This is a genomic window from Candidatus Skiveiella danica (genome assembly GCF_022705245.1).
Classification (GTDB): Bacteria; Pseudomonadota; Gammaproteobacteria; order Burkholderiales; family Burkholderiaceae_C; genus Skiveiella; species Skiveiella danica.
This window is the reverse complement of the sequence record NZ_JAKJEW010000032.1, coordinates 1-42,352: the sequence shown is the minus strand read 5'-3', so window position 1 is coordinate 42,352 and position 42,352 is coordinate 1. Positions and strand designations below refer to the sequence as shown.

Below are 42,352 nucleotides of genomic sequence, written 5' to 3'. Positions count from 1 at the left end.
ATTCTCCAGCAATGATCCTGAAGACATAACGCGTGAGATGCAAATTGGTTGTCATGTTTTTAGAGAAGATCAATAGGAGGGATCGGCTTATCGAGGGGCTGGACCCCTGTCAAGATTGACAGGGGGTGTTCGCAGCAAACCTGCGCTGACCTGGCGCAGCCGTTTTTCGCCATGCGAGGTAGCATCGGGCCTTGATTCCACTTCGGATGCTGTTTCATGAAGCCTGACCTGACCCCTGCCACGGACTGGAAAGAACAGATCGCTCCAGACGAAGCCAAGAGGTTTGCCGGCTACGCCCGGCATTTCGCCGCCATCCAGGCACGAAAGTCCAAGAAATACGGTACGGGGCGTGCGTTGCATCGAAAGCAAATCACGGCGGCCCGCGGGTCCCTGCAGGTGCTGGACGACCTGCCCGACTTCGCCCGGCACGGACTTTTCGCGAAGCCGGCAACGTTCGAGGCGCAGGTTCGCCTGTCCAACGGCGCTCTGGACCGCGCCCCGGACCGTACACCCGACATTCGCGGGTTTGCCATCCGGGTGCTGGGTGTGGAGGGGGATTCCGCTCTGGGCAATGGCCCGGCGCGGAGCCAGGACTTCACACTGATCAACCAGGAAGCGTTTGCGTTCCCAAAGAGCGACGAGTTCGTCGACTTCGTCGTCGCTGCTGCGGGTGGCGGCGGGTCCCTGCTGAAGTTCCTGTTCAAGCGTTATGGCGTGTTTGGCGGCCCCCTGCGGATGCTCAAGCTGATCAAGTCCGTGGGCCGGCCTTTTGGCGGCTTTGCCACGGAAACCCTGTTCAGTGCGGTGCCGATGGCCTGCGGGCCGTATGCGGTTCGCGTTCGCTTGGTGCCAGCGGGCGCCAATGGCGCGGCCACCAAGGGCGCCAATGCCGACTGGGGCGCTGATTTCAGCGCGCGACTGGCCAAGCATCACCTGCAATGGGATCTGCAGGTGCAGCCATTTGTGAGCGAGGCGCTGACGCCCATCGAGGACGCATCGGTCAACTGGCCCAGTCCCTACACCACTGTGGCCCGGCTCAGCCTGCCGCGTCAGGACACGGCTTCGGCCAAGGGGCAGGAACTCGCGGCCGAGGCCGAAGCCGGCGTATTCGACCCGTGGCAGGCGCTGGCCGCGCACCGCCCGCTCGGTGATGTGCAGCGCGCGCGCAAGGTGGTGTATTTCGAAAGCCAGAAGGGGCGCGGGGCGGCGTGATTGTTTCGATCGCCCCCTGCGCCCTCCGAAGCGTCAGGCACCTGGATAAGCCAGTCGGGGGAATCGGCCTGACCGGGGATGTGCGGCCAGGTTGAACATGACCTTCAGACGCGGACCTGAAGGTCCGATCGTCTGAGTTACTTGGCGGTCAGCGTATCGAGCCCGGCTTTCGCAACGACTTCATCCTGGGTGGCGAGGACGCCGGAGACACCGATGCCGCCGATGATCTTGCCGTCCACCACGATCGGCAGGCCTCCCTGCAAGGGCGTGATGCCCGGCACCGCGAGGATGCGCAGCGCGCTGCCATTTGCGGCCAGGCCATCTTCCAGCGCCTTGGTGGGCCGACGGAAATTCACGGCTGTGCGAGCCTTTCCCGTGGCGATGTCGACGCTGGCATTCTGCGCATCAAGCCGTTGCAGCATGACCAGGTGTCCGCCGGTGTCGACAATGGAGATCACCACCTGCCAGTTGTTCTTGCGTGCCTCGGCCTCAGCGGCGGCCATGGCCTTCTTGGCCTGTTCGATATTGATTGAAAGCCCATAGGGCGGCGGTGTCTGCGCGCTGGCGGCCAGGCTCAGCAGGGTCAGCGTGACGGCCAGCAGCTGGCGAAGAAGAGAAAGGCCATGGTTCATCGGGATCTCCGGTTGGGGTTGAAAACAAGGGGCTGACAGGGTAGGTCGAAGCTTCGGTTGTGTCTCTGTCGATGGCCGCGGAGGAAGTGGTCAGACGATCTTCACGCTCAGGTTCGGAAGACCGTCGATGTGGCACTCGATCACGTCTCCGCGCACCACCGGGCCGACGTTTTCCGGCGTGCCCGAATAGATGATGTCACCGGGCATCAATTCGAAGGCTTCGGACAGCTTGCTGATCTGCTCGGCCACGCTCCAGATCATCTGGTTCAGGTTAGCGTTCTGTTTGGTCTGGCCGTTGACCTTGAGCCAGATGCCGCCCTGGGTGAAATGACCAGTCTGCCCGACAAGGTGCAGGGGACCTATCGGCGCGCTCTTGTCAAAACTCTTGCCGATTTCCCACGGCTTCTTCTCGTCCCCCATCGCCCGCTGCAGGTCGCGCCGCGTCATGTCCAGGCCCAGGGCATAGGCGTAGACGTGGCCGAGCGCGCTGCCCATGGGGATATTGCGTCCGCCTTTGTTCAGGGCGGCCACCAGTTCGACCTCGTAGTGGTAGTTCTTGGTCAGTGTCGGGTACGGGTGATCCGCCACAGTGCCGGGCGCCACGTTCTGGATCGCGTCGGTGGGTTTCTGAAAGAAGAAAGGGGGCTCGCGGTCGGGGTTGGAGCCCATCTCGATCGCATGGGCCCGGTAGTTGCGGCCGATGCAATAGATGCGGCGCACCGGAAACATCATGTCACTGCCGACGATGGGCACATAGGTGACGGGCACATCGAAGGGCGTCTTCGCGTCGCGCGCGGCATTGCCGGGCAGGGCGCAGCCGGCCAGGGCGCCCAGGCCGAGTGTGGCGGTGGTCTCAAAAAGCGATCGGCGTTGCATGGAGTCTCCTGCGAACCTGGGGGCCTCGGTCCATTGGGGATGCGGATCGATTCCGGGCGAACCGATGCGGCGCACAAGCCATTGACGGTAATCGAAGAACAGTCCTGGCGGTCGGGCATTTCGGGTGAAATGGCTGGGGATTTTCCCTATGTGCTCACTGAAGTCTTGCAGACCGCTTGGTCCGGGCAGGCGATCGCCTGCTTCGTCCATCCATCCATTTGCGACAGATGTTAGGAAAAATGGCCATAGCCCACCCAAAAATGGTCGTTTGTAGCTATCGAATTCATAGTGAAACTCTCTGGACGCGAAGGTGACTGGCCCCTTGCCGGAATGCGCGGACACTGCTGCGGTTTCGTCCCGAATTGCCAAACCCGTCTGGAGCTGATCCCATGAACCGAGTCCTCGCCCACACCGGCGCCCGTTACCCCATCGTGCAGGCCCCGATGGGCTGGATCGCGCGCAGCACGCTCGCCTCGGCGGTGTCGCGCGCGGGCGGGCTGGGCATCATCGAGACTTCGTCGGGCGAGACCGCCAACTGCCAGCGCGAGATCACCGCCATGGTCGCCACCGGCATGCCGTTCGGGGTCAACCTGCCGATCCGCTTCCTGAAGGACGACGCCATGCTGCGCTTCGTCTGCGAATCGGGCATCCGCTTCGTCACCACCTCGGCCGGCAGTCCGGCCAAATTCATCGCGCCGCTCAAGGCCGCGGGCATTGTGGTCTATCACGCCGTGCCGACGCTGGAGACCGCGCTGAAATGCGTGGATGCCGGGGTGGACGGCCTGGTGGTCGAGGGCGGCGAAGGCGGCGGCTTCAAGAACCCCGAGGAGGTCAGCACGCTGGTGCTGCTTCAGGCGATCCGCGAGCGCGTCGAGGTGCCGCTGATCGCCGCCGGCGGCATCGTGGATGGCCGCGGCATGGCCGCGGCGTTTGCGCTCGGCGCCGAAGGCATCCAGATGGGCACGCGCTTCGTGGCCAGCGCCGAGAGCCCGGTGCACGGCCACTACAAACAGGCCATCGTGTCGGCCGAGATCACCGGGACCTGGATGCTCAACACCAAGTCCACGCCCTGCATCCGCGCGCTCAAGACGGACTTCACCCGGACCATTCATGACGCCGGGCTGATGCAGCCCGACACCTTCACCGGCATCCAGCAGGTCTACTTCGGTGGCGACATGAACGCCGCGCCGGCGCTGGCGGGCCAGTCGGCCGGCCTGATCCATGCCGTGAAGCCGGTGCAGCAGATCATCGACGAGACGGTCGCCGAATTCCACGCCATCAGCGCCCGCATGGGGGCGATGGCGGCGGCGCAACAGTTCGGGTGATCGGGCCCGCCCCGAAGATTTGCGGGCGGCTGCGTGCCCGTACGTTGGCTTTTTTTACCAGTTTGTGTTCGGTCTTGGGCCGGAAAAGCCGGTGTCCCGCTCTCAAAGGGTCGCTGCTTGCCATCGAAAAAGACAGTCCGTGAATGCGGCCGGCAGTGGGGGGCGTGGCAAGGAAAGAAGCGGGAAGTCGTCTGGAAAATACTGATAGGTATTTTTAATTACCATACAGTATATGTGGATACTGAATAGTATTTACAGTTCATCCACGCCAGATTTTTGGCGTGTCAGATCCACTGTTTCACTTCTGGAGTCCCTCATGAAAAAGACCCTCATCGCGACCGTTCTGGCCCTTGGCGCGGCCTTCTCTGTCCAGGCCAAGGACATCGTTGATACCGCCGTTGCCGCTGGCAACTTCAAGACGCTGGCCGCTGCCCTCACCGCCGCCGGCCTGATCGACACGCTCAAGGGCCCGGGTCCGTTCACGGTGTTCGCGCCCACGGACGCTGCGTTTGCGAAGATCCCCAAGGCGGACCTGGATGCGCTGCTGAAGGACCAGGGCAAGCTCAAGGCCGTGCTGACCTACCACGTGGTCCCCGGCAAGGTGATGGCCAAGGACGTCAAGGCCGGTAATGTCAAGACGGTGCAGGGCAGCGAGATCGCCATCGTGACCATGGGTGGCGTGAAGGTGAACAACGCAAACGTCACCGCCACCGACATCGTGGCCGACAACGGCGTGATCCACGTGCTCGACACGGTGATCATGCCCAAGTAATCGGGCGCGTCACGGCGCGGCTTTGCCCATGGCAGGGCCTCACCAACAAGGCAGACGGGGCGGACCCGGCTGCCTTTGCTTTTTGGGCGCTGTGCACAGGGGTTTTGGGCGAGCCGCAGGTCGCGCCACAATGCCGCCATGTGCACCAATTACACCCCCTCGTCCCGCGACCGCCTGCGCGCCGCGCGGCTGGGCGTGGCGCACCTGCCCGAGGCCGACTGGCCGCGCGAGGTGTACCCCGGCTACGAGGCGCCGATCCTCGTGCGCGGCGGCGCGCCGGGGCAGCACGACCTGGCGCCGCGCTGCCTGCTGGCGCGGTTCGGTCTGGTGCCGCGTTGGAGCCGTGACGCGGCCCATGCGAAAGAACTGTCGCGCCACACCACCAACGCGCGCAGCGAAACCGCTTCCGTCAAGCCCAGCTTTCGCAGCCCCTGGCGCGAACGGCACTGGGCGCTGGCGCCCATGGAGAATTTTTTCGAGCCCTGCTGGGAAACCGGCCGGGCCGTGCGCTGGCGCATGGACCGTTTGGACGGCGACCTGTTCGCAGCGGCCGGCCTGTGGGAGCGATGGCTTGATCCCGCCAGTGGCGAGATCATCGCCAGCTTCACGCTGCTGACGGTAAACGCCGACGCCCATCCGCTGATGGCCCGCATGCACCGGCCCGGCGATGAAAAACGCATGCCGGTGTTGCTCACGCCGGGCGATTTCGAGGCCTGGCTTCACGCTACGGACGAGCAGGCGCACGCTCTGGTGCGAAGCATGCCCGCTGTTCCGCTTGTCGGCCAGCCGGCGCCCAGGGAACTCCCCCCGCGCACGGCGCCGCGCGCACCGCCAGCGGCCGGCCCCGAGGATACCCAGAACCTGTTTTGATTTCGTGAAACCTTGCCCAGTCCCCACACTTTCAGGAACTTATGTCCACCCTTGCCCCCATCCCCGATCCCGAGAGCAACCCGCGCGTCAAGGCCGTCTTCGACGACATCCGCGCCACGCGCAAGACCGATTTCATCAACAACCTCTGGCAACGCCTGGCGTTTGATCCGGCCCTGCTTGAAGCGACCTGGCCCGAGGTCAAGCAGGTCATGGCCACGCCCAGCGCCATTGACCCGCTGACCAAGGAGATGGTCTACATCACCGCTTCCATCATCAACGGCTGCAGCTACTGCGTGCATTCGCACACCGCTGCCGCGAAGGCCAAAGGCATGACGCCGCAGCAGCACGGCGAGCTGCTGGCCATCGTCGCGCTGGCGGCCAAGACCAACCAGATCGTGACCGGCCTGCAGGTGCCGGTGGATGCGGTGTTTGACCAGGGCTGAGGCGTTTTCCTGGCGCACCGCTACCATGGGTGTTTTTGAAGCACGCCATGCCCCTGGAAACCATCGAGATTGAAACCGGCGACAACCCGCGCGCCACCGTGCTGTTGCTGCATGGCCTGGGCGCCGACGGGCGCGACTTCGTGCCCATCGCGCAGGAACTGGATCTGTCGGGCGTCGGCCCGGTACGCTTTGTGTTCCCGAACGCGCCCGAGATGCCGGTCACGATCAACGGCGGCTACGTCATGCCGGCCTGGTACGACATCCTGGGGGCCGACTTGACATCCCGGGAAGATGAGCGCGGCCTGCGCGCGTCACAGGCGGCCATCGAGGCGCTGCTGGAGCGCGAGAAGGCGCGCGGCATACCGGCCAGCCGCATCGTGCTGGCGGGCTTTTCGCAGGGCTGCGCCGTGGCGCTCATGACCGGGCTGCGCCACGCGCAGGGCCTGGCCGGCATCGTCGGCCTGTCGGGCTATCTGCCATTGGCGGCCCTTACGCCCGCCGAGCGGCATGGTGCCAACGCGACGACGCCCGTCTTCTTGGCGCACGGCCGGCAGGACGACGTGGTGCCCATCATGGGCGCGATGGCGTCTCACGCCGCCCTGCAGGCGCTCGGCCATGCCGTCGAATGGCATGACTACGCCATGGGGCACTCAGTGTGCGAGGAAGAAATCGGTGACCTGAACCAGTGGTTGCTGCGGGTGCTGGCGACAGACTGATCGCTCCGCTCGCCCGCCCGTCCCATCCACCCCTGACCTCGCGCTTGCCGGGTCACCTTCAACTGAAACTCCATGACTGAAACCACCCATTCCACAGCCAACGTCCCCACGACAGGGGCACCCGCCTTCGAAGTGCTGCCGCGCGACCTGTCCGTCTACCGCAAGGGCAATGTGGGCATTGACTACGTTCACCGCTTCGAATCCGGCCGCCCCGGGCCGCACGTGCTCATCAACGCGCTCACGCACGGCAACGAGTTCTGCGGCATGGTGGCGGCGGCGCACCTGCTGGACACCGGTGTGCGCCCGCTGATCGGCACCCTGACCGTCAGCTTTGCCAACGTGGCTGCATACGAGACCTTCGATCCGGCCCAGCCGTTCGAGAGCCGCCAGCTCGTGCACAACCTGAATCGCATCTGGTCTTCAGAGTGGCTGGACGGCCCCGAAGACAGCCCCGAGCTGCGCCGCGCGCGCGAACTCCGCCCGGTGGTGGCCGCAGCCGATCACCTGCTCGACATCCACTCGACCAGCCAGGACGTCGAACCCTTCTGGGTCTATCCGGCCTTTGCGCGCAACAGTGAAGCGGCACTCGCCATCGGCCGCCCGGCGGTTCACCTGGTCATGCCCGGTGGCTTGGGCTCGGGGACCCCGGTCATCCAGCACGGCCACTTTGGTGAGGCTTCCGGCCGGGGCGCCGGCATGGTGGTCGAATGCGGGCAGCACTTCCTGCGGGCCAGCGCAGATGTCGCCATCGACGTCACGCGGCGTTTTCTGGCCCATTTCGGCCTGGCGGCACACGACCCGGCGGGCGCTGCGCCCGAGGTTGCACGGCGCTTCGAGTTGCTGCAGACGGTGGTGATCAAGACGACGGATTTTCGTTTTGTCCGGCCCTGCATCGGCTTCGAGGTGTTCGCACAAGGCGAATTGATCGCTACCGACGGTCCGGATGAAATCCGCGCGCCTTGTGACGACTGCACGATCCTGATGCCGGCAAGGGCCACGATCGTGGGGCGTGAGGGCGTCTACCTTTCGCGTCCGTTGCGTTGATTGGAGTCTGATCCGGATGCAGTGCCGACAAATCGAGAACGAGAGATGCCACGCCTGAAGCCCCTTCCACGCGAGACCACGCCAGAACTGAAGCCGCACTTCGACTTCTTCCTGGGGACCTTGGGCTTCACGCCCAACAGCGTGCTGACGATGCAGCGAAAGCCGAAACTGGTGCAGGCGCTGGCGCAGCTCAACAGCGCGGTGATGGACCCTGAAGGCGAGGTCGACCTCGGGTTCCGGCGGCTGATCGGCCATGTCGCCAGCAAGGTGTCGGGCTGCCTGTATTGCCAGGCGCACACGCTGCTGGGCGCGCACAACTTCGGCATCAGCGACGCCAAGCTGGCCGACGTGTGGACCTACGCCAGCAGCCCGCACTACAGCGAGCGCGAGCGCCTGGCGCTGGACTTTGCCCTGGCCGCAGCCAGTCAGCCGAACGCGGTGACCGACGCCCAGTTTGCCGAACTGCAACGGCACTGGAGCGACGGCGAGATCACCGAAATCCTGGGCGTGGTGGCGATGTTTGCCTTCCTGAACCGCTGGAACGACACCATGGGCACGCCCCTGGAGGCGCCCGCCACGGAAGTGGCGGACAAGGCCATCGGCATGAGAGGCTGGACATCGGGCAAGCACACTGACCTGTGATGGCGTGCTTCAGCCCGGTCTGCGCGGCAGTGATCTCGAGGGGATTGCGCTACCGGCTGCCAAGGTCTGACCGTCCGCCCCGTCGAGCCAACTGCGCACCCGCTGATTGAAAGCGCCAGGTTGCTCCACCATCACCCAGTGCCCGGTTCGAAAGCCCTGCACCGCGCTGCCGGGGCGGGCGGCGATCCGCTGCAGCCACTGCGGTGAATGGAACATGAAAGGCTTGCGCTCACCATAAAGGTAGAGCAGGGGGCATGCAAGTTCAACGGGTGCCGCGCCGCGAAATCCACCCATGAGACCAAACCATTGCATGGCGTATGGGTAGTTCATCGGCCAGCCGATGGACTCTGGCGCAGTGGGGCAGCGCAAGCTGCCTGCCATAGCCCGTGTCATGCGATCGCCCAAACCTGCATGGATGTGGCGTCCCGTCCACCAGGCGACGGCCAGCCAGCACTGGTATGAAAAGATTTGCCACTTCGCCTTGCCCGTGAGTGAGCTTGCGAAGGCAGCCGAATTGTGGTCGCCAATGTCGACGGCCACGATGCGCTCCACCTGCTCAGGGTGCCGTGCAGCGAACTCATATCCGAAGACGCAGCCCCAGTCATGCAGCAGCAGCGTGACCGGCTTGCCCGGGCTTACGGCTTGCACGATGGCGCCGAACAGGGCCGTCATGTCGGTCAGCGCGGTCGCACGCGCAGGCTGCTGCGGGTCGAAGCCTGGCAATGTGAATCGCACACAGCGGTGTTGGCCCTTGAGGGCCTCGACCGTGGCATCCCACAGGCGGTGGGTGTCCGGCCAGCCATGGATCATCACCACGGCATTCGGACCTGTGCCCTCGATGAAGACTTCGATGTCCTGGACGGTGAGTTCGGGAACGGTCATGTGCAGTGCCGGCGCGTGGAAAGTGGGGGTTGTAGCATGCGTCGGCATGATGGCCCTTGCCTGAACGACCGCTTATCCGCTCGGCCCTACAATCTTGGGGTTTTGAGTTCCGTCGCCCCGCACGGCTTGCGTCGCGAACTCTTTGCAGCCCGGTGGCCGCTCTCAGGTGGCGCGGTGCTTTATCCCAACCCTCCGTTTCACCCTAAGGAATCAAATCATGCGTATTTCGATCTTGTCCGCCGCGATCGCCTTGTCCGTGTTGGCTGTGCCGGCTCTTGCACAGCAGGCGCCGACCGGTGCTGTCGTGACGGCCAATGAGCCCGGAAAAGTGGCGGTCGCCGAGACCGTCAAGGCCAGTGCAACCGTGACGGCGATCGACAAGGCAACCCGCAAAGTGAGCCTGAAGACGGCTTCTGGCAAGGTCTTTGAAGTGGTGGCGGGCCCGGATGTCAAGAACTTTGATCAGGTCAAGGTGGGCGACCTCCTCGTCGTCAAGTATGTCCAAGCCCTGACCATGCAGGTCAAGAAAGGCGGCGGGCTGCGCGAAAGCACGCAAAGTTCCGATACCGCTCAGGCCAAGCCTGGCCAGAAGCCGGGCGCGGCCGAGGCTCGCGAAGTGACCATCACCGCTGATGTGCTGGCCGTGAATCCCAAGGCGAAGACCATCACGGTCCAAGGCCCTAACGGCAACGTCGTCGACCTGAAAGTGAAGAATCCGGAGCACTTCAAGGCGGTCAAGGTGGGCGACCAGATCGAAGCAGTCTATGTCGAGGCGATGGCCATTTCCGTGGAGCCGGCTCCGAAGAAGGCCGCTTCCAAATAATCGGGGCGTCGAAAGCCAGCAGCGGTTTCGGCCGCGCCAAACAAAAACGGGATGCGAAATGCACCCCGTTTTAGTTTCCAGCGAATGCTTCGCGCCGCGCCGTTCGATCAGAACGCCTTGCCCAGGAAGAAGTAGAAGCTTTGGTTGCCATCCATCGCGCGCCCATAGCCCAGGTAGGCAGGTCCGATGGGGGTGTCGGCCCCGATGAACAGACTGCCCGAGGTCACCAGCCCGGTCGGCGCATCCGGCAGCAGCGGCACGCCATAGCGGCCAAGCTCCAGTGACATGCCGCCGTAGGCACCATCCAGGATGGTTCCGCGCATGATCCGGTGGTAATACATGACCCGGCCATAGGTCATGCTGTTGCCGTACAACTGTCCGGTCTTGTAACCGGACTGCTGCAGGAAACCACCCCACTGGAACCAACTGTAGAGCGGCAGTCCTTCACCGCCCAACTTGCCTCCGGCCTTGAAGGCGACATTGAAGGTGTGGTCGCCCATCGAGTAGGCTGCGGTGCCGTCAGCCGTCCACCGGTTGTAGCTCTGGTCCGCGCCAAGGCCCGTGTTCGAGCTGTACACATTGGCACCGAAGCGCCAGCCGGACCTTGGGAAGTGCACGTTGTCCAGCCGGTCCAGCAACAACGTTGCGTTGATGGCGCCCTGCCGAATGCGATCTTCATCGGGCGCCAGAAAGACCGAGCCGGTCTCGAGCTGGGGTTTCAGGCTTCCTCCAATGAGCCCGATACGCAATTCCCCGTAACGCTTGAAATTGGCACCGAGCGCCAGCCCGAGCTGGGCCGAGCTGAAGTTGTAGCTCGCGACGTTGTTCTTGCCTTGGTAGAGGTACACGGGACGGGTCAGATAGCTGATGGTCGGCGCGACGAAGTACTCGCCCTCGGCGTTGAGTGGCTGGTAGAACTCGCTGGCCACCATGTTGTTGAACCCGAACTGCACCATGTTTCGCCAGGAGGCGCCCAGCGAGTTGATCCAGGTCTTGCGGTAGCTGGCCGCCAGGTTGAAGAACGAAGACTGGCTGCTGAAGTCGCTGGACAGGCCGATGCCGAAGCGGACGTAGTCGGGGCCCCATGATTTTTCCACCGCATCGACCGCGAGTACCCGTCTGCCGGGTTCGTCGATCAGGGTGTAGTTGACATGCTCGAAATCACCGGTGCCGTAGATGCGACGCATGTCCCGGTCCAGCACCTCCTGGTTGATCGGTTTGCCTGCCACTGTTTCCATGTCGGCAATGACGGTTTCCGGGTTTACACGTTTGAGGTCCACGACCCGGATCTCGTCGACGATTCGCAGATCGGGCGACTGGGCCACGGTCTGGCGCTGCCGCAGGGCGGCGTAGGCCGCAGGCGGCAAGGAAAGCTCCTTCAGCCGACCGGCCACTTTTTCGGCGGCTGGCTCGCCCAGCACTGCAATCTTGGCCAGCGCATCGAAATCGGCTGTGGTGTAGTTGCCCAGTTCCGGTGAGATCAGCAGATCGGTGGGCTTTAGCAGCGCAATCGAAGCCTGCACGTTCTGTTCGGTCAGGATGCTGACCATCTGGCCGGCCACGCCGAAAATCCCGCCGAGTTGATCACGCGTGAGCAGGGGCGTGCCCACATTGACTGCGATGACGATGTCGGCGCCCAGGGAGCGCGCGACCTGCACCGGCAGATTCTCCGTCAGCATGCCGTCCACCAGGATCATGCCGCCGAATTCAGCCGGCGCAATCGCGCCGGGCACTGACATGCTGGCCCGCATCACGTTGGCGAGCTCGCCCTCCTTGAACACGACCGCCTTTCCGGTCACGAGGTCTGTGGCCACCGCACGGAAGGGGATGGCCAGATCGTCAAACCGGTGGAAGCCCTTGACCTTGGAGAGCTTGCGCAGCACGGTCTCCAGCTGTACCCCGGTCACCACGCCCTTTGGGAACTTGAAGGATTTTCCGACCAGCCCGATCTCCGGGCCGAACAGTAGCGAGTAATCGTCTGCCTTGCGCTGCATGGAAAGCTCTTCGCGCGGCGGGTTTTCCTTGAACAGCAGCTCGGTGGTGATGGAGCTCGTAATTTCGTCCATCTCCGCGATCGTCATGCCGGTCGCGTAGGCCGCGCCCACGAGCGATCCCATGCTGGTGCCGGCGATGCAGTCGATGGGCACCCGGTACTGCTCGAGAACCTTGAGCACCCCGATATGGGCTGCGCCCCGTGCTCCGCCGCCCGAGAGCGCGAGGCATACCTTCGGTCGCTTGGCAGGTGTCACGTTTGCGCCGGCGTCCGGCGCGGCGTCGGCAGCATGGGCACCCGTGGCGATCAGGGTGGCCGCCAGCAGTCCGACGCCAGCCAGTGCCTTGCAAAGAGGGGTTCGCATGTCGATGTCCAGTTTCTATTCCGGTTTGCGGATGCGTTGCGAGAAGTCCGGCACGATGCCCGCCACCTTTGCGCGGGCATTGATGTGGGCGCGTCGCTGGATGTCAGCAAAAGTCAGGCCAGGGTCTTCCAGGCGTCCGTTTTCGAACAGGTATTCCGGGACATGACCGCTGGCAAGTATCTTCCAGCTCAATGGGAGGTGCCCCGGATTGACGTGGCTGTTCGTCCAGATGTTGGTGGTGCAGTTGGTCGTCAGGCTGTTGTAGAACTCGGGGTGGTCCTTCAAGGCGTTGATCTGCCTGACGTATTCCAGGAAGAAGGCACGCCGGCCCTCAGGATTGCTCTTGATGCGGTAGACATAGACGTCCTCAGGCGGGTCGCGGCGATAGTTGGTGCGCAGGCCGATGACGTCGCGCTCGTCGGCCACCACGTAGTAGAGCTCGTACTGGCGGAAGAAACCCTTGATGGCTGAGTAACCTTCGCCTTTTTCGGTTCGCGTCTCGATGGACATGGCCAGGTGCTCGCCACCAGCAAAGGCAAAGCTCACGAACACGTGGGCAATGTCCGGGCCCATCCAGTACGAGGTCACGATATCGATGCCTTCGAGCTTGCGCAGGTCATAGGTCTTGTCGTACCAGGCGGGCGTGAAATCGGTCTCGGTGCGATAGGTGAAGTTGCGGATGTTGTGGACAGTGACGGTGTCACCCGAAACCGTCGCCCAGGGCGTGCGCGCCACGTTGGGCAGCCAGTCTCGATCGTTCGAGGGGATCAGGCTGTTCCACCAGACCAGCACCCCCCCCATCATGAGCAGCCAGGCAGCGACGGCCTTCCAGCGCCATCGCGGAATCATCAGCGCAGCCAGAAAGGCGACGGTGGCCAGCCCGGCGAGGACTGCCGGCCCAATGCGCATCCAGGCGACATGAGGGCCGGCAATGGCCAAGGCCAGCGTCGCCCAGGCCCCGGATACCGCCATCAGGAGGGCCAACAGGAGCAAGCCGGTCAGAGTGGCGATTCGAACCATTTTTATACGAACAGCGGAGGGCTGGATTCAGTGGGGACCCATACATCGCGACGAGCGCGCATTCAACGCCCCAGGCCTGTTCCCGCCCAAGGAGCAGGTCTTACCAGCGGAAGGTGGCCCCGATCATGGGGCCGTTGAAGTTCATCGTCTCGATGGGCTTGCCCGACTTCATGTTGTAGTCCAGGTAACGCCAGGCAGCCACGACATCACCCCACTTGTACCGGTAGCCGATACCGCCGACGATCTGGTAGGTCAGGTCCGACTGGCCGGTACCGATGTCGAAGTAGAACGGGACAAACCATTGGCGCTCGGCGCCGAAGGTGTAATTGCCCTTGACGCCGACAATGGCGTCCCAGAGGGTGTCGCTGACGGCGGTGGAGCCGCTGCGACCTGCCAGCGGATGCGATCCGGCGGTGCCCGTGAAGTTCCAGCCCAGGGTGTTCTTCATGTTGAACATGCGCGCGCCGGCCAGCACATCCACGGTGAAGGCCGGATCACTGGTCGCCATCCGGTACTCGCCGGCCACGGTCCAGATCGTGCCCTTGATGTCCAGGCTCATGTCGGCAGTCACGTTGGCCGGCACGCCGTCCACGCTGAAGTTGCGGACATTGGACTTGTTACCGCCCACATCGAGGTACAGGATGTCATTGAACGCGCCCCACTTTCCATTGTGAATATCCAGCGAACCCATGAAGGTCATCTTCAGGTGATCGATGATGGTGCTGCCGTCAACGCTGATACTGGGGCTCGGGTTGCCTGGCAAGGTGGGAAATGAGGTCGAGCCGCCGATCGTCGGCAGGTACGCGTAGAGCGTCAACGCAGTCTTCCATTCGCTGGCGCCCATTGCCGCCGGTTGGGTCTGTGCATGGGAGACGGCGGGGGCCAGTGCAGCACCGGCGGTGGCCAGCGCGGCCAGGCTGAATTTGAAGGAAGACGGGATGTTCATGGAAGGCCCTTTTTTCGAAAGACAAGACGAGGGAAGGTGGAGCATTGTGACAGCCGGCCGGCCGGCGCATCAAGCGCCTTGAGGTCCTCCACGGCCTGATGGGGGTTTTTGCCAGCGCCTGTGGCGGGCACGCGACGGCCTTCTCGTCGGCGTTCCCCGACGCCGTCACAGGCGACGCGGTCGCATGGACGACGGTCGGTGCGCCCGCGCAGCGCGACAATGCACCCGATCGAATATCCGTCATGGAGAAAACAGCATGAGCATTCAGTTCAAGGGCCGCGTGGCCATCGTGACCGGCGCCGGCGGCGGCTTGGGACGCCAGCATGCACTGGCACTGGCTGCGCGCGGGGCCAAGGTGTTGGTCAACGACCTCGGGGGCGCGGTGGACGGCACGGGCGGCTCGGTCTCGGCGGCGCAGGCGGTGGTGGATGAAATCCGCGCCGCCGGGGGTGAAGCCCTTGCCAACGGCGCCTCGGTGACCGACTTTGCCGCGGTGCAGGCCATGGTGCAGCAGGCCATCGACGCCTGGGGACGGGTCGATATCCTCGTCAACAACGCGGGCATTCTGCGCGACAAGTCTTTCGCCAAGATGGACGTCGCGGACTTCCGCACCGTGGTCGAGGTGCACCTGATGGGCGCGGTGCATGGCTGCAAGGCGGTGTGGCCACACATGGTGGCGCAGCAGTACGGGCGCGTCGTCATGACCACCTCGTCCAGCGGCCTGTTCGGCAATTTCGGGCAGACCAATTACGGCGCCGCCAAGCTGGCGCTGGTGGGCCTGATGCAAACCCTGGCGATCGAAGGCGAGCGCCAGGGCATTCGCGTCAACAGCCTGGCGCCCACCGCCGCCACGCGCATGACCGAAGACCTGTTCCCCGCCGACATGCTGCCCGCCTTCGGGCCGCACAACGTGGTGCCGGCCATGCTGGTGCTGGCCAGCGAGGGCGCGCCCACGCGCACCACACTGTGCGCCGGTGCGGGCGGATTCGAGGCGGCCCACATCACGCTGACCCAGGGTGTCTACATCGGCGATGGCCCCGACGCGCCCGAGCAGCTGGCAGAGCGCCTGGCCGAGGTGACCGACCGCGCCGGCGAGGTGGTGCCCGGCAGCGGGGCCGTGCAGGGGGCCAACGAACTGCGCCTGGCGCGCAACGCGGCCTGACACGGATTCGCCTTCAAACGCAGCACGGCGTTGCTTTGCCTCGCCGTGCTGCAGCACTGTCTTCGGCTTCGCGCCTTGTTCTGCGACTGAATGCAAACCCGTGCGAACGGGTGCGCTAGAAAGACGAGCCCGGCTCGGCCAGGAAGGCGATCTCTTCGGGCGTGGAAACCCGCCCCAGGATCGCATTGCGATGCGGGTAGCGACCGAAGCGCTCGATGATGGCCTGATGGCGCCGCTCGAAGGCCAGCGAGCCTTCCAGCCCCGGCTGCGAGAACAACGCCACGGCCTGCTCGTGAATCAGGCGCGACTCACTGTGCATATAAGGCATGTAGGCGAAGGCCCGTTGCGCAGGGGTCAGGGCGGGGTCCTGGCCGGTGCGCACGAACTCCTGCGCCAGGCACAGTGCCTGCGGGTCCTGCGAGAAGGCACGCGGTGTGTCGCGCCAGACGTTGCGGGAGAACTGGTCCAGCACGATGATCTCGGCCAGCCGCCCTTCAGGCGCCTGCCGCCAGGCCTCCAGCTCACCGAGAATGGCCGCCAGTAGCGTGGCGCCGAAGCGCTCGCCGATGGCCGCATCGAGGGCCGGGTTCTTGGCAAAGCGCCGAGCGTCGTCCAGTTCGTTGAACCAGAAGTCCAGCACGGCTGCGGCTGACGCGATGGTCATGCCGTGCCGCCCGCGCTGGGCGCGACATCACCGGTCATCCTCGCGCTCACTTGTTCTTCAGCTTGCCGCGCACCGGCACCACGGTCGTGACCGGCGGGGTGGGGCGGTCTGAAACGACCGGCGGCTTGGTGGGGGACTTGTCCTGTTTCGGCTTCTTCTTCAATTTCTCAGAATGTTGCTCGCCTTTGGCCATGGTGCCTCCGATGGGTGGATTGGGGAGACTTGCATGGTACGGCAGAAACCCGGACGGTCCGGAAACCAGAAACAACCCCGTTCGCCGATTTCGGAACAAAAATGGCACGACCCTAGCGTGATTGGGTCATCAATTGCTATCAATAAGATAGTTGATGGTGGGGTTTCTCCCGAACCCACAGGGTGCTTGACGCGTCAATTCTTGTTCGATAGGATCCATACCAACCAGTCGGTATGGTATGAGTGCTGTCGCTTCCACCCCCCCGAAAACTGCCGCGAGCGCGGCGGATCCCCGCTCGCGCCTGCTCGATGCGGCCGTGCAGGTCATCCGGACCAAGGGGTACGCCGCCACCACGGTCGACGATGTCTGCGCGGCGGCGGGGGTGACCAAGGGCAGTTTTTTCCACCATTTCAAGAGCAAGGAAGCGATGGCGCTGGCTGCGGTGGAGCACTGGAACCGCGTCACCGGCGGCCTGTTCGCGCAGGCGCCCCACCAGCAACTGCCCGACCCGCGGGACCGCGTGCTCGCCTACCTCGATCTGCGCAAGGCGCTCATTCGTGGCGCGCCGCCGGAATTCACCTGCCTGCTCGGCACGATGGTGCAGGAAACGTTCGAGACCTGGCCGCGCCTGCGCCAGGCCTGTGACGCCGGCATCCATGGCCACGCCCAGACGGTGGCGCGCGACCTGGCGCTGGCCAAGGCGCTGTACGCGCCGGACGCACCCTGGGACCCCGAGGCCGTGGCGCTGTTCACCCAGGCCACGCTGCAGGGCGCCTTCATCCTGGCCAAGGCGCAGGGCAGCGCCGACGTCGTGTTCCCGTGCATCGATCACCTGCGACAGCATGTCGCGCACCTGCTGGGCGCCGATGACGCGCCGGCTTTCACCCTGAAGGAGACTCCCCCATGAGCTATGTTGATGGATTCGTGACCCCGGTGCCGACCGCCAAGCGCGACGAGTACCGCCAGCATGCCGCAGACGTCGCGGTCCTGTTCCGCCAAGCGGGTGCCACCGCCGTCGTCGAGTGCTGGGGCGATGACGTGCCGCCCGGCAAGCTCACCTCCTTCCCGCTGGCGGTCCAGTGCCGCGATGACGAGACGGTGGTGTTTTCCTGGGTCAGCTGGCCGTCGCGCGAGGTGCGTGATGCGGGCTGGAAGGCGGTAATGGCCGACCCGCACATGGCCGATGCCGAACGCACGATCCCGTTCGACGGCCGCCGGCTGATCTATGGCGGCTTTGAAGTCCTGCTGCAGGCCTGATCGCTGACGGGCCCGGCCACGTGCCGACATCCGTTTCCCCCAACCACAAGGAAAGCCCCCATGGCCGAAACCGCCGCTGACACCACCGCCGTGCATGAACTCGTGATCACCCGCCTGATCCCCGTGCCGCGCCACCAACTCTTTCGATGCTGGACCGAATCGGCCCTCATTACCCAGTGGTTCACGCCGCCGCCCTGGAAGACCATTCACGCCGAGACGGACGTTCGCGCCGGGGGCTCAAGCCTCATCATCATGCAGGGGCCGGACGGCACGCAGATGCCCAACCGGGGCGTGTACCTCGAAGTGGTGCCGAACGAGCGGCTGGTGTTCACCGACGCCTTCACCTCGGCCTGGGTGCCGTCGGCCAAACCGTTCTTCACCGGCATCCTGACCTTCGAGGATGAGGCCGGCCAGACGCGCTACACCGCGCGCGCCCGCCACTGGAGCGCCGAAGACAACGCCGCCCACGAGGCCATGGGCTTTTACCAGGGCTGGGGCATCGCCACTGACCAGCTCGCCGCGCTGGCGGCCACCCTGTAAACCCGTTTTACCGCCCACACAACCCACCCAAGGAGACCTCGCCATGAATCCCGTCGTTCATTTTGAAATGCCGTATGACAACCGCCAGCGCATGGCGGCCTTCTACCAGTCCGCCTTTGGCTGGCAGACCCAGATGCTGGGCGAGGAGATGGGCCACTACGTGGTGGCGCACACCACCGAAACGGTGGACGGCATGGTCAGCACGCCCGGCACGATCAACGGTGGCTTCTATGAGCGCAAGCCTGAGTGGCCGGCGCAGCACCCGTCGGTCGTGATCGCGGTGGACGACATCGGCGCCGCGATGCAGCAGGTGGCGGCGGCGGGCGGTGAAGTGCTAGGCGAACCGATGGAGATTCCCGGCATCGGCCAGTACGTGTCGTTCATGGACACCGAGGGCAACCGCGTCAGCATGCTGCAGCCGTTGACGCGCCCGGCCTGAGCGTCTTCCGCAGCGCCACCCCCGGCGGCGCGGTCAGCGTGCGCGAAGCCCGTGCGCAAGCGCGCCCAGGCTGATGCCGCCGAGCGCCCACAACAGGTCCCAGTTGCCGGTGCCCAGGCCTGCGATGGCCGGGCCGGGGCAGACGCCGCACAGGCCCCAGCCCACACCGAACAGCGCGGCGCCAAGGGCGGTGTCGCGGTTCCAGCTGCTGGGGTGGCGATGGAAATGGTCGTCCAGCACCGGACGTGCCATCAGGCGCGGCGCCAGCTGGTAGACCAGCACAACCACCATCACGGCGCCGCCCATCACCAGCAACAGGCCCCAGTCCTGGAAGCGCAGAAAGCTCAGTACCACCTCGGGGCGGATCATCCCGGCATACGACAGCCCGAAACCGAACAGCGCGCCCGAGGCCAGCGTGGCCAGGGCGCGAAAGAGGCTGACCGGGCTCGCTGGGGTGGCTTCGCGCTTGGGCGCAGCGGCGGGAGCCGGCTTGGCAAGGCCTGGCGCGGCGCTCATGGCAGCCACCTCGCCGCCAGGTTGGCCGTGAGAAAGGCCGTGCCCATGAAGGTCGCCACTGCCATCAGAGAGGGAAGCTGCAGCGAACCCAGCCCGCAGATGCCATGGCCCGAGGTGCAGCCATTGCCAAGCCGCGCGCCATAGCCCACGAAGAAGCCGCCCACGACGAGCTGCCAGGTGGGCACCGCCGTGGCCTGCGCCTGGCCACCGGCAACGCCCAGCCACCACAGCAGGGCGCCCAGTATCAGCCCGGCCGCGTACACCAGCCGCCAGCCACGTGAATCCACGAAGCGCGCCTGCTGGAAGAAGGGCCGCTGCACCGCATAGGACCAGGTACTCGAGAACACGGTGCTCATGCCGCCGATGCGGCCGGTCAGGACGAACAACAGCGCCACACCGGCACCCGCCAGCAAACCGCCGGCCAGGTAGTGCTGCCAGCCGAGGGGAAAAAGGGAAAGGCTCAAAGTCATGGGCGTGGATTATCGGCGGGTTGCCGATGCGCCGTGTCGCGCCGCCTCAGAGACCCGACAATGGCATCAGAACAGCATCAACCCCGCCTCTTGCGGTCGTATCTTGCTATCAAAATTGATAACCCTCAGGCATCCAGAAACAGCGCCGGGTCCACCATCGTGCGGTTCAGCATCACGCCCCAGTGCAGGTGCGCCCCCGTTACGCGGCCGGTGGCGCCCACGGCGCCCAGGCGCTCGCCGGTGGCCAGCGCGTCGCCCAACTTCACGTCGATGGCGCTCAGGTGGCACATCATGCTCAGCAGCCCGCCGCCGTGGTCCAGCCAGACGGTCTGGCCGTTGAAGAAATAGTCGCCGGTGTCGATCACCCGCCCCGGCAAGGGCGCCACCACCGGCGTGCCGGTGGCCGCGGCGATGTCCATGCCGCTGTGCGGGGCGCGCGGCTGGCCGTTGAACACCCGCCGCAACCCGAAGGAGCTGGAGCGGCGTCCCGGCACCGGCACCTGCATGTGCAGGTCGGCCGCGCGCGGGAAGGGCTCGCGGAAGGTCTCCATCACCTGCTGCTGGTGCGCGCGCTCGCGCTCGTGGCGCGCCAGGTCGTCGGGGGCAAGGTCCACCGTGCGGGGCGACACCGTCAGGCGCTGCTCCACGTAGCGTTTGGGCCTGATGTCATAGCCCAGCGTGCGTTCCGCATCGGCCGCGCGCACCACAATCTTTGCCGCGCCCGGCGTGGCCGACAGCGGGATGCCGACGATGGCGGTCCACGCGCGTGCGTCGCCCAGCACCAGCACCGGCACCTCTGCGGCAAACGCCTGCGGGCGCGTCGACGCTGGCCCCAGGGCCAGGCGCGCAATGCCGCCGGGCACCGGCGAGGCGATTGGCCAGGCGGTGGGGGGGTGATCCGCAGGATTGGCGGGTTGGGCGGCCTTGGCGGCGTGGGCGTCCAGCATGGGTGCCAGCGCGCCCGCGGCGGCCAGCAGGGCGGTGCGGCGGGTGAAGGCGAGGGGTCTTGGGTTCATCACAGCGTCTGCCGGTAGCGCTCCAGCATCTGCGCCTGGTTCTCGAACACCGTGTCCGGGCCCATGCGCTCGCCGATCTGGTCGCGCAGCATCTCGCCCATGCTGGGCAGGATGGTGCGTTCCACGTGGCGGCTGGCATCCCACAGCGCCGAGCGCATCAGCGCCTTGGCGCAATGCAGGTAGCTGGCCTGCACCGTCACGCGGATCACCAGCGGGGGCACGCGGCGCGCATCGGCGCAGCGCTCCCGCTCGCCCGCATCGGTGGACAGCACCGCGCGGCCGTTGACGCGCAGCGTCTCGTCCACCCCCGGCACCAGGAACAGCAGGCCGATCGAGCCGGTCTGGATGATGTTTTCCAGCGTGTCCAGCCGGTTGTTGCCCGGCGCGTCAGGGATCAGCAGCGTGCCGGCCTCCACCACCTTCACGAAACCCGGTTCGCCACCGCGCGGCGAGGCGTCCATGGCCCCGTCGGCCCCGCTGCTGGCCAGCACCACAAGCGGCGCCAGCCCGATGAAGCGCACAGCGTGTGCATCGAGTTGCGGCAGCTCCTTCTTGACCGACCGCTCGCGCGCGGGGCCGTAGAGAGCGCGCAGGTCGTCGATTCGGGTGATGAGGGTGCTCATAACAGGTCTCCGGTGGTCGTGGCCGCCATGGTACGACCGCCGCCGGTCAGCGCAACGACCTCGTCACCCGGCCCCGGCTGGCAACCGGCCGCGATCGGTGTCCAGCCGCGATGGATGACCACCTGCGTGGCGGTGTAGCAGAGCTCGATGCGCCGGGCGTCGGGGACCTGCTGGCGCACGAAGCCCTCGATCGACGCCGGCATGCTCACGCGAAAACGCGCAGCCGCGAGGTCATCGACGGGGTGGTCGTCGGTGTGCAGCCAGCGGATCTGCCCGGCCAGCCACACCAGCGGCTGCCAGCCCACGACCAGCTCGGTGGGCGTGTAGCCGGCCTCGATCAGCGCCTGCTGCGCGCGCGTGCGGTTCTCGCCGGCGTCGGCGGCGGGTGCCCACGCGCTGGCCATCAGCTCGGCCAGCCACTGGTTGCAGTTCTGGTAGCGGGTGCTGAAGGCGTAGGCGTTGGCGCTGTAGGTGTCGCCGAGCAGCTTGAGCGCCTGCTGGTCGTCGCGCGTGGCGCGTTCGATCGGCGCGGCGGCCGCATTGGGCAGCAGCACGATCGACAGGTAGCCCTCGTCCGGATCGTTGGCGCCCATCACGAAACCGCTCATGCCCTGGTCGAACAGGCGCGGGCGCTGCTCGTCGCAGGCGTAATAGAGCTGGCGCACCGACCAGGGGGCGTTGTCGCTGGCCTTCAGGCTCACGCCAGCATGGGAGTAGCGCTGGTCCAGGCGCTGCAGCGCCAGCCCCGAGCGCGACACCAGCGCCATCTGCGCGCCGGACTGGTCCAGCTCCGCCTTCACGAGCGCGGCGACCTGGATCAGACGGTCCTGCGCCGCAGCGCCGGGCTCGGACGGACCGTGGCAGAAATCGAGCGAGGCGCCCAGGCTGGCGCGGGCGATCAGCGCCAGGCCGAGCGCAAGCGCGCTACGCACAATGACGATTCGGCGTTCAGGCACCGACCGGGCGGCTGGCCAGTTCGCGGTACCAGGCGTCGTCCAGCACGAGGTAGAAGGGCGCCTGCGCGCCGGTGGCGCCGGTGGCAAAGGCCAGCCCGTAGGGCCGGTGCTCGGCGGTGATCACCTGCCCGACCGCCAGCCGCGCGCGCTCGGCCGTTTCGCGCGGCAGCGTCAGCGTGAAACCGGTCGGTGCGGGCGTACCGGTGGTCGCGGCCGCCACCGGCGCCAGGCGCAGCTGCACCTGGTCCGGCTGGTCGGCCAGCGCCACCATCTCGACCAGGGTGTAGGGGCCCTGGGCCACCTTGTCTTTGGACGACGAGGAGCCGTCGCTGGACTTGCCCAGCGAGGTCGACGAGCTGCCGAGCGAGGCGGAGGTCGAGCTGGCCGCCGACGAGGTGCTGTCGGCCAGGGCGGCCCCGGTGGCCAGGGCCAGCGCCAGGGCGGTGGCAGCGGGCCGGGCGTGCTTCAGGAAGTGCTGCATGAAGGTCGCAATGGGAGTGGATCGATGCGATCAAGCATAGCGGCATTGGCGCGCGAGCGCCGCCGGGCGCGCCGGCGCAGGCCCTGTGCTAGAGTGAATTTCAAACACCGAGGAGACCCCATGACCCATTCCCTGGCCCCCACCGGACTGCAACTGCGCTCGCTCATCAAGCCCGAGGGCGAACTGGAGATTTCGCTGCACGAGGTGCCGACGCCCGAGCCGGCCGCCGACGAGGTCATCGTGCGCGTCGAGGCCACACCCATCAACCCGTCGGACATCGGCCTGCTGTTCGGTGCGGCCGACATGGCCACGGCCCGCGTCTCGGGCACGCTGGCGCGCCCGGTCGTCTCCGCGCAGGTGCCCGAGCGGGCGATGAAGAGCATGGCGGCCCGGGTGGGGCAGTCCCTGCCCGTGGGCAACGAGGGCGCCGGCACGGTGGTGGCGGCCGGCGCATCGCCCGCGGCGCAAGCGCTGCTGGGCAAGACGGTGGCCGTGCTGGGCGGGGCGATGTACGCCCAATACCGCGCCATCCGCGCCGACCAGTGCCTGGTGCTGCCCGAGGGCGCGAGCGCGGCCGATGGCGCGTCCTGTTTCGTGAACCCGCTCACCGCGCTGGGCATGGTCGAGACCATGCGCCGCGAAGGCCACAAGGCGCTGGTGCACACCGCGGCGGCCTCCAACCTGGGCCAGATGCTGAACCGCATCTGCCTGAAGGATGGCATTGGCCTGGTCAACATCGTGCGCAAGCCCGAGCAGGCGGCGCTGCTGAAGGCGCAGGGCGCGCAGCATGTGTGCGACTCGTCCGCGCCCAGCTTCCTGGCCGACCTGACCGAGGCCTTGGTCCAGACCGGCGCCACCATCGCTTTCGACGCTACTGGCGGCGGCCGGCTGGCGGGCCAGATCCTGGGCTGCATGGAGGCGGCCCTGAATCGCACGGCCACCGAATACAGCCGGTATGGCAGCACCACCCACAAGCAGGTCTACATCTACGGCGGGCTCGACACCGGCCCCACCGAGCTCGTGCGCAACTTCGGCTTTGCCTGGGGCATGGGCGGGTGGCTGCTGTTTCCGTTCCTGCAGAAGATCGGGCCCGAGGCCGTGCAGGCGCTGAAGGCGCGCGTGGCCGCCGAGCTGAAGACCACCTTTGCCAGCAGCTACACGAAAGAGATTTCCCTGGCTGACGCCTTGCAGCTGGAGGCCATCGCCGTATACGGCCAGCGTGCGACCGGCACCAAGTTCCTGATCAACCCGAACCGGGCGTCCTGAGCCAGTTTATGAATCAAACGGGCGGTATCCCAGCGTCGAATGGTCATAAGTTGCTATTGAATTGAAAGTGCTCGGAAACGATCGCCACCCCACCAGGAGCCCCCGCATGAGCCCCGACATCGCCAACAAGCGCCGCGCCTTCGCCGCGCTGCATCAATCCGGCTGCTTCGTGATCCCCAACCCCTGGGACGCGGGCAGCGCGCGCTACCTGCAAAGTCTGGGCTTCAAGGCGCTGGCCACCACCAGCGCCGGCTTCGCGTGGTCGCACGCGCGGGCGGACAACGGCATCACCCGCGACATGGCGCTGGCCCATCTGCACGAGATGGTGGCGGCAGTGGATGTGCCCATCAACGCGGATTTTGAGAACGGCTTTGCGCCGGACGCCGCCGGCGTGGCGGAGAACGTGCGCCTGGCCGTGGCTACCGGCGTGGCGGGCCTGTCGATCGAAGACTCCACGGGCGATGCGGGCCGGCCCTTGTTCACGCTGGACGAGGCGGTCGAACGCATCCGTGCCGCGCGCGGCGCGATCGACCGGGCGGGCGGCGGCGCGATGCTGGTCGGGCGCGCCGAATGTTTCCTGGTGGGCCGCCCGGACCTGGCCGAGACCATCGCCCGCCTGCAGGCCTACGCCAATGCCGGGGCGGACTGCCTGTATGCCCCCGGCGTGACCACGCGCGAGCAGATCGTCGCGCTGGTGGAGGCGGTGGCGCCCAAACCGCTCAACCTGCTGGTGGGGTCCGCCAGCGAACTGACCGTGGCCGACATCGCCGCGCTGGGCGTGCGGCGCATCAGCGTCGGCGGCGCCCTGGCACGTTCGGCCTGGGGCGGCTTCATGCGCTCGGCGCAATTGTTGGCGCAGCAGGGTCGCTTCGACGGCTTTGCCGACGCCGCGTCGGGCAAGGACCTCAATGCGCTGTTCAGCGCGCCGGGGGTGGGATCGTCGTGACGGAACGATTCGAAATGGCCAACCCGATGGGCGGCACGGCATTGCCGGATTGTTCAGCCGAGGTCCGCGAGGCGCTGGCCGCCGGCCGCGCCGTCGTGGCGCTGGAATCGACCATCATTTCCCACGGCATGCCGTATCCTCAGAACGTGGCCACTGCGCTGCAGGTGGAGGGCGAGGTGCGCGCGCATGGGGCGGTGCCGGCCACGATTGCCGTGGTGGACGGGCGGCTGAAGGCCGGGCTGAGCCGCGCGGAGATCGAATCCCTGGGCCGCGCCGGCCCCAGCGTGTCCAAGCTCAGCCGGCGCGACCTGCCGCTGGCTGTGGCGGCTGGCCAGACCGGAGCCACCACGGTGGCGGCGACGATGATCATCGCGGCACTGGCGGGCATCCGGGTGTTTGCCACCGGCGGCATCGGTGGGGTGCACCGCGGCGCGGGCGAGAGCTTCGACATCTCGGCCGACCTGCTGGAACTGGCACGCACGCCGGTGGCGGTGGTCTGCGCGGGCGTGAAGTCGATCCTGGACATTCGCCTCACGCTGGAGGTGCTGGAGACCCACGGCGTGCCGGTGGTGGGCTATGGCACCGACCGGCTGCCGGCCTTCTTCGCGCGCGACAGTGGATTTGCCGTGGACGCGCGGCTGGACACGCCGGCGCAGATCGCCCGCGCGTTGCAGGCCCAGTGGGCGATGGGCCTGCGCGGCGGCATGGTGATCGCCAACCCGGTGCCCGAGGCGCATGCGCTGCCGCGCGCGGTGATCGATGGTGCCATCGAGATGGCGCTGGCGGATGCGGCGGTGCAGGGCATCACCGGCAAGGCCGTCACGCCCTTCCTGCTGGCGCGGGTGAACGAACTGACGGGCGGCAACAGCCTGGCCGCGAACATCGCGCTGATCCTGAACAATGCCCGGCTGGCGGCCGCGGTGGCAGGCGAGCTGACGCGGCTCGGCGGCTGACGGCTACAGGCCGCGCATCCAGGCCGGGCGCAGTGGGGCATTCTGGGGCGCGGCGATCGCGGTGCGCACCTGCGCCAGCAGGCGATCCTTCTCCGCACCCAGCGTGCCCTTGAGCACCAGCCAGTTGGAGGCGTGGTCGCTGCGGAACACGGTGCGGCGCAGCTCCAGTGCCTGCAGAAAAGTCTCCATCTCGCGGAACAGCGCGGGCAGGTCCAGCGGCTCCCATTCGGGGAAGCCCGCGCGAAAGCGTTCCTCTCCCTGCGGAAAGCTCACCACCAGCGTGGCCAGAAACTCGGGCTGCGTGGCGTTGGCCAGCCTGGCGGAGTTCTCGGCATGGGCGCGTGACAGCGTGGGCCCGCCCAGCCCGTTGAGCAGCATCACCGAGCGGGTGATGCCGGCCGCGCCCAGCTTGTCCAGTGCGTCGCGGGTGGTCTCGAAGGTTTCGCCCTTGTTCACCTTGCGCAGCACCTCGTCGTCGCCCGACTCCGTGCCCACATAGGCCAGCGACAGGCCGGCTTCGCGCAGCCCGGTCAGGTCGGCCACCGATTTGCTGCGCACGTTGCGCGGCAGGCAGTAGCTGGAGATGCGCCGCACGCCCGGCAGGTGGGTGCGGATGGCATCCAGCACCGCCATCAGGCGCCGGGTCGACAGCGCCATGGCGTCGCCGTCACCGAGGAACACACGCTGTACCCCCCGACCGTAACCCTGGCCCAAGCGGCGGATGGATTCCAGCGTCTCGTCCTCGTCGCGCAGCGCGAACTTCTTCTGCGGCGCGGTGTACATCTCGCAATAGGTGCACTTGTTCCACGAGCAGCCGTTGGTGATGGGCAGGATCAGCGAATCCGCCTCGCTGGGCGGGCGGAACACGGGCTCGATGTAGCGGATGGGGAAGGTGGGCATCGGGTCGTGCCTCGTTCACATCGCGGGTGCCGGCGGCAAGGGCGGCAGCTCGCTGCGCGCGATGCTGCGGGCTTCGGCCGGCTCCAGGCCCAGGGCCCGCAGCAGCAGTTCGGCCGTGTCCGAGCCCATGTCGCGCCAGGTGCTGCGCCCGTCGAGCACCGGCAGCATGGCCGCCAGGGTGGCGCCCGCCAGCAGGCCCACCATGGCGGGCAGCTGGTCGTGGGCCAGGCGGTAGCGCCCGGAGGCGATGCCGGCTTCGAAGTCTGCGATGGGGTCGGTGCCGTGCAGGGCCTGGGTCAGCGCCGGGCTCATGCCGAAGCGGCTCATGAAGCGGCCCCAGAGCGGTTCTTCGTGGGCGCGTCGGATGTACTGCCGCACGCCGATGGCCAGCCGTTGCGGCGGGTCGGCCAGCCCGGCAAATCCCGCCACCACGCGCTCGATCATTTCGCGCGCCAGCTGGGCCGCCACGTCCTCGAACAGGCTGTCCACATCCGGCACATGGCTGTAGATGGTGCCCCGCGCCATGCCGGCGGCGCTGGCCAGCTCGCTGATGGTGACCTTGGTGACGCCGCGTTCGGCAAAGAGCTTCATCGCGGCAGCATGGATGCGGCGGCGGGCCTGGTTCAGGGGAATGGTCTGCGGATCGGTGGACATGATGGATGGGACTTTACCTGTTTTTAATTGGACATCAATGTTCAAAAAAGAACAATACTAGGGTAAACACGGATGCTCAATTGTGGTCTTTATTAAACAATAATGTTCAAACAAGAGCATATTCGTTAAATCGTGCGGCTTCCAGGTTCTGGCTGCCGCCCATCCACCCAGGAGACCTTCACCCATGAGCATCACCCCAGCATCCCCGACCGCCCGCACGGTCGCCCTCGGCAACCGCCAGATCCACCTGCACGAGTTCGGCGCCGGCCCGCCTGTGCTGATGCTGCACGGCGGCGGGCCGGGCGCCTCGGGCCTGTCGAACTACGCCCGCAACATCGACGCCCTGGCCTCGCGCTTTCGCGTTCTGGTGCCTGACCTGCCGGGTTACGGAGGCTCCAGCAAGGGGGTGAACAGCGAGGACCCCTTCGGCGACCTGGCAGCGGCCATGCTGGCGCTGCTGGATGCGCTGGGCATCGATCGCGCCCACGTCGTCGGCAACTCGCTCGGCGGTGCCTGCGCGCTGCGCATGGCGCTGGAGCAGCCCGGGTGCGTTGATCGCCTGGTGCTGATGGGGCCGGGCGGCATCGGCATCTCCCAGGCGGCCCCGACCGAAGGGCTCAAGCGCCTGCTCGGCTACTACGCGGGCGAAGGGCCGACGCTGGAGAAGCTGCGCACCTTCATCTGCGAAGACCTGGTCTTCGACGGCAGCCGCATCCCCGAGGCGGTGCTGCGGGAACGCTTCGAAGCCAGCATCGACCCCGAGGTCCTGGCCAGCCCGCCGCTGCGCGCACCCAAGGACCTGGAGGCCTTCCGGCGGCTGGACTTCCTGCTCGACCCGCGCCTGCCGGCGCTTGCGCACCGCACGCTGGTGCTGTGGGGCACCGCCGACCGCGTGAACCCGGCCACGGGCGCCATGGCCCTGCAGGCCAGGATGCCGGCCTGTGATGCCTACCTGTTCAGCCGCACCGGCCACTGGGTGCAGTGGGAGCGCGCGGACGAGTTCAACGCCGTCGTCACCGCCTTCCTGAGCGTCACGGCCTGACCGGGAGACTGACCATGAACAACCCTGTCAAGAACCCCTCCTCCCCCAGCCTGTTCGGCCGCGTCAGCCTCGGCTACGTAGTGATCGAATCGCGCAAGCTGCCCGAATGGCGGCGCTTTGCCCAGGACGGTCTGGGCCTTCATGTCGACTCTGTCGGCGACCAGGCGCTGGCGATGCGCATCGATCACCACCGGCTGCGCCTGCTGGTGCGCGAAGGCGCGGCCGAAGACGTGGTCGCCTTCGGTTGGCAGCTGGACGGCGACGATGCGCTGCAACTGGCGCTCTCCCGCCTGCGCGCGGCCGGCATCGAGGTGCGCGAAATCAGCGGCGCCGAAGCGGCCGAACGCGGCGTGGAGCGCCTGTGGGCGTTCACCGGCCCGAAGCGGCTGCGCTTCGAGCTTTTCACCCGCCCGCTGGTCGGCACCGGCCCGCTGGCCATGCGGGCCAGTGGCTTCGTCACCGGGACGATGGGCCTGGGCCATTTCGCCATGACCACCCGCGAGCCCGAGGCGGCGCTGGCCTTCTTCCAGACCCTGTTCGACGCGCGGCTGTCCGACACCATCGAGGACAAGCTCAATGGCGTCACGCTGGAGCTGAGCTTTCTGCGGCTGAACCCGCGCCACCACTCGGTGGCCATTGCCGCCACGCGCGGCACGCGCATGAATCCGCTGCGCACCGCCATTCACCACCTCAACCTGCAGGCCTTCAGCCTGGATGACGTCACCGAGGCCTACCGCCGCCTGCGCGGCATGGGCTTTTCCATCGCCAACGCCATCGGGCAGCACCCGAACGACCGCGAGCTGTCGTTCTATGTCGCCTCGCCCTCGGGCTTCGAGATCGAGCTCGGCTGGAATCCGATCGTCGTCCACGAGGAGGCCGAGACCGGCTGGACACCCGGCCACTACGCCGGCATCAGCCTGTGGGGCCATTTCCCCGAGAACCTGACGCTGGCGTCCCGCCTGGGGCAGATGGGCCGCGGCCTGGCCTCGCTCGCCCGCAAGGAATACGTCGCAGGAGCACAGGCATGAGCGCCGCCGTCGACACCTTTGATGTGGCCATTGTCGGCCTCGGGCCCACGGGGCTGACCCTGGCACACGGCCTGGGACAGCGCGGGCACCGTGTGCTGGTGCTGGAACGCGAGCCGAGCTTCTACGGCAACGCGCGGGCGGTCTACACCGACGGCGAATGCCTGCGCATCTTCCAGTCCTTCGGCATGGCCGAAACCCTGGCGGCCGACATGCTGCAGGATGCCCCGGTGCAGATGATGCTGCCGGACGGATCGGTGCTGTTCCAGCTCAAGAACACCCACCGACCGCACGGCTGGCCTGCCAACAACTTTTTCTACCAGCCCCTGCTGGAAACCGCGCTGGCCGAGGGGCTGGCCCGTTACCCCAACGTGACGGTGCTGCGCGGCCGCGAACTCACGCGCTTCGAGCAGGACGCCGGCGGGGTGGACCTCTTCCACGTCGCGACCGAAGGCACCGGGTATGGCAAGGCGGCGCAGCCGCCGGGCGCCCGGGCCGAGCCCGTCGCCGGCGAGGTGTCGCTGCGCGCGCGCTGGATGGTCGGGGCCGATGGCGGGCGCAGCGCGGTGCGCGGCCAGCTGGGCATCGGCATGACGGGCAAGAGCTTTCCCAACCCGTGGCTGGTGGTCGACATCAAGGCCAAGGACCCGGCCGACGGCCTGCACCACCTGCCGTATTTCAATTTCATCTGCGACCCCACCTGCCCGACAGTGAGCTGCGTGCAGCCCAATGGGCACCACCGCTTCGAATTCATGCTGATGCCGGGCCAGACCCGCGAACACATGGAGCACCCCGACACCGTGCGCCACTACCTGTCGAAGCACGTGAACGTCGACAAGTTCCACATCCTGCGCACGCTCGTCTACACCTTCAATGCGCTGATGGCCGAACGGTGGCGCGAAGGCCGGGTGCTGCTGGCTGGCGACGCGGCGCACATGACCCCACAGTTCATCGGCCAGGGCATGAACGCCGGAGTGCGCGACGCCTACAACCTGGGCTGGAAGCTCGACGCGGTGCTGCGCGGGCAGGCTGGCGAGGCGCTGCTGGACAGCTATGAGCAGGAGCGCCGCCCGCACGCCGCGGCCATGACGCGCGAAGGCATCCGCATGAAGGACTTCGTGTCGATGGTCAACCCGGTGGGCACCTTGCTGCGCAACGCGCTCACCCGGGTGGTGGTGCGCCTGCCAAAGCTCGGAACCTTCGTGCGCCAGGGCGACTTCATCCCGAAGCCGAGCTATTCGAACGGGCGCTATGTCGGCTTGCGTCGCAGGCGCCGGGCCGGCGCCGAGGGGCGCCTGATGCCGCAGCCGCTGCTGCGCGGCCCGGACGGCCGGCGCCGCCTGCTGGATGAACTGATCGGGCCCGGCTTCGCGCTCATCGGCGCGGGCACGGACCCGCGCAGCGCCCTGGACGACGAAACACGGGCCCTGTGGCAGTCGATGGGCGCCACATTCGTGTCGGTCCATCCGTTTGGGGGCTTGCCGCAGGGTTCGGTCACCCATGCGGTGCCCGCAGGCCTGATCGAGGCCGAAGACCCCGACGGCAGCTTCCACACCTGGTGGCGCCGCAGCGGCGCCGGCAAGGGCTTTGTGGCGGTGGTGCGGCCAGACCGCTTCGTGTTCGCACTGGTACCGGGTCAACAGCTTGCGCAGGTGACCCGGGAGTTCGCCCGCCAGATGCACCGTGACCAGGCGCTTGCACAAGCGCCCGTTTCGCAGACCGCCACCTCTATTCACACCTTGCCCCAGGCCGCCTGACCCATGAACGAGCAGACCATTCTTTCCTCACCGGCTGATGCAGCCGTGCAGGCGGCCGCCACCGCGCTGCGCACGGCCCGCGCCCAGCGGCGCCCGATCGCGCCGGTTTCCACCACCTTCGGGCTCGCGGGTCTCGATGCCGCCTACGGGGTGGCCGAGCTCAACACCCGGGCCGCTTTGGCCGCCGGACGCCGTGTGCTCGGCAAGAAAGTGGGGCTGACCTCGCGTGCCGTGCAGCAGCAGCTCGGTGTGAACCAGCCGGACTTTGGCGTCCTGCTAGATGACATGGAGTTTCTTGACGGCGACGAGGTGCCGATGGACCGGCTGGCGCAGCCCAAGGTCGAGGCCGAAGTTGCTTTTGTGGTCGGTCGCGACCTGGATGCCGGCGCGCCGAGCTGGGGAGAGTTTCTAGGCTGCCTGGCCTATGCCCTGCCGGCGCTGGAGATCGTCGACAGCGCGATTGCCGACTGGAAGATCACGCTGGTGGACACGGTTGCCGACAACGCTTCCAGCGGCCTGTATGTGCTGGGCCACCAGCCTGTGGCGATTGGTCAACTGGCCGCTTCGGAGCTGGGCATGCAGTTGGCGCTGAACGGGTCGGTGGTGTCGGTGGGCAGCGGCGCGGCCTGCCTGGGCCATCCCTTGCGGGCGGCATATTGGCTGGCGCGCACGATGGCAGCTCGCGGCCAGCCCCTGCGCGCGGGTGAGGTGATCCTGTCGGGCGCACTGGGGCCGATGGTGCCGGTGGCCGCGGGCAACGTGGTGCAGACCCGAATCGGTGGCCTCGGCAACTGCAGCGTGCGCTTCGTCTGATCAGACCGAATGACCGCATCCCCATCATTCGTGCAAAAAGGAGATTCCATGCCAAGTTCAAGCCCTGAGGCGCCAGAGCTGGCGCTCAACCGACGCGATTTCATGGCGGCGGCCGCCGGCCTTGCCGCGGCCCCCTTCGCGGGTGCAGCGGCAGGGTCCGGCGGGGACGCGCCGAACATCCTGTTCATCTTGACCGACCAGGAGCGCTTCTTCCGCCCGGGCGAGTTGCCGGCCGGTTTCGAGTTGCCCACGCACGCCAAACTGATGCGCCGCGGCACCACCTTCGTGAACCACCGCATCGCCTCGTGTGTGTGCACGCCGTCGCGGTCGGTGATCTACACCGGGCGCCACATCCAGCAGACGCGGATGTTCGACAACACCAACTTCCCGTGGATCGACAGCCTGTCTACCGACGTGCCGACCGTCGGCCACCTGCTGCGGGCGGCCGGCTACACCACGGCCTACAAGGGCAAGTGGCACCTGACGAAGGAGTTCGAGACGGTCAACAAGCTCGGCGCGCCGACGAAGATGTTCACCGAGGAGATGGAGGCCTATGGCTTCTCCGACTACCACGGTGTCGGTGACATCATTGCCCACGACCGCGGCGGTTACCTGCACGACGGCATCATCGCCTCGATGGGGGTGAGCTGGCTGCGCGGCAAGGGGCGCGAACTCGCGGCGCAGGGAAAGCCGTGGTTCCTGGCCGTCAACCTGGTGAACCCGCACGATGTCATGTTCTACGACACCGATGCGCCAGGCATGCCGGTGCAGAGCAAGCGGGGACTGGTCCCCGTCGCGCGCGATCCGGTCGATCCGCTGTATGCGAAACAATGGCAGTTCAAGCTGCCGCCCAACCATTTTCAGCCCATCAACGCCGCCGGCCGGCCACCGGCCCACCATGATTTCCTGCGTTCGCACGATGCGATGGTCGGCGAGATTCCCGACGAGGCGGCGCGCTGGCGCCGGCGCCACAACTACTACCTGAACTGCCTGCGCGACGCGGACCGCAACATCGCCCTGGTGCTGGCCGAACTGGAAGCCTCCGGCCTGGCCGACCGCACGATCATCGTGCTCACCGCCGACCATGGCGACATGGACGGCGCCCACAAACTGCACGCCAAAGGTGCGGTTGCGTACCGCGAGCAGAACAACGTGCCCCTGGTGGTGGTGCATCCGTCGCACCCCGGGGGCCGGCAGTGCCGCGCGGTGACCTCGCATGTGGACCTGGCGCCGACGCTGCTGGCGCTGACCGGCATCGGAGAAGCGCGCGCAAAGGCGATCGGCAAGGACCTGCCCGGCAAGGACTTCTCCGAGCTGCTGGCCGCGCCGGACCGGGCCGGCGAAACGTCCGTGCGCGACGGGGCGCTCTTTTGCTACAACATGCTGGCCTACCTGGACGGCGACTTTCTCTACAAGGCCGTCGAACACCTGAACCGCGGTGGCAAACCCGCAGACATCAAGACCTCCGGCCTGGCGCCGGACCTCGGCAAGCGTGGGGCGGTGCGCTCGGTCTACGACGGGCGCTACGTCTTCGCCCGCTACTTCTCGCCCAAGCAGCACAACCGCCCGACCACGATGGAGGCGCTGCAGCGCCTGAACGATCTGGAGCTCTATGACACGCTGGCCGACCCCCACGAGATGAACAACCTGGCGGCCGGTCCGCAGCGCCGCGTGGACCTGCTGCTGGCCATGAACGACAAGCTGAACCGCCTGATCGACGCCGAGGTTGGCGAAGACCGCGGCCAGATGCTGCCCGGCGGTATCGACGCAGGCTGGGAAGTCTCGCGGGAAACGATGGCCGGCGCCTGAGGCGATGCGGCCGCAGGCGGGTGTGCCGGATGGGCTCAGTGGGCTCGATGGCAGCCGCTTGACGCATCCGCCTGGGCAAAAGGCCCGGCGGGTGCCACGGCAGGCTGCTGGTGGTGTTCCAGCGCCGCGATGAGGGTGTCGATCTTTTCCAGGAACTCGTCGCGGCTGACGCAGGGGTTCTCGGTGAACATCCGCGTGGCCCATTCGGCAATATCGGGCTTGCCGGCCAGGCGCGCCCAATTCCTGACTTCGCAGTACCCCAGCAGGGCAAGCCGGCCCAGATCGGTGTTCCGACGCGCGTGATGCAGGTCGGCCAGGAGGTCTTCGAGCACCAGTTGAATGGAAGGCGATGTGTTCATGTTGCAGTGCAGCATAGGAGTGGCGCCTGACGGTTTTCTGACAGCGCGATCCCCGGCAATATTTGGGAAGAATGCTGCCTATCCCAGCGTCGATAGGTCATGGTTTGCTATCAATCGGTGACTTCCGGTGAGGGCTTTGTGACGCCGGAGCCGGCGCCAGGCGCACTCTAGGGAGCTTCGCCTACAGTTGCTGGATGAATACCGTTTCCTTTGAATGGCGGCCAACGGCATGAAACATGCCGTCGCACGCCTGCGCGCCACGCGGCTGGCGGCCAGTGCCAAGCCGTTTGTGGCGCGTGGCTCCGGGCCGGGGCGCTGCCCGGGCTGCCGGCTGGCGGCCAGCCACTGCGTGTGCGCGCTGCGCCCGTCGCTGCCGGTGAACGCCGGGGTGTGCCTGATCATGGGCGACATCGAGGCGCTCAAGCCCAGCAACACCGGCTGGCTGGTGGCTGATGTGGTGCCGGACACCTTTGCCTTCGGCTGGGCCCGCACTGCCGTGGACCCGGCCCTGCCGGCGCTGCTGGCCGACCCGCAGTGGCAGCCCTGGCTGGTGTTCCCGGCCGAATATGCCGAAGCACGCCGGGTGGTGACGCAGCTGCCGGCGCCCGAGGCGTCCGCAGCCTGCGGCCGGCGCCCCCTGTTCGTGCTGCTCGACGGCACCTGGTCGGAAGCGCGCAAGATGTTTCGCAAGAGCCCGTATCTGGACGCGCTGCCGGTGCTGAGCCTGCACCCGGCCGAGGCGTCCAGCTACCGGCTGCGCCGCTCGGTGCACGGCCACCACCTGTGCACCGCCGAGGTCGCCGCCGCCTGTCTGGCGCTGGCCGGCGAAGGCGCTGCCGCCGAGGTGCTGGGCGCCTGGCTGGACGTGTTCAGCGCCCATTACCTGAGTGCCAAGCGCAGCGTGCCGCTGGACCGGGACAGCCCGGCGCACCAGCAGCTGCAAGACTTGCCGGCAAGCGGCTGAAGGCTAATCCCCGGGCCCGTCCGGCAGCACGCTCAGGTCGAGCGGGCGGACGGCACCCATCCACAGCGCGCGGTCGCGGTGGTCCACCAACTGGTTGTCGCTGATCGGGTGCACGAACACCACCAAACCGTCCCGGTTCATGGCCAGCCAGGGAATCACGTCGCCGAAAACCTCGGGGCTGAACGACAGCTGGCAGCTCCAGTCGGGGTGCGGGCCCACCGGCTTTTCATGCACCCGGCCCATCGTCACGCCGAAGCGTGTGGCCGCCTCGGTGCACAAGGCGCGGGCCTGCTCCACGGTGTCCGGGCCAAAGTAGACGTGCGCATGAAAGCCGCGAATCACTGGCGTCAGGTTGTCAGGGCCGGACATGGTGCCGGGGGCGGGCGCTCAGAGCCCGAATTTCGCGTAATACGCGGCCACCGCAGGCAGGGCGGCGATGCGTTGGGCGTGCGCGTTGAGGGCAGGTGCCACGCGCTCGACCAGGTCGGTGGGAATGTGGTCCAGGCGGCCGGAGTTCAGGCCGCGCACATCGACGAACACTTTCAGGTCGGCCACGGTGAGCCGGTTGTCGGCAAAGTACTCGCCGCCATGCGCCAGCAGCTGTTTCTGCAGCCAGGCCAGGTAGACGGGCATGGAGCCGTTGACCAGCGCCAGACGGGCTTCTTTCTGGGCCTCGCCGGTCAGGCGGAAGGTGGGGCCCATCTTGACGCCAGCGTCTTCCACCACATAGGCCACCTCGTCGCACAGCAGGGCCTGGAAGGGGTCGGTGGGGTACAGGCCAGTGAGCTTGCCGACGTACCGGTTGATTGCGTCGGACTGCGTGACCAGCACGCCGTCCACTTCCAGCGTCGGCACCTGGCCGAAGGGCGTGGAACTGCGGAACGCGCCAAATGCGGCGTAGTCCATGCGATGATCTTCGAAGGCGACGCCGCCGATGTGCAGGGCCAGGCGGGCCGGTTCGGCGCGGCCGCCGTGGAAGTCGAAATAGCTCAGTCGAAGTGTGGGCATGGGAGGACCTTGGTTGAGGATGCGGCCGGGCCGCGGGCGAGGTGTCGCGGATTCTAGGCCGGCATCGGATTTCCTGCCCGGCGCCCCGTGGCGCCCCGGATCAATGGGTGACGAACTCGTAGAGCACCTGCTCGGCCTCCACCATGTCCAGGATGTCATTCAGCACGCCTTCGTCCTCCGTGGTGCTCCAGGTCTCTTCCGGGTCCTCGGCGAAGAGGGGCTCGATGGCCAGGTCCAGGTACTGCTGGTTGGGCAGTTTCACGACCAGACCGCCCTCCGACGTTTCGACCAGTTCCCAGTCATCGGGCACGGACATTTCAAGGCGGATCGTGACGTTGAGTTTCTTCATGGCGGGTTCCTGCGGTAAGCCGTGAGAGGGCGAAAGCTTCGCGAGGGACAAAGTCTAGTCCGATTTGCCGTGCGCCACCGGCGAGCGCCCTGCGCATAATCCAACGCTGCCACCCCGGCGCCCGCCATCCAAAACAAGGGATCAGACCCCACACCATGACCGAACCCGCGACCCATCCCATCGGCACCCCCGGCCAGCCCTGGGGTCCGGCCGAGCTGGCCGAATGGCGCGCCGGCCAGGTGCGCCAGCGCAGCTACGCCGACGATGTGCTGGCCGCGGTTGAACGGCTGGCGGCGCGCTATGACGTCATCCCCTACGGCGAACTGGCCTATGGCATCGAGCGCTTTCCCCTGTTGGCACTGCGGGCCGGTGCGTGGCAGCCCGAGTTGCCGGGGGTGTTGGTGACGGGTGGCGTGCATGGCTACGAGACCAGCGGCGTGCACGGCGCGCTGCGATTCCTCGACCAGCATGCCGAAGCCTTTGCCGGGCGAGTCAATCTGCTGGTGGCGCCCTGCGTGAGCCCCTGGGCCTACGAGCGCATCCATCGCTGGAACTTCGATGCGGTGGACCCCAACCGTTCCTTTCGCACACCCAGCCCGGCACCCGAATCGGCGGCACTGATGGGGCTGGTGGCGCCCTGGCTCGGGCAGTTTGCGGCGCACATCGACCTGCATGAGACCACCGACACCGACGAAACGGTCTTCCGGCCGGCGCTGGCCGCGCGAGACGGCAAACCCTTCGAGCCCGGCAGCATCCCGGACGGCTTCTACCTGGTGGACGACACCGAGAACCCGCAACCTGAATTCCAGCAGGCCATCATCGACGCCGTGGCGCGGGTGACGCACATCGCCCCAGCCGATGAAAAGGGCGAGATCATCGGCTGTCCCGAAGTGGCGCCGGGCGTGATCCGCTACCCGCTGAAAGCCTGGGGCCTGTGCGCCAGCCTCACCGGTGCGCGCTACACCACCACCACCGAGGTCTACCCCGACAGCCCCCGCGCCACGCCCGAGCAGTGCATCGCCGCGCAGGTGGCGGCGGTGGGTGCGGCGATCGGGTTCGTGCTGGAGCGGGCATAGCCCTCAATCGACCGTTCCGGTAAGCCCCATGTCCAAGAACCCGTCAGCAACCCACACCTCGTCCGCATCCTTCAAAGCCCGTTTCTGGGACCGCTTTGCCAGCGGCTACGCGGGCGGCACGATCGGCGACTGGGCGGGTTACGAGCGCAGCCTGGTGCGCACGCGGGAGTTGCTCGGGCCCGGCGCGTCGGTGCTGGAGATCGGCTGCGGCACCGGCTCCACGGCGCTGACCCTGTCGTTGTTCACCGGCCCCTACCTGGCCACCGACATTGCGCCGCAGATGATTGCCCTGGCCAATCAGCGGCTGGCGCTGAGCCCCCGGCCCGCGCTGCGGTTTCAGGTGGAGGATTCCGATGCCACGGCCGGTGACCTGAACGGGCCGTTCGACGCGGTGCTGGCCTTCAACGTGCTGCACCTGCTCGATGATTTGGACGCCGCCACGGCGCGGTGCGCCCGCGTGCTCAAGCCGGGCGGATGGTTCATCTCCAAAACGCCCTGCTTGCGGGAGATTAATCCGCTCATTCCCGGCCTGGCCGTGCCCCTGATGCGCGCCCTGCGCCTGGCGCCGCCGGTGTTGAACCTGCGCGAGGCCGATCTGGTGGCCGCCTGCAAACGACAAGGGCTGGAGGTGCTCGGCGTCGAGCGCCATGCCAGCCGTGGGCGCGATGTGCGGCCCTACGTCGTGGCGCGCAAACCCGCCGGTGCGGCGACGGGCGCCTGACGCCCGGATTGGCTCAGCCGTGTTTGCCCGGCGTCCACCCTGCCGGGCCGATGGCGCGCTCGGCCACCTGGGTGGCCAGCGGCTCCAGCGCGGTGGCCATGGTGTCGTTCCAGCGGTTGAGGTAGCCGAACAGCGCGATGCTGGCCACGATCTCGACGATCTGCTCGTCGGTGTAGTGCTTCTTCAGCTCGTCGAAGTCGGCCGCGCCGGCCTCGTTGGGCTGGGCGCCCGCCTTCAGCGCCAGGCGGATCGCGGCGCGCTCGGCGTCGTTGAAGACGTCGCTGTTTTCAAAGTCCCATAGCGCCGCGATCTTCTCGTCGGAGGCCTTGTAGATGCTCGCCAGGTTCGTCATGTGCGACTGGCAATACAGGCAGCCCGCCGCATAGCTGCAGGCCAGGCTCACCAGCATCTTGGTCTCTTCCGGCACCGTGCCCTCGTACAGCACCGCCTGGTTCAGCGCCATGAACGCCCGCACGATGTTGGGTCGGCGCACCATGGTCATGATGCTGTTGGGCGTGAAGCCACGTGTGCGCCGGTAGTGCTCGAAGCGCTCGCGGATGTCGTCGTCCTTTACCTCAGCCAGGGGAACCGGATTCAGGTGGGCCATGGGTTTGCTCCTTGTGTTGGTGGAATAGCCGACAGATGCTACCGACCGGAGATCACCGCTTCAAAGCCGTATAGTATGAAATTATCAAATTTCGTCATACATTTTGACCATGCGTCGTCGCCACCTGCTTCAGGCCGTGCCCCTTGCCGTTGCCGGCCTGCATCTTGCCCCGCTGCGGGCGCAGCCGTCCGCCGGGTTTCCTGATCCCGCCCGGTCGATTCGCTGGGTTGTTCCGTTTCCGGCCGGAGGTACCTCCGACATCCGCGCGCGGCAAGTGGCCGAGCACCTGCGGCAGGACGCGGGCTGGAACGTGGTGGTGGACAACCGGCCCGGTGCCAGCGGGATGATCGGTTCCGACTTCGTGGCCAAGGCGCCGGCCGACGGCTACACACTGCTGCTGGGCACCATCGGCACGCTGGCCATCAACCCAGCCGTCTTCCCGAGCCAGCCGTACAACGTGCTGCGGGATTTCCAGCCGGTGACGCAGTTCTCGCGCTCGGTCAGCGTGCTCATGGCGCACAAGAGCACCGGCATCACCTCGCTCGCGCAAATCGAAGCCGCCGTGCGGGGCGGCAGCCGGTTGGCCTACGCCTCGACCGGGACCGGAACCATCGGCCACATGGTCGGGGAGATCTACAAGACGCGTGCCAACCTCGACATCACCCACGTCCCCTACAAGGGCACAGCACCCGCCGTGCAGGATTTTGTCGCCGGCCATGTGCCCCTGCTGTACGAGACGTCGTCGGCGGTCTGGGAGCACCTCAAGGCCGGCACGGCCGTGCCGCTGGCGGTGACCAGTTCCGTCCGCATGCCACAGATGCCATCGGTGCCGACCTTCAAGGAACTCGGGTATGCCGACCTCGTGTTCGACACCTGGCAAGGTGTGGTGACGACAAGAGGCGTGCCGCCTGCGGTGCTGGAGGCGCTGAACCGCGAGATCGTCAAGGCGCTGCGCAGCCCTGATGTGGTGCGCAGCCACGAAGAGCAGGTCAACGTGGTGGTCGCCAACACGCCGCGGCAGTTCGAACGCTTCATCGCCGACGAAACCCGCAAATGGGCCTCGGTGGTGAAGGAAACGGGCGTGGCGGCGGGGTAGGGCGTCGCGGCCCCTCAGGTCTGTACCTTGCGGCCGAGGTGGCGCTGCACCGCGTCCACCTTGCTGTGCAGGCGCGATGCGGTGCCGGCGCGGTAGTCCATCTTGAGGTTCATGCCGATGCGTTCGCAATCGGGCTCCAGCGCGCGAAAACAGTCGCCCACCACCTGCATCACCTCGTCGAAGCTGCCTTCCAGAATGGTGCCCATGGGCGTGAGGCGGTAGGTGATGCCGCTGCGGTCGATGACATCCAGAATGCGCGCCACATAGGCGCTGAGGCCGTCGCCGCGGTCGGGCGGGTTCATGGCGAATTCGAGCAAGACCATGTTCAGACTCCTTGGGGGACCGGCCAAGTATGCCTGCCGGCCCCGGTCATGCACTCCTATAATCGCGCCCCTTTCACGTCGGGAGCCCCGAATTGAATCTGGAGATTTCTCAGTCCGCCCCGACGGCCGCGGCCATTGCCCGGGTGGTGCAGGCGAACTACTCCCTGGGGGAGGTGGTGGCCGGCGAATTTCTGCGGCGCAGCTTCAACCAGGTGTACCGGCTCACGCTGACCGACGGGCGCCATGTGGTGGCGCGGCTGTGCGCCGAGCGCCCGCGCGGCGAGCCCCACTTGGGGTTCGAGGCCGAGGTGCTGCAGCACCTGCGCGCGCGCGGCTGCCCGGTGGCCACCTGCCTGCGCACCCGCACCGGCGAGGTCGCCCGTCGCGTGCAGCTGCCCGAGGGGGAGCGCGCGCTCATGCTGTTCGAGCACCTGGACGGCACTGCCACCGGCGACCAGCCCGAGCGCATCCAGGCCTTTGGCCGCGGGCTGGCGCAGCTGCATGCGGCCGGCGAGGGTTTTGCCAGCAGCGCCAGCCACTACACGCTGGACCTGGACTACCTGCTGATGCGCCCCCTGCAGCACCTGCTGCGCGCGCCCACCCTGACCGCCGAACTGCGCCCGCAATTCGAGGCCCTTGGCCAGCGCCTGCACGACCGCATCCTCGCGCTCGGCGAGCTGACCCAGGTGCTCTGCCACGGCGACGCGCACAGCGACAACAACTTTGTGACCGCGCGCGACGATGGCACGCTGCAGGCCGTGTTCTTCGATTTCGACGAAACCGGCCCCGGCTACCTGGCCTATGAGCTGGCGGTGTACCCGTGGTGGCTGCACCCGCGCAGCGTGGACGGCGCGTGGAGCGCGAAGGACCTGACGCGCTGGGGCCACTTCATCACGGCCTACCAGGCGCTGCGCCCGCTGGGCGAGGCCGACCGCGCTGCGCTGGCGCCCTTCATGGCGGTGCGCCAGTTCTGGCTGCTGGGGGAATACGCCGGGCGCGTGCCGGTGTGGGGCTCGCAGGCCATCCCCACCGACTACCTGCAGCGGCAGGTGAAGGTGTTGCAGCAGTGGGAGATGCTGGAACTGCCGGTATGCAGCCCGCCAGCCGTGCGTCAGCCAGCTTCCTAGAATGCCCGCACGATGATTTCAATCCGTTCCCGATCGCTGCTGGCCGCGCTGGCCACCGTCTCCGCCATCCTTCTCCAGTCCCTTGCGCAGGCCAAGCCACCCGCCAAACCGTCCACGCCCCCTGGCCCGTTGCCGGCATGCCTGCTGACGCTGGAGGTGCGCCAGCTGCACTGGACCCTGGATCCGCTGGAGCATGCGAAGGACCACATCAACGCGCTGCAGTTCGACCTGCCGGCCGACCCGGCCTTCTGCAAGGACGTGACAGTGGGCACCGTGCTGGACGAGAAGTTCCGCTGGGGCAGCTGGCTGTTCCGGCAGAACTACGGCCAGTGGAGCGTGCGCGTGGTGGGCAAGCGCATCAACGGTGTGTCTGAAGGCGCGGTGCCCGTGCCGCAGGCCAGCACGGTGCCACCGCCGATGGCGCCATCAGCCGTGATGCCGGCACCGGCAGCCAACGCACCGGCCCGCCCGTCCACCGCGCCCTATGACCCGGGCCCGGCACCGGCGCTGGAGCCGTTGGTGAAGCCTGCGGGCGACACCAGGCAGCCTTGAATCACCCAAACGGGCCCCAAACCCTGTTTTCAGCGAAAAATAGAGAAAAAACGGTTCTCTTCCGTTTCGGGTGGCGCGCAACAGCTGGCAATAATGTGTTGACAAACAAACGTCACGCAGGAGAGCCG

The 42,352-nt window shown here is 66.9% G+C and carries 50 protein-coding genes; 28 read left to right on the top strand and 22 right to left on the bottom strand.

Going from position 1 to position 42,352, the window contains the following annotated elements:
- Positions 1–216: 216 nt before the first annotated feature.
- Positions 217–1,212 (top strand): catalase, encoded by a 996-nt coding sequence (locus ACMUOY_RS16270; RefSeq protein WP_413893788.1) that lies wholly within the window; start codon positions 217–219, stop codon positions 1,210–1,212.
- Positions 1,213–1,349: 137 nt separating this feature from the next.
- Here the strand turns inward: ACMUOY_RS16270 and ACMUOY_RS16265 are convergent, their stop codons facing one another.
- Complete coding sequence (locus ACMUOY_RS16265; protein ID WP_413893787.1) at positions 1,350–1,844, bottom strand: GlcG/HbpS family heme-binding protein; 495 nt, start codon at positions 1,842–1,844, stop codon at positions 1,350–1,352.
- 90 nt (positions 1,845–1,934) lie between these two features.
- Complete coding sequence (locus ACMUOY_RS16260) at positions 1,935–2,720, bottom strand: fumarylacetoacetate hydrolase family protein (protein ID WP_413893786.1); 786 nt, start codon at positions 2,718–2,720, stop codon at positions 1,935–1,937.
- A 389-nt stretch (positions 2,721–3,109) separates the two neighbouring features.
- Between ACMUOY_RS16260 and ACMUOY_RS16255 the strand changes: the two genes are divergently transcribed.
- The 7 genes from ACMUOY_RS16255 (at position 3,110) to ACMUOY_RS16225 (ending at position 8,532) form a co-directional block, all read left to right on the top strand.
- Entirely contained in the window at positions 3,110–4,045 is a 936-nt protein-coding gene (locus ACMUOY_RS16255; protein WP_413893785.1) for an NAD(P)H-dependent flavin oxidoreductase, read from the top strand.
- Positions 4,046–4,361: 316 nt separating this feature from the next.
- On the top strand, positions 4,362–4,817 hold the full coding sequence (locus ACMUOY_RS16250; RefSeq protein WP_413893784.1) for a fasciclin domain-containing protein: 456 nt from the start codon (positions 4,362–4,364) through the stop codon (positions 4,815–4,817).
- A gap of 138 nt (positions 4,818–4,955) precedes the next feature.
- A complete protein-coding gene (locus ACMUOY_RS16245; protein WP_413893783.1) occupies positions 4,956–5,687 on the top strand; it encodes an SOS response-associated peptidase in 732 nt (243 codons plus the stop codon).
- A 41-nt stretch (positions 5,688–5,728) separates the two neighbouring features.
- Entirely contained in the window at positions 5,729–6,130 is a 402-nt protein-coding gene (locus ACMUOY_RS16240; protein WP_413893782.1) for a carboxymuconolactone decarboxylase family protein, read from the top strand.
- 47 nt (positions 6,131–6,177) lie between these two features.
- Positions 6,178–6,846 carry an alpha/beta hydrolase gene (locus ACMUOY_RS16235; RefSeq protein WP_413893781.1) on the top strand — a complete coding sequence of 223 codons (669 nt, stop codon included), beginning with the start codon at positions 6,178–6,180 and terminating at the stop codon, positions 6,844–6,846.
- A gap of 72 nt (positions 6,847–6,918) precedes the next feature.
- Positions 6,919–7,890: a succinylglutamate desuccinylase/aspartoacylase family protein gene (locus ACMUOY_RS16230; protein ID WP_413893780.1), complete on the top strand. Its 972-nt coding sequence runs from the start codon at positions 6,919–6,921 to the stop codon at positions 7,888–7,890.
- 45 nt (positions 7,891–7,935) lie between these two features.
- Complete coding sequence (locus ACMUOY_RS16225) at positions 7,936–8,532, top strand: carboxymuconolactone decarboxylase family protein (RefSeq protein WP_413893779.1); 597 nt, start codon at positions 7,936–7,938, stop codon at positions 8,530–8,532.
- A 9-nt stretch (positions 8,533–8,541) separates the two neighbouring features.
- On the opposite strand, the gene ACMUOY_RS16220 is transcribed toward ACMUOY_RS16225, so the two are convergent.
- A complete protein-coding gene (locus ACMUOY_RS16220) occupies positions 8,542–9,414 on the bottom strand; it encodes an alpha/beta fold hydrolase (RefSeq protein ID WP_413893778.1) in 873 nt (290 codons plus the stop codon).
- Between the two features lie 232 nt (positions 9,415–9,646).
- On the opposite strand from ACMUOY_RS16220, the gene ACMUOY_RS16215 reads away from it, so the two are divergent.
- A complete protein-coding gene (locus tag ACMUOY_RS16215; protein ID WP_413893777.1) occupies positions 9,647–10,237 on the top strand; it encodes a hypothetical protein in 591 nt (196 codons plus the stop codon).
- Positions 10,238–10,344: 107 nt separating this feature from the next.
- On the opposite strand, the gene ACMUOY_RS16210 is transcribed toward ACMUOY_RS16215, so the two are convergent.
- The 3 genes from ACMUOY_RS16210 to ACMUOY_RS16200 form a co-directional block, all read right to left on the bottom strand.
- Positions 10,345–12,594, bottom strand: a complete 2,250-nt coding sequence (locus tag ACMUOY_RS16210; RefSeq protein WP_413893776.1) for a patatin-like phospholipase family protein — start codon at positions 12,592–12,594, stop codon at positions 10,345–10,347.
- Positions 12,595–12,609: 15 nt separating this feature from the next.
- Positions 12,610–13,587 carry a DUF4105 domain-containing protein gene (locus ACMUOY_RS16205; protein WP_413893775.1) on the bottom strand — a complete coding sequence of 326 codons (978 nt, stop codon included), beginning with the start codon at positions 13,585–13,587 and terminating at the stop codon, positions 12,610–12,612.
- Between the two features lie 127 nt (positions 13,588–13,714).
- Entirely contained in the window at positions 13,715–14,560 is an 846-nt protein-coding gene (locus ACMUOY_RS16200) for a hypothetical protein (RefSeq protein ID WP_413893774.1), read from the bottom strand.
- A 256-nt stretch (positions 14,561–14,816) separates the two neighbouring features.
- Here ACMUOY_RS16200 and ACMUOY_RS16195 point away from each other — a divergent pair, with 256 nt between their 5' ends.
- The gene (locus ACMUOY_RS16195; protein ID WP_413893773.1) at positions 14,817–15,722 is read left to right on the top strand and encodes an SDR family NAD(P)-dependent oxidoreductase; all 906 of its coding nucleotides are present in this window, start codon (positions 14,817–14,819) and stop codon (positions 15,720–15,722) included.
- Positions 15,723–15,837: 115 nt separating this feature from the next.
- Here ACMUOY_RS16195 and ACMUOY_RS16190 read toward each other — a convergent pair whose 3' ends face one another.
- Both ACMUOY_RS16190 and ACMUOY_RS16185 read right to left on the bottom strand, forming a co-directional pair.
- Positions 15,838–16,386, bottom strand: coding sequence for a DUF924 family protein (locus ACMUOY_RS16190; RefSeq protein ID WP_413893772.1), 549 nt, complete (start codon positions 16,384–16,386; stop codon positions 15,838–15,840).
- Positions 16,387–16,432: 46 nt separating this feature from the next.
- A complete protein-coding gene (locus ACMUOY_RS16185) occupies positions 16,433–16,579 on the bottom strand; it encodes a hypothetical protein (RefSeq protein ID WP_413893771.1) in 147 nt (48 codons plus the stop codon).
- A 238-nt stretch (positions 16,580–16,817) separates the two neighbouring features.
- On the opposite strand from ACMUOY_RS16185, the gene ACMUOY_RS16180 reads away from it, so the two are divergent.
- The 4 genes from ACMUOY_RS16180 to ACMUOY_RS16165 are packed head-to-tail and all read left to right on the top strand — an operon-like array spanning position 16,818 to position 18,815.
- Positions 16,818–17,486 carry a TetR/AcrR family transcriptional regulator gene (locus ACMUOY_RS16180; RefSeq protein ID WP_413893770.1) on the top strand — a complete coding sequence of 223 codons (669 nt, stop codon included), beginning with the start codon at positions 16,818–16,820 and terminating at the stop codon, positions 17,484–17,486.
- Complete coding sequence (locus ACMUOY_RS16175; RefSeq protein ID WP_413893769.1) at positions 17,483–17,836, top strand: DUF1428 domain-containing protein; 354 nt, start codon at positions 17,483–17,485, stop codon at positions 17,834–17,836. Before ACMUOY_RS16180 ends, ACMUOY_RS16175 begins: the two co-directional genes overlap by 4 nt.
- A gap of 60 nt (positions 17,837–17,896) precedes the next feature.
- Entirely contained in the window at positions 17,897–18,376 is a 480-nt protein-coding gene (locus ACMUOY_RS16170) for an SRPBCC family protein (protein ID WP_413893768.1), read from the top strand.
- Between the two features lie 43 nt (positions 18,377–18,419).
- On the top strand, positions 18,420–18,815 hold the full coding sequence (locus ACMUOY_RS16165; protein WP_413893767.1) for a VOC family protein: 396 nt from the start codon (positions 18,420–18,422) through the stop codon (positions 18,813–18,815).
- Positions 18,816–18,848: 33 nt separating this feature from the next.
- On the opposite strand, the gene ACMUOY_RS16160 is transcribed toward ACMUOY_RS16165, so the two are convergent.
- The 6 genes from ACMUOY_RS16160 to ACMUOY_RS16135 form a co-directional block, all read right to left on the bottom strand.
- On the bottom strand, positions 18,849–19,331 hold the full coding sequence (locus tag ACMUOY_RS16160) for a DUF6691 family protein (protein WP_413893766.1): 483 nt from the start codon (positions 19,329–19,331) through the stop codon (positions 18,849–18,851).
- Positions 19,328–19,801: a YeeE/YedE family protein gene (locus ACMUOY_RS16155; RefSeq protein WP_413893765.1), complete on the bottom strand. Its 474-nt coding sequence runs from the start codon at positions 19,799–19,801 to the stop codon at positions 19,328–19,330. Before ACMUOY_RS16155 ends, ACMUOY_RS16160 begins: the two co-directional genes overlap by 4 nt.
- 125 nt (positions 19,802–19,926) lie before the next feature.
- A complete protein-coding gene (locus tag ACMUOY_RS16150; RefSeq protein ID WP_413893764.1) occupies positions 19,927–20,817 on the bottom strand; it encodes a M23 family metallopeptidase in 891 nt (296 codons plus the stop codon).
- Positions 20,817–21,440, bottom strand: a complete 624-nt coding sequence (locus ACMUOY_RS16145) for an MSMEG_1061 family FMN-dependent PPOX-type flavoprotein (RefSeq protein ID WP_413893763.1) — start codon at positions 21,438–21,440, stop codon at positions 20,817–20,819. Before ACMUOY_RS16145 ends, ACMUOY_RS16150 begins: the two co-directional genes overlap by 1 nt.
- Complete coding sequence (locus tag ACMUOY_RS16140; protein ID WP_413893762.1) at positions 21,437–22,372, bottom strand: DUF2145 domain-containing protein; 936 nt, start codon at positions 22,370–22,372, stop codon at positions 21,437–21,439. Before ACMUOY_RS16140 ends, ACMUOY_RS16145 begins: the two co-directional genes overlap by 4 nt.
- 16 nt (positions 22,373–22,388) lie before the next feature.
- Positions 22,389–22,877, bottom strand: a complete 489-nt coding sequence (locus ACMUOY_RS16135; RefSeq protein WP_413893761.1) for a hypothetical protein — start codon at positions 22,875–22,877, stop codon at positions 22,389–22,391.
- Positions 22,878–22,997: 120 nt separating this feature from the next.
- Here ACMUOY_RS16135 and ACMUOY_RS16130 point away from each other — a divergent pair, with 120 nt between their 5' ends.
- From ACMUOY_RS16130 to ACMUOY_RS16120, 3 genes are all read left to right on the top strand, one after another.
- On the top strand, positions 22,998–24,143 hold the full coding sequence (locus ACMUOY_RS16130) for a zinc-binding dehydrogenase (protein WP_413893760.1): 1,146 nt from the start codon (positions 22,998–23,000) through the stop codon (positions 24,141–24,143).
- Positions 24,144–24,249: 106 nt separating this feature from the next.
- Positions 24,250–25,089 (top strand): isocitrate lyase/PEP mutase family protein, encoded by an 840-nt coding sequence (locus tag ACMUOY_RS16125; protein ID WP_413893759.1) that lies wholly within the window; start codon positions 24,250–24,252, stop codon positions 25,087–25,089.
- A gap of 26 nt (positions 25,090–25,115) precedes the next feature.
- Entirely contained in the window at positions 25,116–26,042 is a 927-nt protein-coding gene (locus tag ACMUOY_RS16120; protein ID WP_413893789.1) for a pseudouridine-5'-phosphate glycosidase, read from the top strand.
- 3 nt (positions 26,043–26,045) lie between these two features.
- Here the strand turns inward: ACMUOY_RS16120 and ACMUOY_RS16115 are convergent, their stop codons facing one another.
- Complete coding sequence (locus ACMUOY_RS16115) at positions 26,046–26,942, bottom strand: radical SAM protein (RefSeq protein WP_413893758.1); 897 nt, start codon at positions 26,940–26,942, stop codon at positions 26,046–26,048.
- 15 nt (positions 26,943–26,957) lie between these two features.
- Positions 26,958–27,596 (bottom strand): TetR/AcrR family transcriptional regulator, encoded by a 639-nt coding sequence (locus ACMUOY_RS16110; protein ID WP_413893757.1) that lies wholly within the window; start codon positions 27,594–27,596, stop codon positions 26,958–26,960.
- Positions 27,597–27,780: 184 nt separating this feature from the next.
- Here ACMUOY_RS16110 and ACMUOY_RS16105 point away from each other — a divergent pair, with 184 nt between their 5' ends.
- Genes ACMUOY_RS16105 through ACMUOY_RS16085 form a run of 5 tightly spaced genes read left to right on the top strand, consistent with a single transcriptional unit; the run spans position 27,781 to position 34,042 of the window.
- Complete coding sequence (locus tag ACMUOY_RS16105; protein WP_413893756.1) at positions 27,781–28,638, top strand: alpha/beta fold hydrolase; 858 nt, start codon at positions 27,781–27,783, stop codon at positions 28,636–28,638.
- Positions 28,639–28,652: 14 nt separating this feature from the next.
- Positions 28,653–29,666 carry a VOC family protein gene (locus ACMUOY_RS16100; RefSeq protein ID WP_413893755.1) on the top strand — a complete coding sequence of 338 codons (1,014 nt, stop codon included), beginning with the start codon at positions 28,653–28,655 and terminating at the stop codon, positions 29,664–29,666.
- Positions 29,663–31,420, top strand: coding sequence for a bifunctional 3-(3-hydroxy-phenyl)propionate/3-hydroxycinnamic acid hydroxylase (locus ACMUOY_RS16095; RefSeq protein WP_413893754.1), 1,758 nt, complete (start codon positions 29,663–29,665; stop codon positions 31,418–31,420). The genes ACMUOY_RS16100 and ACMUOY_RS16095 overlap by 4 nt, the downstream gene beginning before the upstream one ends.
- A gap of 3 nt (positions 31,421–31,423) precedes the next feature.
- Positions 31,424–32,233, top strand: a complete 810-nt coding sequence (locus tag ACMUOY_RS16090) for a 2-keto-4-pentenoate hydratase (RefSeq protein WP_413893753.1) — start codon at positions 31,424–31,426, stop codon at positions 32,231–32,233.
- Positions 32,234–32,281: 48 nt separating this feature from the next.
- Positions 32,282–34,042, top strand: coding sequence for a sulfatase-like hydrolase/transferase (locus ACMUOY_RS16085; RefSeq protein WP_413893752.1), 1,761 nt, complete (start codon positions 32,282–32,284; stop codon positions 34,040–34,042).
- Between the two features lie 35 nt (positions 34,043–34,077).
- On the opposite strand, the gene ACMUOY_RS16080 is transcribed toward ACMUOY_RS16085, so the two are convergent.
- Complete coding sequence (locus tag ACMUOY_RS16080; protein WP_413893751.1) at positions 34,078–34,401, bottom strand: hypothetical protein; 324 nt, start codon at positions 34,399–34,401, stop codon at positions 34,078–34,080.
- A gap of 229 nt (positions 34,402–34,630) precedes the next feature.
- Here ACMUOY_RS16080 and ACMUOY_RS16075 point away from each other — a divergent pair, with 229 nt between their 5' ends.
- Positions 34,631–35,365: a tRNA-uridine aminocarboxypropyltransferase gene (locus ACMUOY_RS16075; protein WP_413893750.1), complete on the top strand. Its 735-nt coding sequence runs from the start codon at positions 34,631–34,633 to the stop codon at positions 35,363–35,365.
- A gap of 3 nt (positions 35,366–35,368) precedes the next feature.
- Here the strand turns inward: ACMUOY_RS16075 and ACMUOY_RS16070 are convergent, their stop codons facing one another.
- The 3 genes from ACMUOY_RS16070 to ACMUOY_RS16060 form a co-directional block, all read right to left on the bottom strand.
- Positions 35,369–35,734 carry a DOPA 4,5-dioxygenase family protein gene (locus ACMUOY_RS16070; protein ID WP_413893749.1) on the bottom strand — a complete coding sequence of 122 codons (366 nt, stop codon included), beginning with the start codon at positions 35,732–35,734 and terminating at the stop codon, positions 35,369–35,371.
- Between the two features lie 18 nt (positions 35,735–35,752).
- Entirely contained in the window at positions 35,753–36,373 is a 621-nt protein-coding gene (locus tag ACMUOY_RS16065; RefSeq protein WP_413893748.1) for a glutathione S-transferase family protein, read from the bottom strand.
- A gap of 100 nt (positions 36,374–36,473) precedes the next feature.
- Complete coding sequence (locus ACMUOY_RS16060; RefSeq protein WP_413893747.1) at positions 36,474–36,722, bottom strand: hypothetical protein; 249 nt, start codon at positions 36,720–36,722, stop codon at positions 36,474–36,476.
- A gap of 155 nt (positions 36,723–36,877) precedes the next feature.
- Here ACMUOY_RS16060 and ACMUOY_RS16055 point away from each other — a divergent pair, with 155 nt between their 5' ends.
- Both ACMUOY_RS16055 and ACMUOY_RS16050 read left to right on the top strand, forming a co-directional pair.
- On the top strand, positions 36,878–37,798 hold the full coding sequence (locus ACMUOY_RS16055) for a M14 family metallocarboxypeptidase (protein WP_413893746.1): 921 nt from the start codon (positions 36,878–36,880) through the stop codon (positions 37,796–37,798).
- A gap of 28 nt (positions 37,799–37,826) precedes the next feature.
- The gene (locus tag ACMUOY_RS16050) at positions 37,827–38,519 is read left to right on the top strand and encodes a class I SAM-dependent methyltransferase (RefSeq protein WP_413893745.1); all 693 of its coding nucleotides are present in this window, start codon (positions 37,827–37,829) and stop codon (positions 38,517–38,519) included.
- Positions 38,520–38,532: 13 nt separating this feature from the next.
- Here the strand turns inward: ACMUOY_RS16050 and ACMUOY_RS16045 are convergent, their stop codons facing one another.
- Entirely contained in the window at positions 38,533–39,126 is a 594-nt protein-coding gene (locus tag ACMUOY_RS16045; RefSeq protein ID WP_413893744.1) for a carboxymuconolactone decarboxylase family protein, read from the bottom strand.
- 109 nt (positions 39,127–39,235) lie between these two features.
- Here ACMUOY_RS16045 and ACMUOY_RS16040 point away from each other — a divergent pair, with 109 nt between their 5' ends.
- The gene (locus tag ACMUOY_RS16040; RefSeq protein WP_413893743.1) at positions 39,236–40,222 is read left to right on the top strand and encodes a Bug family tripartite tricarboxylate transporter substrate binding protein; all 987 of its coding nucleotides are present in this window, start codon (positions 39,236–39,238) and stop codon (positions 40,220–40,222) included.
- A 14-nt stretch (positions 40,223–40,236) separates the two neighbouring features.
- On the opposite strand, the gene ACMUOY_RS16035 is transcribed toward ACMUOY_RS16040, so the two are convergent.
- Positions 40,237–40,545 (bottom strand): MTH1187 family thiamine-binding protein, encoded by a 309-nt coding sequence (locus tag ACMUOY_RS16035; RefSeq protein ID WP_413893742.1) that lies wholly within the window; start codon positions 40,543–40,545, stop codon positions 40,237–40,239.
- Positions 40,546–40,637: 92 nt separating this feature from the next.
- Here ACMUOY_RS16035 and ACMUOY_RS16030 point away from each other — a divergent pair, with 92 nt between their 5' ends.
- Positions 40,638–41,672 carry a phosphotransferase enzyme family protein gene (locus tag ACMUOY_RS16030; protein WP_413893741.1) on the top strand — a complete coding sequence of 345 codons (1,035 nt, stop codon included), beginning with the start codon at positions 40,638–40,640 and terminating at the stop codon, positions 41,670–41,672.
- Between the two features lie 12 nt (positions 41,673–41,684).
- Complete coding sequence (locus ACMUOY_RS16025; RefSeq protein ID WP_413893740.1) at positions 41,685–42,224, top strand: hypothetical protein; 540 nt, start codon at positions 41,685–41,687, stop codon at positions 42,222–42,224.
- Positions 42,225–42,352: the final 128 nt, after the last annotated feature.

What these genes read in the sequence shown, in the direction of transcription:
- ACMUOY_RS16235 (WP_413893781.1), top strand. Translation starts at nt 6,178, where the DNA reads ATGCCCCTGGAAACCATCGAGATTGAAACCGGCGACAACCCGCGCGCC.
- ACMUOY_RS16270 (WP_413893788.1), top strand. Translation starts at nt 217, where the DNA reads ATGAAGCCTGACCTGACCCCTGCCACGGACTGGAAAGAACAGATCGCT.
- ACMUOY_RS16050 (WP_413893745.1), top strand. Translation starts at nt 37,827, where the DNA reads ATGTCCAAGAACCCGTCAGCAACCCACACCTCGTCCGCATCCTTCAAA.
- ACMUOY_RS16040 (WP_413893743.1), top strand. Translation starts at nt 39,236, where the DNA reads ATGCGTCGTCGCCACCTGCTTCAGGCCGTGCCCCTTGCCGTTGCCGGC.
- ACMUOY_RS16100 (WP_413893755.1), top strand. Translation starts at nt 28,653, where the DNA reads ATGAACAACCCTGTCAAGAACCCCTCCTCCCCCAGCCTGTTCGGCCGC.
- ACMUOY_RS16210 (WP_413893776.1), bottom strand. Translation starts at nt 12,594, where the DNA reads ATGCGAACCCCTCTTTGCAAGGCACTGGCTGGCGTCGGACTGCTGGCG.
- ACMUOY_RS16260 (WP_413893786.1), bottom strand. Translation starts at nt 2,720, where the DNA reads ATGCAACGCCGATCGCTTTTTGAGACCACCGCCACACTCGGCCTGGGC.
- ACMUOY_RS16195 (WP_413893773.1), top strand. Translation starts at nt 14,817, where the DNA reads ATGAGCATTCAGTTCAAGGGCCGCGTGGCCATCGTGACCGGCGCCGGC.
- ACMUOY_RS16060 (WP_413893747.1), bottom strand. Translation starts at nt 36,722, where the DNA reads ATGAAGAAACTCAACGTCACGATCCGCCTTGAAATGTCCGTGCCCGAT.
- ACMUOY_RS16155 (WP_413893765.1), bottom strand. Translation starts at nt 19,801, where the DNA reads ATGACTTTGAGCCTTTCCCTTTTTCCCCTCGGCTGGCAGCACTACCTG.
- ACMUOY_RS16095 (WP_413893754.1), top strand. Translation starts at nt 29,663, where the DNA reads ATGAGCGCCGCCGTCGACACCTTTGATGTGGCCATTGTCGGCCTCGGG.
- ACMUOY_RS16125 (WP_413893759.1), top strand. Translation starts at nt 24,250, where the DNA reads ATGAGCCCCGACATCGCCAACAAGCGCCGCGCCTTCGCCGCGCTGCAT.
- ACMUOY_RS16080 (WP_413893751.1), bottom strand. Translation starts at nt 34,401, where the DNA reads ATGAACACATCGCCTTCCATTCAACTGGTGCTCGAAGACCTCCTGGCC.
- ACMUOY_RS16070 (WP_413893749.1), bottom strand. Translation starts at nt 35,734, where the DNA reads ATGTCCGGCCCTGACAACCTGACGCCAGTGATTCGCGGCTTTCATGCG.
- ACMUOY_RS16220 (WP_413893778.1), bottom strand. Translation starts at nt 9,414, where the DNA reads ATGACCGTTCCCGAACTCACCGTCCAGGACATCGAAGTCTTCATCGAG.
- ACMUOY_RS16230 (WP_413893780.1), top strand. Translation starts at nt 6,919, where the DNA reads ATGACTGAAACCACCCATTCCACAGCCAACGTCCCCACGACAGGGGCA.
- ACMUOY_RS16165 (WP_413893767.1), top strand. Translation starts at nt 18,420, where the DNA reads ATGAATCCCGTCGTTCATTTTGAAATGCCGTATGACAACCGCCAGCGC.
- ACMUOY_RS16035 (WP_413893742.1), bottom strand. Translation starts at nt 40,545, where the DNA reads ATGGTCTTGCTCGAATTCGCCATGAACCCGCCCGACCGCGGCGACGGC.
- ACMUOY_RS16145 (WP_413893763.1), bottom strand. Translation starts at nt 21,440, where the DNA reads ATGAGCACCCTCATCACCCGAATCGACGACCTGCGCGCTCTCTACGGC.
- ACMUOY_RS16120 (WP_413893789.1), top strand. Translation starts at nt 25,116, where the DNA reads ATGGGCGGCACGGCATTGCCGGATTGTTCAGCCGAGGTCCGCGAGGCG.
- ACMUOY_RS16185 (WP_413893771.1), bottom strand. Translation starts at nt 16,579, where the DNA reads ATGGCCAAAGGCGAGCAACATTCTGAGAAATTGAAGAAGAAGCCGAAA.
- ACMUOY_RS16115 (WP_413893758.1), bottom strand. Translation starts at nt 26,942, where the DNA reads ATGCCCACCTTCCCCATCCGCTACATCGAGCCCGTGTTCCGCCCGCCC.
- ACMUOY_RS16170 (WP_413893768.1), top strand. Translation starts at nt 17,897, where the DNA reads ATGGCCGAAACCGCCGCTGACACCACCGCCGTGCATGAACTCGTGATC.
- ACMUOY_RS16200 (WP_413893774.1), bottom strand. Translation starts at nt 14,560, where the DNA reads ATGAACATCCCGTCTTCCTTCAAATTCAGCCTGGCCGCGCTGGCCACC.
- ACMUOY_RS16265 (WP_413893787.1), bottom strand. Translation starts at nt 1,844, where the DNA reads ATGAACCATGGCCTTTCTCTTCTTCGCCAGCTGCTGGCCGTCACGCTG.
- ACMUOY_RS16025 (WP_413893740.1), top strand. Translation starts at nt 41,685, where the DNA reads ATGATTTCAATCCGTTCCCGATCGCTGCTGGCCGCGCTGGCCACCGTC.
- ACMUOY_RS16090 (WP_413893753.1), top strand. Translation starts at nt 31,424, where the DNA reads ATGAACGAGCAGACCATTCTTTCCTCACCGGCTGATGCAGCCGTGCAG.
- ACMUOY_RS16250 (WP_413893784.1), top strand. Translation starts at nt 4,362, where the DNA reads ATGAAAAAGACCCTCATCGCGACCGTTCTGGCCCTTGGCGCGGCCTTC.
- ACMUOY_RS16135 (WP_413893761.1), bottom strand. Translation starts at nt 22,877, where the DNA reads ATGCAGCACTTCCTGAAGCACGCCCGGCCCGCTGCCACCGCCCTGGCG.
- ACMUOY_RS16175 (WP_413893769.1), top strand. Translation starts at nt 17,483, where the DNA reads ATGAGCTATGTTGATGGATTCGTGACCCCGGTGCCGACCGCCAAGCGC.
- ACMUOY_RS16190 (WP_413893772.1), bottom strand. Translation starts at nt 16,386, where the DNA reads ATGACCATCGCGTCAGCCGCAGCCGTGCTGGACTTCTGGTTCAACGAA.
- ACMUOY_RS16225 (WP_413893779.1), top strand. Translation starts at nt 7,936, where the DNA reads ATGCCACGCCTGAAGCCCCTTCCACGCGAGACCACGCCAGAACTGAAG.
- ACMUOY_RS16180 (WP_413893770.1), top strand. Translation starts at nt 16,818, where the DNA reads ATGAGTGCTGTCGCTTCCACCCCCCCGAAAACTGCCGCGAGCGCGGCG.
- ACMUOY_RS16075 (WP_413893750.1), top strand. Translation starts at nt 34,631, where the DNA reads ATGAAACATGCCGTCGCACGCCTGCGCGCCACGCGGCTGGCGGCCAGT.
- ACMUOY_RS16085 (WP_413893752.1), top strand. Translation starts at nt 32,282, where the DNA reads ATGCCAAGTTCAAGCCCTGAGGCGCCAGAGCTGGCGCTCAACCGACGC.
- ACMUOY_RS16110 (WP_413893757.1), bottom strand. Translation starts at nt 27,596, where the DNA reads ATGTCCACCGATCCGCAGACCATTCCCCTGAACCAGGCCCGCCGCCGC.
- ACMUOY_RS16105 (WP_413893756.1), top strand. Translation starts at nt 27,781, where the DNA reads ATGAGCATCACCCCAGCATCCCCGACCGCCCGCACGGTCGCCCTCGGC.
- ACMUOY_RS16055 (WP_413893746.1), top strand. Translation starts at nt 36,878, where the DNA reads ATGACCGAACCCGCGACCCATCCCATCGGCACCCCCGGCCAGCCCTGG.
- ACMUOY_RS16130 (WP_413893760.1), top strand. Translation starts at nt 22,998, where the DNA reads ATGACCCATTCCCTGGCCCCCACCGGACTGCAACTGCGCTCGCTCATC.
- ACMUOY_RS16065 (WP_413893748.1), bottom strand. Translation starts at nt 36,373, where the DNA reads ATGCCCACACTTCGACTGAGCTATTTCGACTTCCACGGCGGCCGCGCC.
- ACMUOY_RS16045 (WP_413893744.1), bottom strand. Translation starts at nt 39,126, where the DNA reads ATGGCCCACCTGAATCCGGTTCCCCTGGCTGAGGTAAAGGACGACGAC.
- ACMUOY_RS16160 (WP_413893766.1), bottom strand. Translation starts at nt 19,331, where the DNA reads ATGAGCGCCGCGCCAGGCCTTGCCAAGCCGGCTCCCGCCGCTGCGCCC.
- ACMUOY_RS16245 (WP_413893783.1), top strand. Translation starts at nt 4,956, where the DNA reads ATGTGCACCAATTACACCCCCTCGTCCCGCGACCGCCTGCGCGCCGCG.
- ACMUOY_RS16240 (WP_413893782.1), top strand. Translation starts at nt 5,729, where the DNA reads ATGTCCACCCTTGCCCCCATCCCCGATCCCGAGAGCAACCCGCGCGTC.
- ACMUOY_RS16255 (WP_413893785.1), top strand. Translation starts at nt 3,110, where the DNA reads ATGAACCGAGTCCTCGCCCACACCGGCGCCCGTTACCCCATCGTGCAG.
- ACMUOY_RS16150 (WP_413893764.1), bottom strand. Translation starts at nt 20,817, where the DNA reads ATGAACCCAAGACCCCTCGCCTTCACCCGCCGCACCGCCCTGCTGGCC.